Below are 42,179 nucleotides of genomic sequence, written 5' to 3'. Positions count from 1 at the left end.
GTAGTGCCGAAAGGCGTCTCGGTTCGAATCCGAGTCAGGGCATGGGTTTACGGCGCCGGCAAGAGTGGCGTTCAGGACATAACGCCAGCGTAGCTCAGTGGTAGAGCACTCGATTCGTAATCGAGCGGTCGTCGGTTCAATCCCGACCGCTGGCTCTTCAGAAGTCGTTGTCACGTCCCCAGTTACAGATCCCTCATTCATCGTGCATCGTGCCGCGTGGCAAATCTGTGGCCGGTGGCCCCGGAGACCCGCCATTCGTTCGAGATCCTGATCCCGTCGTCCCGTCCGTAAGGGCTTTGGGCTCAGGTCCCGAGCGACTCACTCCTCCGCAGGCGTTGCTCCGAATGGGTTGAAGCGCGGCACCTGTACCCCGTCGACATCGGTAAAGCCATACTCACGCGCCAGGTCGGCGACGAAATGGATCCGCCCCGACTTGCTCAGCACCCTGCGGTCCCGTGCCAGCGCGGCAACTGCGCGGCCGAGGTACTCGGTCGACTCGCTCAGGTCATAGCGGAAACGACGCCGGATCGCCTCCGTGGTCATGGTCCGTGCAACGCGTTCGGTCTGCATGAAGCCGGGCATTAGCGTAACGACCGCAACCCGGTGCGCTTTCGCGTCGGTCGCGAGATTGGCCATCAACCGGTTGATCGTCACGTGCGAGAGATCCCAGAGCAGGTTTCCGGCGTAGTCGCCGAAACGCTCGCCGCTGAGGACCGACTTCGGCGTGCCTTCCATCAGTCCATCCGTGACGCCCACGATCAGGCCGCGACGCCGGGGAACCATGAGGCGGAGCGCCTCGCGGCTGGCGAGGAAGTACGCCGTCGGGCCGCCGTCCATCTGGTGGCGCCACAGGGCGGCTGGCAGTTCCCAGAACGGGGTGCCCCAGGCAGCCATCGCTTCGGCGGCCGACGCCGTTCCGTCGGCGGCGCCCCACACGGCGTTGGCAAGGACGTCGAGCCCATCCTGTTCCGCGGCGACCCGCTCGAATAGCCGGGCGACCTGCGCCGCGTCGGTTGCATCCGTCGGGACGGCAATGCCGCGTCCCCCCCGGGCGGTGACCTCGTCGGCCGTGTCGTCGACGGTTCCGGGTGCGCCATCCCGCGGAGCGGGGCCACCCCGGGTGGTCCGGCCGGCGACATAAACCGTGGCTCCCGCGTCACCCAAGGCGAGCGCAATCCCGCGTCCAGCGCCTCGGCTGCCGCCCATGACGACTGCGACCAGTGCTCGCGCCCGCTTCCGTATCGGCATGGCACCCCTCCCGTTATGATTCTAAACAACGATATAGTTATTATCTAAACGGTTATTTAGAAATGGTCAAGGCCCATGGTTCCTGAGGCGACACGGTGAGTCCTCGCCCACGCAAGGTTTCGGACGATGCCGTTTTCGACGCGCTGCATCGGGTGATGGGGCGGGTCGAGCCCGCCGAGCTGACCCTGGCCCTGGTCGGGCGCGAAGCAGGTATTACGGCGGGCGCCCTGGTGCAGCGATTCGGGTCGAAGCTGGGTCTGATGCGGGCCTTTTCCGGGCGGTTCGCCGGCGGGGCCGACGCCATGCTCGACGCCCTGCGCGCCCGCGCGGGGTCGCCGCTTGGCGCGCTGGAGGCATATGCGACGAGTGTAGCCGGCATGGCCGAGACGCCGGCGACGCTGGCACACCACCTGGCGTACCTGCAGATGGACTTGACCGATCCGGAGATGTTTGCCCACGTGCGGGATCACGCGGTGGCCACGCGGCGAGCCCTGGTGCGATGGATCGAGGAGGCGGTCAGCGCCGGCGACCTGCGGGACGATACCGACGCCGGCATGCTGGCCCGTTTGGTTCACGCCGTGGTGAGCGGATCGATGCTGGCCTACGCCTTTTTTCGGGAAGGTGCGCCGGATGCCTGGCTCCGCCGCGACCTCGCGATTGCGCTGCAGCCGTATCGTCGGGCCGTGTCTGCGGGCCCGCGTCAGCGCAAACCTGGTAGAAAGGCCCGAAGGCCCGGCGGCCGATGAGGATGGTCGAGCCTACTTCCGCCAGCTCCGTACCACGCGCGCCGTACGAATGAAGTCGAGCCGGGGGAACTCTCGGGCGAGATAGACGTTGCCTTCCGCCCGGATCTCGGCCTGTGACGGCCCCGGTTTCCGATCCGTGTTGGTGCCGCCGTACTCGGCGTTGAACGAATCGACCACGGCCATTCCCTCGACGACTTCGCCAATGGGAGGAAAGCCAAAGCCGTTGGTCGAATCGAGCCGGGCGTTGTCTGCGAGGTTGATGAAGAGCTGGGTGCCCCGGGTGTTCGGGCCGCCCCGCGCGTAGGAAACCCGTCCGCGCAGGTTGCTGGATTTGACGGGCTCGTCCGGGATGCTGCGGCCCTCCCACGCGGCTGCCACGGCCGGCAGGGCCGGCAACCCCCACTGCACCACGAATCCGCTCACGACCCGGAAGAAGCGCGCCTCGTCGTAGTAGCCGCTGCGCACCAGGTAGTGGAAGCGGTCGACCCCGGCCGGACTCCAATCCCGCCGGGCCCGGATCACGAACGGTCCGCGGCTCGATTCGATCCGCACGTCGAAGCTATCGGGAGCCGCCCGACTGAGCGCCTTCGGCGAGGGTGTCAGCAGGGGGTCGCGCTTGGCGCAGGCGCCAAGCAGCGCTGCCGCCGCGGTTGCGAACAGGATCGGAGCCAGCCGACGCGCCGGGGGCACGGTCAGCCTCCGAGCGCAGCCGACAGGTCGGCAATCAAATCGTCGGTTTCTTCGATGCCCACCGAGTAGCGCACCAGGCTTTCCGGAATCCCCATCGCGACGCGCTCCTCCGCGGTGCACTCGACATGGCTGGTCGTGGCGGGCACGCCGGCCAGGGTCTGGACCGCGCCGAGGCTTGGTGCGCAGTAGGCGATCTGGAGCGCGCCCAGGAACCGCTTGAGATCGCGACCGCCGGCCGCCAGTTCGAAGCTCAGCACGCCGCCGAAACCGCGCATCTGTCGCTGGGCAATGGCGTGGCCTTCGTGGCTCGCGAGGCCGGGGTAGAAGACCCGCGCCACGGCGGGATGCTCCGCCAGGAAGGTCGCAATTGCGAGTGCCGATGCATTCTGGTGGCGAACCCGGAGGGCCAGGGTTTTCATGCCGCGGATGATCCGATAGGCGGCATCGGCGCCCAGGGCGGCGCCGTGGATCTCGCGATACTGGTAGACCTGCTTGATCAGCTCGGCCTTGCCGGTGAGGACGCCGCCCAAGGCGTCTTCGTGGCCGCAGAGAAACTTGGTGGCGCTGTGGAGCACCAGGTCGGCGCCGAGTGCCAGCGGGTTGGTGTTGATCGGGGTGCCGAAGGTGTTGTCGACCACCACGATGGCGCCGGCCGCGTGCCCGGCCCGGGCCAGGCGTTCGATGTCGAGAACCTTGAGGGTCGGATTGGTCGGCGTCTCGAGGTAAAGCAGGGTGCAGCCGGCCCGGATTTCCCGCTCGATCGCGTCGTGGTCGACGGTATCGACCTGGCGGACCGTCACGCCCCAGCGGGGCAGGAACTCGATGAAGAGCCGGGTGGTGCCGCCGTAGGTGTCTTTGACCGTGACGACACGATCGCCGGGCTTGAGCAGGCCGAACAGGGTGCTGCTGACCGCGGCCATGCCGCTCGCGAAGCTGGTCGCCGCCTCGCCGCCCTCGAGGATCCGGATCTTTTCCTCCAGCACGGCCACCGTCGGGTTGGTGTTGCGGCTGTAGTTGTACCCGGGGCGCTTGCCGGTGGCGACCTCGAGCCACTCGTCGAGATCGGCGTAGCCGAACGAGGCGCTCAGGACAATCGGTACCTGCGTAGCGTGGGCGGTATTGTTGCGATCCGATTCGCCGGCCCAGACGGCGTGCGTCGACGGCCCGAAGGTGCGGTTGGACATGAAGGAACCCATCGAAGTAAGAGACACCGCTCGCGGTGCGCGCGCGGGCATTCCGCGACCCGACCGCGAGCGTCGCCAAACTTAATTACTTTCCCTCCCGTCATGAGCGACATCTATCGTCTGGCAGCCGATCGCGGTCCCACCGCGCAGCTCGCCCTCGGCCTCGAAGTCCGACTCGATCCGCCTGGGGCGGTTCATGAGCTGACTCCCGGCGATCGCTTCTTCGTCGACGGCCTTGCCCTCGAGGGGAAGGTGGTCAGCCGCGGCAGCGGCTCGGTGACCGTCGCGGTGCTGGACGCCGCCGGCCGGTGGGTCCGAACCACCTGGTCGCCCAACACCGTGGTCCGGCGGATGCGGGGTTAGGCGTGCCAGAGGCTGGGGTCCTCCTCCTTGCTGCCTTCGCGGCGGCTGTTGGTGCTGCCATCAATTCGGTCGCCGGTGGCGGCACTCTGGTCACGTTCCCGATGATCGTGGCACTCGGCGTCGACCCGCTGGTGGCCAACGCGACGAGTCGTCTGTCGCTCCTGACCGGGGCGTTAGGCGGCGTCTGGGGGTATCGGGCCCAGCTGGCGCGCACCCAATCCTGGCTGGTGCCCTTCAGCGTGCCGAGCGTCCTGGGCGGGTTGGCGGGAGGGTGGCTGGTGCTGATGACCGGATCGCGAACCTTCAGCCAGATCGTGCCGTTTCTCGTCCTGGGCGCGACGGTGCTCTTCATGGTGCAGGGCCCGATCGTGCGCTGGCTCCGTCAGCGTCCGGGAGCATCGGGTGCGGCCGACCAGCCGGTCCGGGCGGGGCCCGTGTTCCTGGTATCGCAGTTCCTGGTGGGTGTCTATGGCGGGTACTTTGGCGCCGGCATGGGTATCATCATGCTCGCCGTTCTGGGGATACTCGGCTTCACCAACATCCACGAGATGAATGGTCTCAAGTCCTGGGGCGGGTTGTTGACGACCGTCGCCGCGGGCATACTGTTCGCTGGTGGAGGTGTGGTGCTCTGGCCGGTGGCGTTTGCGATGGCCGTCGGGAGCCTGGTGGGAGGGTACGGCGGATCGGTACTCGCTCAACGGGTTGGCGCCGTGTGGGTGCACCGGGCCGTTGTCGCGGTGGGGTTGGGCAGTTTCGTCTGGCTGATGCTTCGATAGCACCGCCAGACCTTCGGTTGCGTGATCCGGAGCGGCTTCGGATGCGCGATAAGGAATCCAGAGCTTCATTTGTCACTGCAGGAGGTGCCTGATGGTCACTCGTTCCCTTCTCGTTGCAGCCGGTGTTTTCATTGTCGCCGGGTGTGGGGGAGGCAGCCCGTCGGGCCCGACGCCACCGCCGCCGCCACCTCCGCCGCCCGCAGCTCCGGTCGCGACGGTGACGGTGACGGTGCCCACTGGTGATCTCTATCCGGGCATGACGGTTTCCGCAGCGGCGGAAGCCCGGACCTCGGCCGGCGCCACAGTTTCGACCTCCTTTACGTGGGGCTCGAGCGCACCTGCCGTGGCCACGGTGAGCGGCACCGGTGTGATTACGGCGGTGGGGGCCGGTACGGCAACCATCACGGCGACGTCGGGAACGGTGAATGGAACGGCGCAAGTCGAGGTCAAAGCGCCGAATCTCGACCGGATCGTCGATTCGATCCGACTCGCCCACAACATGCCCGGCATGGCGGGCGCCATCGTGACGCTCGATGAGATTCAGGCCGGGGTGGGCGGGTTCCGTCGGGCCGGCGGCACGGTGCGGGTTACCATCGACGACAAGTGGCACATCGGTTCCAACCTGAAGGCGCAGACCGGCGCGCTTGCTGCGATTGCCGTCGACCGGGGCGACATCAGCTGGAGCGCCAAAGCCGTCGACTGGTTTCCCGAATGGTCGTCCGAGATCCGCGCCGAGTTCCAGAACGTGACCTTGGAAGACCTCCTGGCCAATCGGAGCGGGATTCGAAACGATCCGGGCGCGGCGCAATACGCAGCGGCAACGGCGCGGGAACAGCGCGAACTGGTTGCGCGCTATGGCCTGACCAATCCGGGGGCCGTGGCCTATGGCAACTACTTCTACAGCAACGTCGGATTCGTGATTGCCGGCGCGATGATCGAGCGGGCCATGGGCGGCACCTACGAGGCGCTGATGCAGCAGCATCTCTGGGGCCCGTTAGGCGTCAACGGCGCCGGGTGGGGTCCGCAGGCGCTGGCAGGTTCTCAGGATCAACCGGTAGCGCATCGGTGGCAGAACAACACCTGGGTGGCCTGCGAAGCTTGCGATAACCCGCCCGGGCTGTCGGCGGCCGGGCGGGCCCACATGCCGATCCGGGACTGGGCCAGGGTCATTCAGGAGATGATGAAGGCTGATGGCGGCAGCGGTGCGCTGATCAGTGCGACCAACGGCCGTCATCTCACCACCGGCATCACGACGATCCAGGCCGGCTCGACGGACCTCTATGCCATCGGGTGGATCACCACGACCCGAACCTGGGCCAACGGCCGAACCGTGACCCACAGCGGCAGCAACACCATCAATCATTCGGTGGCCTGGGTCGGCCTGGGCCGCGGCCTGGCGGTCATTGCGGCGACGAATGGATACGATACGGGCGGCCGGACGGGGACTGCACTCGACGTCCTGGTGAGCCGGATGCTCAACTACTACAACAACGGCAAGTAGGTCTGGCCGAGGTCGACGCAACGTTTTGGGGGCAGGGAGAGTCTAACGGTCGTTCCCCGCTTGGACGACCGGATGCTGGTAGCCCTATCGATCGGCCTGTTTCAGGCCACAGCCGCAATTCCGGCTGCGCACGTTGCAGCGGCACCGCCTGAACGGCGAGCCGCTGCCGTGCGCGCCGACCACAGTCCGGTCGTCGATGGTCGCGACGACGACCCGGTCTGGCGCGTCGCCGACCCGATAACCGATTTCTACGAGTTCGATCCGGTCGAGGGCAAGCTTCCCCGGTTTCGGACCGAGGCCAAGATCGCCTACGACAGCCGGAATCTCTACGTCTTTGTCCGGATGTTCGACCCGGAGCCGGACAAGCTGCTGCGGTTGCTCTCGCGGCGAGACGTTCGCGCACCGACCGATCAAGTCAAAGTCATGGTCGACTCCTACCACGACCGTCGGTCGGGTTTTCAGTTCGGGGTCAATCCCGCAGGGGTCAAGCGAGACATCTCCCTCTTCAACGATTCCGGTGAAGACGTCGCCTGGGACGGCGTCTGGGACGTGGCGACCACGATCGACTCGCTGGGGTGGACCGCGGAGTTTCGGATTCCGCTGTCTCAGCTTCGCTATGGCGCGGCCGACAGCCACACCTTCGGCATCGGCATCTGGCGCGACATCGAACGCTACAAGGAACGGGTCAGCTGGCCGAGCTATCAGCGAAGCCAGGTCGGGATTGCCTCGCAGCTCGGTGAGGTGACCGGGTTCGAGGGGTTGACCTCGCCTCGGCGGGTGGAAATCAGTCCGTACCTGCTCACCAAGAACGAGACGGTATTCGAAGGCGCCGGGACTCGCCATCCGCAGCGGCTCGCTGGGGGCGTCGACCTCAAGTTCGGGGTGTCGTCGAACCTGACGCTCGATGCCACGGTCAATCCGGACTTCGGGCAGGTCGAGGCCGACCCGGCGCAGCTCAACCTGTCGGCGTTCGAAACCTTCTTCGGGGAACGCCGTCCCTTTTTCATCGAAGGGGGCAGCCTGCTCAGCATGCGGGTCAACTGCTACCAGGTCCGCGATTGTGGCAACGAGCGACTGTTCTACTCCCGTCGCATCGGGCGTGCTCCCTCGCTCTCGGATGCGTATGGTGATGCCACGTCGCCGACGGGGACGACGATCCTTGGCGCCGCCAAGCTGACGGGACGGACGCCCGGTGGCTGGTCGGTTGGTGTGCTCGAGGCGGTGACCGGGCGGGAGGTCGGGACGGGAGATCGGACCATCGAGCCGCGCACCAGCTATACGGTGGGGCGGCTCACCAAGGACTTTCGTCGCGGTTCGTCCGGTGTTGGTGTGATCGGCACCATGGTGCAGCGGGACAACGACGGCTGGACCGAGGATGCGCTTCGATCGAGCGCCGTGGTCGGCGGGGTCGACTTCCGGCATCGCTTTGCGCGCGATCAGTTCGAGCTGTCGGGCCAGCTGATCGGTTCTCGTGTGAGCGGGACCTCCGCGGCAATCGCCGCGACGCAGACGAGCTCGGTTCACTACTTCCAGCGACCCGATGCCGACCTGGAATATGATCCCACGCGGACCAATCTGTCAGGCACTGCCCAGCAACTGCGACTGGCCAAGGTCGGGGGTGGCAAGGTCCGGTTCGAGACGAGCTATCAGCGGGTCTCGGCGGGGTTCGAGATCAACGACCTGGGCTTTCTGCGGCGGGCTGACTGGCAGGCACAGGCAACCTGGCTGCAGCTGGCGTTCAATCGACCGGGTCGGTTCTACCGTATGTTTGCCTGGAATGTGAACCAGTGGAGCGAGTGGAATACGGAAGGGTTGCTGCTGGAACGGGGCTTCAATACCAACATCCACCTCGGATTGCCCAACAACTGGTGGCTGCGCGCCGGCGGCACCTTGAGTGGCCCGGGCGACGCGTACTGCGATCGCTGCGCTCGCGGAGGACCGGCGGTTCGGGTCGATGACTTCCGGTCTGTCTGGGGGGGCATCGAGGGCGACAGCCGCATGGTAGTGATTCCCTCGCTCTGGCTCAACGCAGGGCAGCGGGACCGCGGTAGGAGTCAATCGTACAGCATTGATCCGTCGGTGCGCTTCCGGGTCTCGAGCCGCTGGAGTTCGTCGGTCGGCCTGGGCGTCGGATGGAACGAAGACGATCGGCAGTGGTACGACAACGTCGTCGACGACGGTGGAACGACCCACTACACCTTTGCACGCCTGACCCAGCGAACCGCGAGCGTGGTCGGGCGGGTCGACTATACCGCGTCGCCGGACCTGACGGTGCAGCTGTACCTCCAGCCGTTCATCAGCAAGGGGCGTTTCAGCAACATTCGCGAGCTGGCTGACCCGCGCGCGGTCAGTTACGACGATCGGTATGCACCCTATCAGGGCGCTGGTGATCCGGCAGAGTTCAACGTCAAGCAGTTTCGGTCGAATGCGGTGGTGCGGTGGGAGTATCGGCCGGGGTCGGTCCTTTTCCTGGTCTGGCAGCACGGCCGCTTCGACCGGGAAACGCGCTACGGTGAGCGCTCCTTCACGGGTGACATCGGTGCCCTGTTCCGAACGCCGGCCACCAATACCCTCCTGCTCAAGATGTCCTACTGGATCGATCGGTAGCTGCGTTACGGCTCCCGGGGGTACGCCGTGCCGCCCTTAATGACGGTGCGGACTCGGCGAAGGTTGCGGATGTCGACCGTGGGGTCGGCGTCGAGGACGATGAGGTCGGCAATCTTGCCGACCTCGACCGTGCCGTAGTCGGCCGCGATGCCGACGGCACGGGCGCCGTTCAGGGTGGCGGCGGTGATGGCGTCGCTCGGTGTGAAGCCCGCCTTCCGGACCAGCAGTTCGATTTCATCGAACAAGGCCGGCTGCCGGACAGGGTCGGGCGCCTCAGGCCGATCGGTGCCGGTGCTGACTGCCACGCCCCTTTGCCGAGCGAGCGCGGTAACCTGGAGCGCCCAGGTCGACGCCTCGGGCGAGATGCCCTTTTCGATTGCGAGCACGGTGGCATCGAGCACGGTGCCGCGCTGGCGCATGCTGTCGAGCACCGCCATGATCCGACGATCGTCGGGCGCAACCCGCTGGTACGGACCGATCGGCCCGAAGTTGGTGTGCGGGACGGTGTGGAAGCGTGCCGGCAGGGAGTCGACGGCTTCCCAGACGAGCAGGGCCGAGTGAGAGACGGCATCGACGCCAGCTGCGATGACGGCACTGGGGCGCTGGGGGAAGACCGCGACATGACTTGCCGCGAGGAGGCCTCGGCGATGAGCCGCTGCCACGGCGGCCCCAAAGACCGGAGCCGGCAGGTCGGTGTAGAGCTTCAGTGCATGCGCGCCAAGCGCTGCGGCATCCTCGACATGACCATCGACACCGTCGACGTCCGCCACGGCCAGGAACCAGGGTACCGTGCCGAGCGGTTTGCCCTGGGTCGAACCGATGGGGCGCCGGTCGACCTGATAAAACGATGGCCCGGCCCAGAAGGCCATGTAGCGGAGCCGGGTGCTCGGCACATCGGTCGATTCGGTTGCCCAGGCCACGGCGCGCAGGATATGCGAGTCGGCGGCCATGTCCCGAGCCGTGGTGATTCCGTTCTGAAAGAGCCACGCCATCCGGGCGGCGACGGCTGCCGAGTCCGGCGGGCTGTGCAGGTGGGTGTCGATCAGGCCGGGGAGCAGATACCGGCCGCGGAGGTCGATCGCTCGGGCGCCGGCGGTGTCGAGACGGTCGGCCGGGCCGATGGCAGCGATGCGTCCGTCCCGGATCAGCACGCTGTGGCCCGTCACGGGTGGACCGCCGCGCCCGTCGACGATGGTCGGATCGCGGAGCAGAAGGGCTTGCTGCGCCGCAGCCGGAGCGACCAGCAGCCACGACGCGAGCAGCGCGGCGGCGCTCAGCATCAAGCGATGGCTCATGGTATCGATCAGGCCGGCCAGATCTTGCTCAGCACACGGGCAAAGTTGCCGCCCAGGATCAGTGCAATGTCCCCATCAGAGTAGCGCCGGCGGATCAGACCCTCGGCCAGGTCATAGGTCCGCTTCGGATGATCGAGGCCGGCCACGGTGATCCGTCCCTCGGGATCGCGGTGCAGTCGGTAGCGGTCCCAGTTTGGGGTTTCCGTGATCGGTGGGCCGTTGACCGGGTTGGGATTGCCGACCAGATCCATGTCGCTGCCGACGCCGACGTGCTCGACGCCGACCAGCTTGGCCACGTGGTCGAAGTGGTTGAGCACGTGCTCGACCGTGACGGGCTCCTCGCCGTGGACCAGGAAGCGTAGGAACGGAATCCCCATCACGCCTCCTTGCTTGGCAAGCGCTCGGATCGCATCGTCCGTCTTGCAGCGGAGCGATTCGGGAACCAGGGCCCGGCAGGCGGCGTGGGAGAAGATCACCGGCTTCTTCGACGCGGCAATGCCGTCGAGCGTGGTCTGGTCACCGCAATGGGAGAGATCGACGGCCATGCCGACCCCGTTCATGCGCTCGACGATCCGTTCGCCGAAGACCGTCAGGCCGCCGTCGACGTGCTCCAGGAACCCCGCGCCGATCCGATTGGCGTAGTTGTAGGTCAGTTGTGAGGCGCGCTGGCCCAGCGACCAGAAGGTGTCGACATCTTCGGGGGTCCGGAAATGGTCGGAGCCCTGGAAGGTCAGCATGATGCCGACCTTGCCCGGCTGGCGGACCCGCTCGAAATCACCCAGGTCGTCGATCCGGATCAGCCAGTCGCTGTAGCCAGCCAGAAACCCGTTCCAATCCGCGAAGTACTTGATCCCGGCGGCATAGTCGCTGGCGCCGTGACCCAGGGCAAAGACCTTGATGCCCGAATCGCGGTAGACCGCGAACTGCTCCGCGGTAAAGCTGCCCGGCTGCTGCAGCCAGCGGGTCGAGAGTGGTGGCTTGTCGGCAAAGTCCGGGAAGCGGAACTGGTTCAGCATGTCGATGGTGAGCGACCCTTCGACCAGCTTGATGGCACGGGCCGAATAGCGGGTCTGTGACCCGGCAAAGAGCTGGTAACGACCGCGCAGAACTGCCGGCGCGCCGAAGAGCGCGGCTCCGAAGGCGGTCACCATTCCTCGTCGGGATACGGTGACCGCAGATTTTGTTGTGGGCATTCGGGAGTATGCGTTCTGGAGCGGGCGACCGTCAAGCCCGACGCGGGCCTACCACGGTCGGGACAGCACGCAGGCGTTGATCCCGCCGATTCCCATCGAGAGCTTGCCGGCGAGCCCGGTCGGCGCCGGGACGGCCTCGTTGAAAACGAAGAGCGGATGCACCGCCCGGATCGAGGGGTGCAGCTCCGACGCAGCGAGCGGAGTCGGGAACAGGCTGCCGCGCTCGACCCCAAGATACTGGGCCGTGAGTTCCCAGCCGCCGCCGCCGCCCATACCGTGGCCGAAGGTGCCTTTTCTAGCCGTCACGAGCACGGACGAGGGCATGATCTGCCGCAGGTTGTCGACCTCGAGGAAGTCTCCCGGTGTGGCGGTGGCGTGGAGGTCCCAGGTGCCGACCTCCTCGGGTTGGGCGTCGGCCTGGTCGAGTGCCTGTCGGATCGCTGCGAGGGGCCCCTCGGTACTCGGCGTGATGATGTGATGGGCGTCTGAACTCACGCCGACGCTGACCGGTTCCATGCCGAGTGCCCGGTACCCTTTGGCCGTGAAGTAGTCGTAGTCGCCGACGATCCAGACCACGGCGCCGCCCGCGACGTGGGTGCCCCGGAGTCCGTGCAGCGGCTTGGAGACCCCGCCATCGGCGGAGATGACCCGTCCCTGATAGAAGGCGCCGACCACCAGCGGGTGCGGCGACGGATCGGTGGCGCCGACCACGACGGCTTTGGCCTCGCCACGGCGGATCGCATCGATGGCCAGCTTGAGGCCCAGCCCGAAGGTCGAGCAGGCGCCGACTGGGGCAAACGCCAGGCCGGTGATTCGCCCGAGCATCGAGATTTGCGCAGCCGGCGTGTTGTGGATGTTCCAGATCAGGTTGGCCGAGACGGATTTCCAGGGCGGCAGCGGCGCGCCGGATTCCGCTTCGAGTGCGGTCGTGCGTCGGCTCTTCTCCCGCATCATCTTGATCTTGCCGGCCTCGATGTCGCCTTCGACATTGAGGCCTTCGATGCTCCGCAGGGTCTCCAGGTACGCAGCCAGCCCCGGCGCCTTGGCGGCCCAGTAGTGCCACCAGGCGCTCTCCCGCTCGTCGCGCTCGTCGATCGAGGCACCCTCGGGCGAAGGAGGCGCCTCGGCGTCGGTGGCGCCGTCGAGGTGCGCGGCGAGGGCGGGGTTGCGGGCCGGATCGGCCCAGTAGCGATCCCAGCGCCGCTGCGCATGGTAGAGTTGCAGGGCTCCATCGTGGTAAGTGCCGATGGCGCCGATTCCAGGCGCGACATAGACATGGGCCTCGCTTCCCAGACTCTGAAGGTCCTGTTCGATTCCGGGATTCTGGGCGAGGGACTGGATAAAGGAGCCGAGGGCGAACAGGGTCGGCTCGTCCATCTTCTCGATCAGTTGGGCGAAACGGCGGGGCGGAAACCGCTCGCTGACCCAGCTCCGATACCGTTCGATGTCGAAGGACGGGCGGCCAACCAGGAAGGAATCGGGTCCGAAGCCGTTGAACGGCTCCAGCCAGCTCGTTCCGTTTGCCAGATTGGCAGCGAAGGTGTCAATGTCTGGTGATTTCGGGGCAACGAGACCCCATCCGAAGACGCCAATTCGAGTCATAGGGATAGAGGATAGAAAAGGGGGCGCGCGGAGGGAAGCGGGCCGGGCCGGATTGCCCCGAAACCCCGGGCGGTCCCTGACCGTACAACGTGGTGCCGGGTCCGATCCCGGCAGCTGCCCATTTTCCCAATGCGACTGAGAGGAATAGCGTGACGATGAAGCCCTGGCTGATGGGATCGATGGCATTTCTGCTGGTGGCCGGATCCGGGCAACAGCCCAACCGTACGACGATGCTGGCGGCGATCGACTCGCTCGTCAATGCACCGATCAAAGCGGGGCGGCTGGCCGGGGGGTCGGTTGCGGTGATCCGCGGCAGGGACACCCTGGTCCTCAAGGGCTACGGCTATGCGGACCTCGAGCACGACGTGGCTACGCCGTCGAATGCGAGCTACGAGATTGGCTCGGTGACGAAGCAGTTCACCTCGGTCGCCATCATGCAGCTGGTCCAGGAGGGTAAGATCGACCTCGACGCCGAGGTTACCCGGTACCTTCCGGACTATCAGACCCAGGGGCACCGGATCACGGTTCGTCGCCTGCTCGACCACACCTCCGGAATCAAGGGCATTACAGAGATCCCCGAGTTTCGAACCATTTCGCTGAGCAACGTGCCGCGCGACTCGCTGGTTCGGGTCGTGCAGACCAAGCCGTTCGATTTCCCCCCCGGCGAGCAGCAGACCTACAACAACTCCGGCTACTTCCTGGCGGGCTTGCTGATCGAAAAGGTGAGTGCGATGTCGTACGCCGACTACGTCGCCAAGCGCTTGTTTGCGCCGGCCGGCATGACTCGGTCGTACTACTGCAGCGAGCGGACGATTCGGAAGGGTCACGCGCACGGCTATGACACGGATTCGACCGGCCTCGTCATCAAGGGCTTCGTCAATCACCGGTGGCCTTACGCAGCAGGCTCGCTCTGCTCGACCGCAGGCGACCTGGCCGCGTGGAACCAGGCGCTTCACAAGAGCGATCGGATCCTCAACCGGACTTCGTACCGGGATCTGGTCGGGCCGGCTGCACTCAACGACGGCACCAAGTTGCGTTACGGATTGGGGTTTGCGCTGGTTGACCTGGCGGGCCGTCCGGCGATTTCCCACGGGGGCGACATCAACGGCTTCGCTTCGTTTGCTGCGTATTGGCCGGAGCAGGATCTGACGGTGGTCGTCCTGCTCAATTCACAGGGCCCGGCGCGGCCCGACGCCATGGCCGCGGCGATTGCCAACATCGTCCTCGGCCCGGCGCCGGACCGGACCCAAACCTTTGCGGGAAATGCGGCCGAGTACGCCGGCACCTACACCGGCCCGGGCCGGGGGCGGCCGATGACAGTGTGGATTGCCGACAGCGCTGGCCAGGTCCGGATCCGGCGGGCGCCCAACGGGCCGTGGCAAGCGCTCAGCTATCGGGGCGGAGACAGCTTCAGCGCGGGGGGCTCACTGCTGACGTTCGATCGGAAGGATGGCAAGCCGGTCCAGCTGCGCATGGATGCCGGCTACGCCCACAACATCCTGCTCCGGCAGTAGGGCCCCGGTTCCAGGTCAGGGTGGGTTGGAACGAGCCACGGGCGTCGCGTTCGCCGCGACGACCCGGGCTCGATGCGGCGAGGAGTCGAAGAGCGCGGCGCACGATGGCTACTCGTCCGTGTCGATACCCGCAAACAGGGGCGCGACGTCGATCTGAAGCGCTTCGGCAAATCCTGGCGCGCGCCAGGCGAAGCGGTCCGCTGTCGTAACGGAAGGACCGCCCTCGATACTGGAGTACGTGACGGTACGGGTCAACATGTCGGCGCGCCACGTGGTTTGCGCACCGAGGCGATGGTAGGCCGCGTGCTTGAAGTCACGATCGTACACGCGTGAGCCCCGGCCGGATACTTCAACGGTCAACCAGATCTCGGGTAGGTCCGCCCATGTTTTGGGAACACGTGACATGAAAGGCACGACGAGCAGATCCGGCTCGAGATGATCGTGCGGTAAGAGCTGGACAGCGCCGCGCGTGAATACGAGCGCACGTTCACCGAGATAGCGACCGAGCAGTTCCCGGAGCCGGACCACCACGAACTCGTGGGGCACCCCTGGCGCGGGCGTCACGAGCAGCACCCCGTCCAAGAGTTCGTACCGGTTTCCGTCGTCCGGGAACGAATCCAACTGGTCGACGGTGTACCGCGGGACCAATGCGGGCATGGCCATAACGTATCACCTCGGCGGTAGGGCAGGCAACTCGGCATCCAGCATCATAGTGCCTGCCCACACAGCAACCTTGCCGAATGACCCCAAGGTCGGATCAAAACGACGCAATTCGAGAACGATCCTCTACGGCGCCCCGCTCTCCATCATCGCTGGTTGGGCAACTCCAGGTTCCACGGCGAGAGTCTGCCGCCGCCGCCCCCCGAAGCGGGTGCTGAGCCACTTCTGGAAGGTATCGAGATAGGTGAAGAAGACTGGCGTCACATACAGCGTGACGATCTGCGAGAACGCCAGTCCGCCCACCACGGCCACGCCCAGCGGCCGACGCGCTTCGGCGCCGGCGCCCCATGCCAGCGCAATCGGCAGGGTGCCCATCAGCGCGCACATCGTCGTCATCATGATCGGCCTGAAGCGCACCAGGCAGGCTTCGACGATGGCCTCTTCGGGCTGCTTGCCTTCCCGCCGCTCGGCCTCCAGCGCAAAGTCGATCATCATGATCGCGTTCTTCTTGACGATGCCGACCAGGAGGATTAAGCCGACGTAGGCGTAGATGTCGAGATCGGTCTTGAAGATGAGCAGGGTGAGCAGCGCGCCGAATACGGCAAACGGCAGCCCGGAGAGAATCGTGATCGGATGAATGAAACTCTCGTACAGTACGCCGAGCACGAGGTAGATCACCAGCACGGCCACGACGAGCAGGAAGGCCAGGCCCGCCTGCGACTGCTGGAAGGCCTGCGCCGTTCCCGAGAAGCTCGTCGTGATGCTCGACGGCAGGGTTTGGTTGGCCAGCTGGCGGACCGCTGCCACGGCGTCGCCGAGCGGCATGCCGGGCGCGAGGTTGAAGGCCAGGGTCACCGAGGGCAACTGGCCTGAGTGGTTGACCGAAAGCGGCCCCAGCACCGGCTCGACCGACGCCACCGAGCCCAGCGGCACCAGCGCCCCGCTGCGCGGCGAGCGAACGTGGAGCAGGTTGATGGCCGACGGATCGCCCTGGAACTCCGGCAGGAGTTCCAGGATCACCGCATACTCGTTGGTACTGCCCCAGATCGTCGAGATCTGGCGCGAGCCGAACGCGTTGTAGAGCGCGCTCTGGACCTGGCTGATGTTGAGCCCCAGGGCCGCGGCGCGATCGCGGTCGACGTTGACACGCAGCTGCGGGTTGCGGATCTGCAGGTCGCTGGTGATGTCCTTGAGCCCGGGCATACCCCGCATCTTGGTCTCGAGCGCGGTGGCGCTCTCATACAGCACGTCGAGCTCGGGGCTCTGCAGGGTGAACTGGTACTCGCTCCGGCTCTGCCGGCCCCCGATCCGGATGGCGGGCGGATTCGTCAGAAAGACCCGGACGCCCGGTACCTGCGATAGCGGCCCGGTCAGCTGATGGATCACTTCCTGGGCGCGTGCATTGCGTTCGTGATACGGCTTGAGGTAGACGCTGACCCGACCCCAGTTGCCCCAGGACCCGATCTGCACCGCCTCGACGTTGGGATTTTCACGGATCACCTCGCCGACGCGACGGAAGTGTTCCCGCATCTGCTCGAACGGCGTGCCTTCCGCCGCCTCGACGCTGCCGAACACGGCACCGATGTCCTGATTCGGAATGAATCCTTTCGGGACCACGGCAAACAGGATGCCGGTGCCCACCAGGATCGCGAACGAAAAGGCCAGGGTGGCCCGCTTGTGGCCCATGACCCACAAGAGGGTTCGGCGGTAGAGGCCGAGTGACCAGTCGTACGCCGCTTCGGTGATCTGGTAGAGCTTGCCGCGCTTGACGTGGTGATCCTGCTTGAGAAAGCGGGCGCACATCATCGGCGTCAGGGTCAGCGACACGAATCCTGAGATCAGGATTGCCACGCCGATGACGACGGCAAATTCGTGGAAGAGCCGGCCCAGCAGCCCGGGCATGAACATGATCGGGATGAACACGGCGACGAGCGAAATCGTCATCGAGACGATGGTGAAGCCGATTTCCCGCGCCCCGTCGAGCGAGGCCTGGAGCGGTGTTTTGCCCATCTCCAGATGGCGGACCACGTTCTCGAGCATCACGATGGCGTCGTCGACCACGAAGCCGACGGCCAGGGTCAAGGCCATCATCGACAGGTTGTCGATGCTGAAGCCGGCCATGGCCATGACCCCGAAGGTGCCCACGATCGAGAGTGGCAGCGCCATGCTCGGAATCACGGTGGCCGGCAGGTTGCGCAGGAAGAGGAAGATCACCATCACCACGAGGCCCAGGGTCAGGGCCAGCGTGAACTTCACCTCGGCGACCGATTCACGGATGGTGACCGAACGGTCGTAGAGTCGGTTGACCTGAATCGACGGCGGGAGTTGCTCTTTGATCTCGTCGATCATGGCCGAGACGCGGTCGGCCACCTCGACCGTATTCGAGCCAGGCTGGCGGTTGACTGCGAGCGTGATGGTGCGGACCCCGTTGTACCAGTTGCCCTGGCGCGGGTTCGCGACCGCATCGACGACGAGGCCGAGATCACCCAGGCGAACCGGGGACCCGTTGCGATAGGCGACCGTGATCTCCCGGAAGGCCGACGAACTCTCGAGCTTGCCGTTCGACTGCAGAGCAAGCACCTTGGTCCGGCCCCACACCGACCCGGCCGGGGTACTGATGTTGTTGCTGTTGACCGCCGCCACGACCTCGTCGATCCCGATCCGCCGGTAGGCGAGCGCGCGCGGATCGATCTGGATTCGCACCGCATACCGCTGCTCGCCCATCAGGTTGACCTGCGCCACGCCGTCGATGGTCGACAGCTTCTGCGCGATCATCGTCTCGGCGTACTCATTGACGGTCGAGAGGGGCAGCGTTTCCGAGGTCACCGAGTAGTAGATGATCGGCTGGTCGGAGGGGTTCGATTTGCTGTAGCTGGGCGGATCCCGCATGTCGTCGGGCAGACGACGTACCGTGCGAGAAATGGCGGTCTGAACGTCCTGCGCGGCAGCATCGATGTTGCGCGACAGCGAGAACTGCAGGGTGATATCGGTCGAGCCCTGTCGGCTGGTCGAGGTGATCTGCTCGATGCCCGGGATGCTCGAGAAGGCGCGCTCGAGCGGAGTCGCCACCGCCGAGGCCATGGTCTCGGGATTGGCGCCCGAGAGGTTGGCGTTGACGTTGATGGTGGGGTAGTCGATGGTCGGCAGGTCGCTGACCGGGAGCTGGCGGTAGCCGAGCGCGCCGAAGATCATGACGCCCGTCATGATCAGGGTCGTCGCGATCGGTCGCTTGATGAACGGCTCGGCGATGTTCATCGATCAGGCCCCGGGGTCGAGGTTCTTGATATCGACCGTCGCGCCCGGGGTGAGCCGGAGCTGGCCGTCTGTTACCACCCGTTCGCCGGGTTCGAGTCCGGCGGTGACAATCTGGTACTCCCCAACGGTACGGCCCAGCATCACGGTGCGCATCGAGGCTTTCCGCTCCTGGTCGATCACAAAGACGTAGCTGCCGGCCTCTGCCGTGACGATTGCCGCGTTGGGCACCAGGATGGCATCCTTTTCCTGATACAGTTCCAGCGTGGTCGTGACGAACTGTCCCGGCCAGAGCCGCCCGTCGGCATTGGAGAAGAGACCCTTGAGCAGGATGGCGCCCGTGGTCGTGTCCACGGCGTTGTCGACGAACGACAGCGTGCCGAGCAGCGTGGTGGTGTCGGCCGTGGCCGCGGCTCGAATCCGCAGCCGCTCGCCGCGCTGCGCCCGGATGGTCTGGAGGTAGCTGGCGGGGACGGAGAACCGGATCAGGATCGGCGCGGTCTGGTTGACCAGCACCAGCGGTTCCGCAGACTGGGCCCGAACCTGGTTGCCCTGCTTGACCAGGAGGCCACCGGTTCGACCGGAAATCGGCGCCCGAATCGTGGTGTACTCGAGGTTGAGGCGGGCGTTGTCGACCGTGGCCGAGTCGGACTGAACCGTGGCAGCAAACCCGGCGGCCGCCGCCTTGAGCGATTCATACTGCTCGGAGGTGATGTACTCGTTCTGTGCCAGACCCTGGTACCGCTCCACCTGGCGGCGGGCATTCTCGAGCTGCACCAAGTCGCGAGCCAGGTTGGCCTCGGCCTGCTGCAGGGCGTTGCGGTAGGGGCGCGGGTCGATTTCGAACAGAACCTGGCCTGCCTCGACCAGTGCGCCCTCCGAGAAGTGAACGGCGGTAATCAAGCCGCTGACCTGGGCTGTCACGGCCACCGCAGTGATTGGTTCGACGGTGCCCGGGGCAGAGACTTCGAACGGCACGGTCCGCTGTTCCACCCGGGCCGTCGTGACGGGCACGGCCGCGGAGCGGGGCGGGGGCGCCTTGCGGCAGCCCATGCCGATGAGGCTCGACGCCAGGACCAGCCAGAGCAGCGGGCTGCGCCGGGCGGAGCGGTAGGTTGGATTCATCGAGTTGCAAGAATCTCGCAAAAGGTGGAAAGGCGGGCCTGGCATTGGATTCGCCGGGCCCGCCAGTACTACGTAGAAGCCTGCCAATTTGCTGCGTGCAGGGCGGGGGGCCTCGGGCGGCGAGGTCTGATCCGCCGCCGGGGGCGGGGACTCACGCCGGCGGTTCGAGGCGCCACCACCATTGGGTCGGAAGCGGTCGGGTCCTCGGCCAGATTTCGTTCAGCGTCTCAGCCTCATAGAGCCGGCCGTTCTTCATGACATACCGGACCGACGTGGTGTGCTCGAGCTGCTCGAGCGGGTTCAGGTCGAGCACCTGGAGGTCGGCCAGCTTGCCGACCTCGAGGGAGCCCAGGTCCTTCGCGAGCCCGACCCCGTCCGCGCTGGTGATGGTGGCAATCCGCAGCGCCTCATGATTGCTGATGCCGCCGCTGGCCATCATCCAGAGCTCCCAGTGCGCACCGAGGCCCTGGATTTCGCCGTGCGAGCCGAGGCCGAGCTTGCCGCCGGCTGCCTGCATCTTGGCGAGCTGCTGCGCATGGAGCCGGAAGACCTGCTGATCGTCGCGCTGGAAGCTGGTGCTCTTCCACTTGTCGAGCTCGTCGTGGGGCGTGAAGCGACGGAGCCGTGATACCGTATCGATGTTAGTTCGGGTCAGATAGTAGTTCCGACCGATCGGGCCACCGTAGCTGACGATCAGCGTCGGGGTGTAGAAGAGGCCGCTGGTGCGGTGCAGTTCGACGACGTCGCGGTAGAACGGGCTGATCGGCAGGTTGTGCTCCAGGCCGGGATAGCCGTCCTGCATCAGCGTTAGGTTCATGGTGAAGTTGACCCCGCCCTCGGTCGTCGGCGTGAGGCCGAGCTCGCGGGCGGCCATGATGACCCACTGGCGCACCTTCCGGTCGCCGGCCATGTACTGCTTGATCGTTCCGGTACCGTAGTGGTCGGCGTAGCGGCGCAGCACGTCGCGCGCATCGGCGAGGCTCTTGATGTTGTCCCACGAAAAGACGCCTGGGCCGGTCGAGAAGAGGCGCGGGCCGAGCAGCTCGCCCGTTTCCATCCGGTCCGAGTAGGTCAGGATGTCGGTTTCCATGGTCTGCGGGTCGCGCTGGGTCGTGATGCCGTACGCCAGTTGCGGCAGGAACTGCGCAATCTGGGTCCGGTGAACGCCCCAGGCCATCCAGTTGTGCGCATGGATGTCGACATAGCCGGGCAGGATCGTCTTACCGGCAACGTCGATGACCCGGGCGCCTGCAGGAACCGTGATGCTGCCGGTCGGTCCTACCGCACTGATCCGGTTGTTCGTGACGACGAGGTCGCCCGAGGAGATGACCTCATTGCCCTTCATGGTGATGATGCGCGCGCCGCGGAGCACCACCGTACCTCGCGGCCGGTCTTTCGGCACCACGATCTCGACGTCGACTCGGCCCGCTTCGTACGCAAAGCTGACCTGCCCGCTCCGCTGGGATGAATCGGCCCGAGCCGAGTCGGGGCGCGCCTGTCCCGGTCGGGGTCGGGCCCGGCTGACGGAGTCGCGGACCAGCGAATCGCCGAGGGCCAGGTCATACCGGAAGAAGCTCCGACCGATCGAGTAGTGTGCCTGGCTGCCGTCGCTGCTCCAGCCGGCAAAGTCGCCGCCGACCCGGGTCAGCCGCCAGAGCGGCACCGTCGAGGGCAGCACCACCGACACCGTTGGCGGCACCTCGCCGCCGACCGGCGGCACCGTGATCATGTAGACGTTGGTGCGCACCGTGACGAGCGCCCGGCGGCCGTCAGGCGAGAGCACCACCTCCTCGGGGACCGCCGGCGTCATGGTGCCCTGGAAGGTCGGACTCGAGGGCCCGGTCACCTTGAGCAGGGTGCGCAGGTCGCTGCCATCGAGCCGCATCGAGACCAGCCCGTCGCTGCCGGTCCAGAGGTAGACTCGCGAGGTGTCGGGCCCGATGTGCGGCACTCCGCGGGTCGGAGTAACCCCGCCGCCTGCCCAGCGGATCCGGGTCGGGGTGCCCCCAGTGGCGGGCAGCCAGACGTACTCGATCTCGGCCGCCGGGCTGTGATTGCCGAAGTCCTCGAGGGTGCGCATCCGATGCTGCTTGGAGCCGCGGATGGCAAGCAGGCGCGTCCCGTCCCTGGTGTACGCCAGCTTGTCGTAGAATGCGGGCACGCGGGTCAAAGCCTCGGGCGCCGCGCGGATGTCGGTGCGGACCCGCTGAATCTGCCCGCCAAGCGAGTCGTCCCAGGTCACATAGGCCAGGTAGCGGCCGTCCGGTGACCAGACCGGGCCATGCTCGACAACGTCGGCATCGGTCAGGCGGCGGGCGTTCCGAATCACGGCCGGGGTGCGGTTCTGGTTGCCGGGTCCACCCGCGCTTGCCGGCAGGTCGGCAATCCAGAGCCGGCCCAGGGCGGTAAAGGCGAGCCGCTTGCCATCGGGCGACGGCCGGGCGCCGCGGATCTGGGTGACCGTCAGGACCGAGTCGTTGATCGGGTAATCGAACTTGACCAACGGACCAAGCGGCTGATCGACCGCCGCGCTGAACGGAATCGTGCTGACTCGGCCCGAGGGAATCTCGATTCGACGAATCTCGCCGCCGTAGCTGGTGATGAGGGCGCGCGAGTCCGGGGTGAAGGCCGAGCCGGGATAGAGATCCCGATCGCGGCTGCCGCCGCCCTGGTGATCATCGCGCTGCACATCCATCACCAGCCAGCGGTCCTCGCCGGTGGTCAGATCGAGCAGCTTGAGCGCTGCGCGGCTGTCGAAGCGCGTCGCATAGACGAGCCACTTGCCGTCGGGGCTCGGGACCGGGCGAAAGGCGCCTTCGTGCTCGTGGGTCCGGATCCGCAGCTGTCCAGTGCCCCGCTCGAGTTCGGCAATCTGAATCGGGCCGATTTCGCGGGCGGTGCTGCGCCCGTCGTGTTCGCCGTGGGCGTGGCGCGTGCCCGCGGCGAGCGATGGGGTCGGCACCCCGCGCACGTTGACCCAGAGCGAGGTCGAGTCGGCCCCGAAGGCGGCCCCGAGGTAGAAGTTCTGGGGTGAGGGAGCCGGGCCGCCGGGTCGTGCCTGGCCGGTCATCTGCACGCCGGAGCCGCCGTCCTTGTGCCAGATCCAGAGCTGGCTGCCTTTGGTCGCGACGATGTACTGGCCGTCGGGCGTCCAGGCCGGCGAGACGTAGTTCTCCCGCTCGGTCGTGGTCAGGGCGCGCGGGTTCGCGCCGTCGGCATCGGCAATCCAGATATTCTCGGCGCCGTCCCGGTCGCTCACGAAGACGATCGACTTGCCGTCGGGCGAGTAGCGCGCCTGCATGTCGTAGGGAAGGCCGCTGGTGATCCGGGTGGCCGTGCCGCCGGTGATTGGCATGGTGTAGAGATCACCGAGCAGGTCGAAAATCAGGGTCCGCCCGGTGGGGTCGATATCGATCGACAGCCAGGATCCTTCCGTCGTCGTAAATGACAGGGTCCGGGTCGGTATCAACGGCAACCCCTTGGCCGCGGTGGCGGCTTTGGCAGCGCTGTCGTTCTGCGCCGGACTCTGAGCGGCGGCCGACCCGGCCAGACTCGCGAAGGCGGCGACCGGCAGCGCGAGGGCGCGGAGGGAAGACAAAGGCATGGGCTATCTGAGTCTGAGGGACGAAAGGACGCTGACCTGCTTCGAAGGGAAGATAAGGAGTGGCCGGGACCGGGGGTACGTGGACTCGGGGCGCGGGACCGGATAGTATGCTCCGGCGCCGCGCTGCTGCCCGGCGGCCGAACCACCTGAGCCGACCACCCGAGGAGAACGAACGTGCTGAAATCGGTGTTGCTGGAAGAGCTGACCTGGACCGACGTCGAGGCTGCGGTCAAGAGCGGAGTTCGCACCGCGCTGGTGATGACCGGCTCGACCGAGCAGCATGGGCCGCACCTGCCGACCATGACCGACGCGGCCATCGGGCAAGCCGTCGGTGAGCGTCTGGCCCACAAGCTGGGCAACGCGATCATGGCTCCGGTGGTTCGCCCGGGCTGTTCGGATCATCACCTGGCGTTTCCCGGCAGCCTCTCGATTCCCGAGCCGGTGTTCATCGATACCGTCGTGGCCATCGTACGTTCGCTCGCTCCGCACGGGTTCGACGCCTTCGTGCTGCTGTCGGCCCATGGCGGCAACTTCGCGCCCCTCGAACGGGCGGCAGAGCAGCTCCAGGCGGAGTTCGGCCCCAAGGGCGTGCGGATCATCTCATTCGGCGGGCGCCAGGGCCTGCTCGACGTGATGCGGGTCATGAACGATGCCGCCGCCGAGCACGGGCTGCGGCAGGATGCTGACGCCATTCATGCCGACGTGACGGAAACCTCGGTGCTGCTCAACCGCCATGCGAAGCTGGTCGAAGTCGAGCGGTACGAGAGGGGCCTGATGGGGCGGATCGATACCGACGAGCTCTTCCGTCGCGGCCTCAAGGCGCTCACGCCGAATGGCATCCTGGGTGATCCGCACGGCGCCACCGCTGCGCTCGGCGAGACCGTCATCGAACGTCTCGCCGAACACTTTGCGACCGAGACCCGCGCCCGGCTGGGCGCGGGGTAAGCGTCAGGGCGTCAAGTGGTAGGTTGCCTGCAGACCGAGCGGGATGTCGAAACCCCAGAAGGTCAGCAGCAGAATCGTCCAGATCGAGATGAACGTGATGGTATAGGGGAGCATGGTCGACACCAGCGTGCCGATACCGGCTCCCTTCACGTACCGCTGCACGTACACCACTACGAGCGGGAAGTAGGGCATCATCGGCGTGATGATGTTGGTCGACGAGTCGCCGACGCGGTAGGCGGCCTGTGTCAGATCAGGTGAGATCCCGAGCTGCATCAGCATCGGCACGAAGATCGGGGCCAGCAGGGCCCATTTGGCCGACGCCGAACCGATCAGCAAGTTGACCGAGGTGGTCAGCAGGATGATCCCGATGATGGTCGCCTGCGCCGGCATGGCCAGGGCCTGCAGGGTGTTGGCGCCCTTGATGGCAAAGAGCGCGCCCAGGTTGGACTGCCCGAAGGCCGCAATGAAGAGCGAGGCAAAGAACGCCAGCACGATGTAGTACCCCATCGTGCTCATGGCCTGACTCATTGCCTTGATCACGTCGCGATGGTTCTTGATGGTGCCGGCGACGTATCCGTGGACCACCCCGGGAATCAGGAAGAGCAGAAAGATCAGCGGCACGATCGACCGCATCAGCGGGGCGTCGGCTGCGGTCACAGCGCCGGTCGGCGAGCGGAGCGGGGAGTCCGCCGGCCAGGTCAGCCAGGTGAGCAGGATCAGCCCGGCGACCATGGCCGTGGTGCTGGCCCGGAGGCCGCGCCGCTCGGTATCGGTCAGCGGCTCGAGCTTGGGCATCGCATCGCCGTCGCCGTCGACTGTGACCTTCCGGAGCCTGGGCTCCACGACCTTGTCGGTGACGAACCACCCCGCCAGCACGATCAGGACGGTCGAGACGATCAGGAAGTACCAGTTGTTGAGCGGGTTGACCTGTCGGGCAGGGTCGATCATTTGCGCCGCCGACTGGGTCAGGCCCTGCAGCAGCGGGTCGATGGCCGACGGCAGAATGTTGGCGCTGAACCCGCCCGAGACACCCGCAAAGGCAGCGGCAATGCCTGCGACCGGATGTCGCCCGGCCGCTGCGAACATCACGGCGCCCAAGGGGATTACCAGCACGTACCCTGCGTCTGCTGCGGTGTGGCTCAGCGTCGCGACGAAGATGACGAGCGGCGTCAGCAGGCGGGGCGTCGTCACGCTCAGAATCGACTTGAGTCCGGCATTGATGAAGCCCGAGTACTCGGCCACTCCGACGCCAAGCAGGGCCACCAGGACCACGCCCAGCGGATGGAAAGACGTGAAGGTCGTGACCATGTTCGAGAGGAACGAGGCCAGGGCCGGTCCGGTCAGCTGATTGATGATGCTGATCGGCTTGCCGTTGCGGGGGTCGATTTCCGAGAACGACATCGACGACAGCAGGGCCGAGGTGATCCAGACGACGATCAGCAGGATCACGAACAGGAGCGCCGGATCGGGAAGCTTGTTGCCAATCCGTTCGATGGTGGCGAGGGCGCGATCGAGGCGCGTCGCCGGCTGGGCGGGAGCGGTCATCCGCCCAATATGAGGTCAAAAGCCAACTTGACAAGGTGGGGTAGATTCCTCCCTCATGAAACGACTTCTCGCGTTTGCCTTCGCCGCGGCGATCGGGTGCGGCACGACTGACGGCGTTGTGTCTCTCCCGTCGACTAAAGGCGCTGGTTGGATCGACTCGACCCGGTTTGCCAACGCCGATCGTGAACCCGATCAGTGGCTGTCGGCCGGCCGGTCGCCGTATGCGCAGTACTACTCGCCCCTCGATCTGATCAACACCGGCAACGTCGATCAGCTGGGGTTTGCCTGGGAGTACGTCGCCAAGTCCACCCGCGGCCGCGTCCAGCACGGCATGCAGGCGACGGCGGTCGTTGTCGATGGCGTGATGTATGTCTCCGGGCCGTGGAGCGTCGTCTACGCGCTCGATGCCGCCACGGGGCAGCAGCGCTGGCGTTTCGACCCCAAAGTCGACGGGTCCTATCCCCGTCGCAGTTGTTGCGGCGTCTCGAGTCGAGGCGTGCAGGTCTGGCAGGGCAAGGTGTACCTCGCCACCCTCGATGGCTATCTCATCGCCCTCGATGCGGGAACGGGTCGGGAGCTGTGGCGGGTTGATACCTTCGTCGACCGCACCGCTGATTACACCATCACCGGTGCGCCGCACATTGCGGGCTCCGTCGTCGTGGTCGGCAACTCCGGCGCGGATTTTGGCGTGCGCGGCTACGTCTCTGCGTACGATGTCGAGTCGGGTGCACTCGCGTGGCGATTCTTTACCGTACCGGCGAGCCCCGAACATCCGGTTGAACATCCCGAGCTCGAACTCGCGGCCCAAACGTGGGATCCCAACTCGGCCTGGGAGGCGGGCCTTGGCGGCACGGTGTGGGGCGGAATGACGTATGACCCCGCACTCGATCTCCTCTACATCGGTACCGGGAACTCGTCACCCTATCCGATCTGGTTCCGCAGCCCAGGTGGCGGCGACAATCTCTTCCTGGCGTCGATCATTGCCATTCGGCCGGGGACCGGCAGGATGGCGTGGTACTATCAGACGACACCTGGCGAGATCTGGGACTACACCGTTTCCAGCAACCTCGTTCTCGCCGACTTGGAGTGGAAGGGCTCGGTGCGCAAAGTGCTGATGACCGCGCCCAAGAACGGGTTCTTCTATGTCCTCGACCGGGCAACCGGCAAGCTGCTCTCGGCCGAGAAGTATGTGCGCGTCAACTGGGCCAGTCATGTCGATACCGTAACCGGACGTCCCGTGCTCACGGGCGAAGGCTGGTACAAGGATGAGCCCAAGCTCGTCTTCCCGTCGAGTCTCGGCGGCCACAGCTGGATGCCGATGTCGTTCAGCCCGAAGACCGAGCTCGTTTATATCCCGACCATCGAAGGCGGCATGATTTTCGGGTCGGACTCGTCGTTCACCTTCAGGTCGCATCACATCTATCAGGGCATCAAGGTCGGCGCGCCGCACGGTGTGTCGGACCGGCTCACCGGCGGGAATCCCGAGCTGCTCGAATCGCGGGAGTACCTTCAGGCCTGGGATCCGCGCACCGGAACGGCGCGCTGGAAGGTTCCGCTAACCGGGCAGTTCAACGGAGGGGTTCTCTCCACCGGCGGCGACCTCGTCGTGCAAGGCCAAGTGGACGGTCGGCTCGTCGTCAGGCGTGCCGATGACGGAGCGGTGCTCAAGGAGATCGACGTCGGTACGGCGATCATGGCGGCGCCGATGACCTACTCGTTAGGCGGCGTGCAGTACGTTGCGGTCATGGCGGGCTTTGGCGGCGGGCTCGGCGCGCGGTTTGCCCCGGGAAACGCGGGTTACCGATTTGAGAACTATCCGCGCATTCTCTCCTTCAAGCTCGGCGGAAGCGAGACCCCGCGGCCGCCCGCGCGAGTGGAACTGGAGATTCCGGAACCACCCCCGCTCGACGCATCTTCCAGGACGGTAGCGCGAGGGGGCGAGCTCTTCGGCCGCTACTGCGCCTATTGCCACGGCGCTGGCGGCGGGGCCATTTCGGCGTATCCTGATCTGACTCGCCTCCCGGCCGCGGTTCACCAGCGCTTTCGAGACGTCGTGCTCGGCGGTGCGCTGGTAACAGCCGGGATGGCAAGCTTCGCAGATGTGCTCGACCCGGCGGATGTCGACGCGATCCAGGCCTATCTCATCTCCGCCCAGCACGAGGCGTACCGGGTGCGGCGCTGATTTGCGCCGGCGTCGGTGAGAAAGCGCTTCCGGGAGCGGCTTGGTGACCGTTCCCGGGATTCCCCTCGTGGTGCCTGATTATGCGACGCGTGAACGTTCGCTCTAGTCCGACCTAGCTGCGCAGCTCATCCTTGTCCAAGGAGCCATCCGATCGTCGTCTCCTTGTGACCATACGGCCGCAATCGCGTGTCGCATTCCTGTACCTGGAAACCTGGAGGGCTCTCATGCCGCACGAAACCTTTCACGATCTGTATGTCGACGAATTGCGGGATCTCTGGAGCGCCGAAAAGCAGCTCCTCGCGGCGCTACCCAGAATGGCCAAGGCGGCCAGCTCCGCCGAGCTTCAGCAGGCCTTCAAGACCCACGAAGAGGAAACGGCTCAGCACGTCAAGCGCCTCGAGGAGATCTGCCGCTCCCTCGAGGTCTCCCCGCGTGGCAAGCGCTGTGTCGGCATGGACGGGCTCATCGCCGAAGGTAAGGAGATGATGAGTAACGGCTTCGACGGGACGGTGCTGGATGCGGGACTCATTGCTGCCGCCCAGCGGGTGGAGCATTACGAGATAGCCGGATACGGCACCGCGCGGAGCTGGGCCGAACAGCTGGGATATGACGATCAAGCCCAACTGCTCCAGGCAACGCTCGACGAAGAGTCGGCCACCAATGAAACCCTGACCGGTCTGGCACGGACGATCAATTTCGAGGCCGATGAAGACGCCGAAGACAATTGACTGAGGAACGGCACGAGCGGATGGATGCGGCGCGCCTGGTTCGGGAGGGCCTCGTTGAGGCCCTCCACTGAACCGGGCCTGGCGGGGACGCGCCGGCCGCCCCCGCCCCACCCGGGTGAACGCATCCCGCTTATCGCAGCCTGATCGGGAACAGCTCGACGTAGTCGACCTTACCGGTTCCCGGGAGCACTTTCTGCAGCATCACGCCCGGCGAAGATGTCCCGATACCGAAATCGTCATCGTTGGAGATGAACAGGACATTACCCGGCGCCAGGGCCAGACCTTCCGGCTTGTCGTGGGTATAGCCTTCCCTGACCAGGTCGATCTTGAGCCTCTTAGTGACGGGCTTGATTCCGGCCGCCAGCAGTTCGGCCACGGTGGCCTGCTCCAGCGTCTTGCCGCCGATGGGGCTCGCTCCCAACGCACCAAGCTTGCTGATGTCGGTCGCGTCGGAAATATCGACTTCGTAGATGCGCTTGATCGTCGCGGGCGGCGTTCCGAACAGGAAGTTTCCATCGCGCTCCAGCACCAGGAAGCGGGTGTTGCTCAGTGCCAGGATCTCGCTGTTGCCCTGGGACCGGGGATCATCGAGCAGGTACGCAAACTCCTGGGTCGCACCCGTCGTCAGGTTCTTGAAGAGGATCCGGGTCAGGGCCGAGATGTTCCGGATGCCCGCCGGGGTTGGATTCTCGAGCGGCGCCTGCATGACGCCCACCAGCCACTTGCCGTTCGGCGTGATCGTCAGCCCCTCCATGCCGCGATTGGGTCGGCGAGTGGCGTAGACGGCCGGCAGTCCTCCGTTGCACGGCGACCAGCGCAGCTGCTCGCGACCGCGCCGATCGAACTTGGCGAGGAACGGGCCGTACTCATCGGAAATCCAGAAGCTGCCGTCCTGCATCACGACCAGGCCTTCGGAGTCGAGTCCCTGCGGATCGGACGGAATGGCCTGGCCATCCAGGGTGAAAGCGGTTTCGCCGGTACTGCCGCACCCGCCCGGGCCGATCGGAAGGCCGGTGAGCGGCGTACCATCCGCGCGGCGCAGCAGGATGGTGTCGTCGAGGTAGAGCTTGCCCAGGATATAGTGGGCCGTGACCACCCGCGGCGTATAATTCGGGGTCGGGAAGCCCTTGTTGCCATCCGGGAAGTCGATGTTGGGGCCTCGGTCGGTGAGCAGGTAAAAATGGCGGGGACCGAAGGGGGCCATGGCGACGGCCGATCCGTAGCCGCTGTTGTAGACGTCGACGCCCTGGTAACTCGTCAGCAGATCGCGTTTGCCGGCGCTGGTCCACCCCAGCAGCAGGCTGGGAGAGGCGGCCGCTTCGCTCTGCGGGGCCGGGTTGGGAGCGGTCGGGTCGTCCTGGTTCGAGCAGGCCAGCGCCAAGCAGGCCATGCCCACGCTGATCGCCTGGTGGCGCAGTCGCATGGTACGGGGTCCTCGGGGTTGAATTTGAGAGGCGGATGAACCGCGGCTCAAATTCACTCGTGCGCGGTAACGGCCCGGTGAAGCCGGAGCAACGGCCGATGCACGGAGTAGTCCCGGAGTCGCCTCGGTCGCTTCAGGAAGGCAGCGCGGTGTGATCGGGTGGCAAGGTCACCGGCGCCCAGGCCCAGACATCGAGACGTTTTGCGAGGTGGACGAGGGGAGGCGTGCGGGGAACCGTCACGCCGATTGCCCGGGTCAGCGTCTCTTCGGTCACGTGGGCGGTGCCGGGCTCGAGCGGCCACGGCAGATGGTGGATATCCAGGTAATAGACCGCGCCCGAGCGACGCTGACCGAACAGACAGTACCGTTCGGTCAACCAATGGTCCAGTGCACCTGGAGTCGAACGGTAGACGGACCCCGTTGCTGCGTAGCTGGCTCGGAGCACGGCCGGGGTCGGCTCGGGTTGGAGCCGCGCGCTGCGGTAGTGGGTCTGGTCCGCCGACGGATCGATCCTCATGCGGGCGTAGTGGTAGGGCAGCGCGAGGGCCAGCCGGGCCGCCCACGTCGCCAGGCGGCTGCCGGCGTCGAGGCTGAAGAACCAGACCCCGGCGCGCCCCGCGCCCGTGACATAGGTGCGCAGGTTGGCTTCGGGAAAGGTGGTCGCGGTGGGAATGGACGGGGCCCAGCGGACCCGGGTACCCTCCATTCGAAAGGGAACCACACCCAGCCAGGCCATCCCGTCGTACGTGTCGAGGGCCAATGCCGGAGGAATCAGTGGCCGCAAGAGATCAGCCGGAACCGGCCAGTGCAGAAAAGCGAGGTCGGTCCATCGCATGAACAGCGCCCAGGGCCGCTGCGGAAGTGGCCAGGGACGGTGTCGCGTCTGCTCGAGCGGGTGTGTCGCGGCCACCTTCGAACGGCTGGCGATCGACAGAGGGCTGAGTCGTACCGACTGGAACGACTGGCCGCCCTCCCCCGGGGCATCATTGGCTCGTTTCATTCACACCTTGCGTTCAGGATTCGATTCTCCTTTGCGCGGCTGGCGGAGAACTCCGGGGCGCGTCGCGCCGGTTTGGGTTCGGTGCCCGGATCTCGGCCGCGCGGCGCGTCAGCTGATCGGCCGTGCCGGCAGTAATCCCTGCCGCTGCGCGCGGCCGTGTCCGCTCGGCCAAGGCTTCGACAACCGCGTCACGGTAGCTGAGTTGTGTCGCAGAGGCGACAGGCCAGCGTCTCCCCTTAGTTCACACTAACGGAGCCGTATTCACAAGCGAAGGCAGGGGGATACATGTCGATGGCATCACTTCGGGACCTGTACGGTACCGAACTCCGCGATCTATGGAACGCCGAGAAGCAGTTGCTGGTTGCCTTGTCACGGATGGCGCGGTGTGCCACGGCCCCGTTCCTTCGCCAGGCACTCACCAATCACAGCAGGCAGACCAGCCTTCACGCTCGCCGCCTCGAATGGATGTGTGAGGGCCTCAATCTCAACATGACGCCGAAGCGATGCGCCGGAACGGACGGCCTCGTCAGCCAGGTTCGCAGCCTGCTGATGTGCGACTATTCGGGCGACGTCCTCGACGCCGGCCTGACGGCCTCGGCGTTGCAGATGGCGCAGTACAAAGTCGTCAGTTACGCCACGCTCCGCGCCCGCGCGCTCTGTCTGGGTCGTCCCGAGCAAGCGGCCTTGCTCGGGAACACGCTGACCGAGGAGATCAGGGCATCCGAGACGCTCGGCATGGTGGCGATCGCCCTGGGCCCTGGCCAGGATGTGGCTACGCTGGCGGGAGCGCCGAGCTGACGGGACGCCAGGCTCGCCCTGCTAGAGCGCCACAGCCTCGAGCCTGGCGTAGCTCGCTTCCATCCCACTCGTCATGCCCGTGCCCAGGATCGCGTCGCGGGTCTCGGCGTTGGGATAGGTGATCACGATCGACAGCAGCGTGCCCGTGGTCATCGAGGTCAGCGTCATCTCGTTGCGGGTTGTCGGCCCCTCCATCCCGATCATGCCCTCGGTCGTGACCGAGCGATAGGGCGGCTCCGACTCGACCAGGGTGCCTTCGAATCCGAAGCGCTGTGATCCGTCCGCCGCTTCCCACTCGTACCGGTAGCGCTCGCCGGCTTTGCGGGCCACTTGGCAGACCGGCATGGTCCAACCGTCGGGCCCCAGGAGCCAGCGCTGCATCAGCTCGGGCTCCTGGTGCGCACGCCAGACCTGCTCCACGGTGCCACGGATGATCCGGGTAATCCGCACCGTCGTGTCCGAAAGGATCTCGGCTTCGGTTGCCAGGCTCGCTGCGAAGGAAGCCAGATCGGCCAGCACCCCGTCCATCTGGCCCAGTGCCGACCGCATGCCTTCGAGCATGCCCATCTTCACGAGCTCTTCCATGGCCTCGAGGCTCGGGAACCGTGTCACGCTGGTAAAGCGTGAGCCCGTGTCGGTTGCTTCGAAGTTGAAGACGATCCGCATGGTCGGCATGTTCATGTTGTCCTGACCGTTCGCGTCGGAAAATCCATCCTCGATCTCGATCCGCCGCTTGGGCTCGACCGCGAGATAGCGCCACCATCCGGCGGACCGGGTGCCGTCGGGTCCCGTCATGTAGTACTCCGATCGGCCACCGACCGCCATGTCGTGTCGCGTGAAGCGGGCTGGCCACGTCTCGGGGCCCCAGAACTTCTCGAGCTGGCGCGGGTCGGCCCAGGCATCCCAGAGACGGTCGAGCGGCACAGGGTAGTCGCCCACGACGGTCAGGGTCAGGGCCTTCGGATCAGAAGTAACAGACGTGATGGGCATGGCTCATTCCTTGGTGGGCAGGCCGAGAACGGCGTCGAGTTGGCTGAAGCGGGCCTTCCAGAGATCCTCGAGACGGGCCAGCAGCTCGCGCGCGCGGGCGAGCTGCGCGGGGTTGCCGCGAACCATTCGTTCCCGGCCTCGGGCGTATTTGCTCACCAGGCCAGCGTCTTCGAGTACGGCGACGTGTTTCTGAACCGCCGCGAACGACATCGCATACCGGGCGGCCAGGGTGGACACCGACTGCTCCCCAACCAGCACCCGGGCGACGATATCGCGGCGGGTGGTGTCGGAAAGGGCCTGGAAGACCCGGTCGATCTCAGCGTCGGTGAACGAAGAACGTACAACCATATGGTTGTACGTTAAGGCACGACGGACCTACGCGCAAGCCCGGGGGAGGGCCGAATCTCGTCGCGGCCGTGAGCGCCCGGCGTTATTGTTTCAGGCCATGGATCGCTCACGAATGTCGGCGCGGGTCGTCCCTCTTTCGAGCCCTGAGGCGGCCGATCCGCGCATGGGCGGCACGCTGGAAGAGCGAGTTGCCGCAGTCGCGAAGCTGACCGATGCGGCCTGGCGGCTGGCTGGTCGGTCCTTCCCGACTTACACCCGTGCCACCATGCCGATCCTCGTCGCAACGCTGCAGGACCACCCGGGGAGCCTGTGATCGACGACTTTCGGGACCTGGTCGCTCCCTGGGCGAATAGCTCCGGCCACCACCGGCACGGTGCCGGTTGATCGAGTCTCGCGCTCAGCCCTCGGCAGGCCGGATTCGCAGCAGCAGGTCGCCGGCCTCGACCCGGTCGCCGGCGTCGATGTGGAGCTCCGTGACGAGACCGTCTGACGGAGCGTAGACGGTGCTCTGCATCTTCATCGCCTCCATCATTAGCAGCTTGTCGCCCTTGGCCACCTTGTGGCCGACCGACACGACGAGCTCCGCAATCAGACCCGGAATCGGCGCGGCGAGCTGGGTCGGGTCGGTGGCGTCCACTTTGGGCCGCGCCTTGGTCTTCGGCGTCGATTTCGCATCGAGCACGAAGGCGTCGCGCCCGATGCCGTTGAGTTCGTAGCTGACGGCGCGCTTGCCCTCCTCATCGGGCTCGCCCACCGAGAGCAGCCGGATGATCAGCGTCTTGCCCTCCTCGATGTCGACCGAGATCTCCTCCCCAGGTGCGAGGCCGTAGAGGAACGCCGGGGTCGGCAGGGCGCTGACGTCGCCGTACGCCGTCGTATGCTTGGCGAAGTCGAGGAAGACCTTGGGGTACATCAGATACGAGAAGACATCGTCATCGGTCGGTTCGCGCCGAAGCCGATCCTTGAGCTCGGCACGGGTCACCGCGAGGTCGAGCTCGGCGGCCGTCTCGGCATTCGGCAGGCCGCTCATGGCCGCAGCGTAGCGCGCCCGCGCCACGGCATGGCGCTCCGGACCAAGCACGGCGAGCGAAACGTCCTCGGGCCAGCCGCCATCGGGCCACCCCAGGCCGCCCATCAGCATGTCGATGACGCTCTCGGGGAACGGCGTGACGCCAGGATCGAGATTGACGACGTCGACCGGGCGAATGCTCTTGCTGAACAGGAAGAGCGCCATGTCGCCGACGACCTTCGACGACGGGGTGACTTTCACGATGTCACCGAAGAGCTGATTGACCTCGGCGTAGGTGCGGGCAATCTCGGGCCAGCGATGGCCAACACCCATCGCGGCGGCCTGCTCCTTGAGGTTGGTATACTGCCCGCCCGGCATCTCGTGCAGGTAGACCTCCGCCGATCCGCTCTTCGGCGCGGAGTCGAACGGCGCATAGTAGGTACGCACCGTTTCCCAATAGTCGGAGAACTCGTTCAGGGTGTCGAGATCGAGTCCGGTGTCCCGCGGAGTGTGCTGGAGCGCGGCTACTACGGAATTGAGGTTGGGCTGCGAGGTGCTGCCGCTCATCGAGGCCAGCGCGAGGTCGACCGCGTCCACGCCCGCTTGGGCAGCCTGGAGCACGCTGGCGGAGGCGATGCCGCTGGTGTCGTGGGTATGGAAATGGATCGGCAGTCCGATCTCGTTTCGGAGCGTCTCGACCAGCCGCTTGGCCGCGAAGGGACGGCAGAGCCCCGCCATGTCCTTGATGGCGAGCATGTGGGCGCCCATCCGCTCCAGCTCCTTGGCCAGCCGGACATAGTATTGGAGCGAGAACTTGTCGCGCCGCTCGTCGAGAATGTCGCCGGTGTAGCAGATGGCGGCTTCGCAGACGGCGTGGGTGTCCTGAACCGCCTCCATCGCGACCCGGAGGCTGGGCAGGTAGTTGAGCGAGTCGAAGACCCGGAAGATGTCCATGCCCTGGCCGGCCGCATGGCGAACGAAGCCGGCCACGACATTGTCGGGATAATTGGTGTAGCCGACCGCATTGGCGCCCCGGAAGAGCATCTGGAAGCAGATGTTGGGCACCGCAGCGCGCAGCTGGCGGAGTCGCTCCCAGGGATCCTCGCTCAGAAACCGCATGGCGGTGTCGAAGGTGGCCCCACCCCACATCTCCAGCGAGAATAGCTGCGGCGTCCGACGCGCCACGGCCGCCGCGGTGGCCAGCATGTCGTAGCCGCGGACCCGGGTGGCCATGAGCGACTGGTGCGCATCGCGCCAGGTTGTGTCGGTAATCAGCAGCCGATCCTGCGCCCTGACCCACTCCGCAAATCCCTTCGCGCCGAGCGCGAGCAGGCGCTGCCGCGTACCGGCGGGCGGCTCCGCACTCGGGCTGTACGGCAGCGGCCGCGGCTGGGGCAGAGGACCGCTCGGCCGATAGCCCTTGGCGTGCGGATTGCCGTTGACGATGACCCCCGCCAGGAAATTGAGCAGCTTGGTCGCCCGATCGCGCCGAGGCTTGAACTTGACGAGCTTGGGCGTGGTGTCGATCAGGGTCGTGGTGGCCTGACCGCTCCGGAACTTGGGGTGCGCAATCACGTTCTCGAGGAACGGGATGTTCGTCTTGACGCCGCGAATCCGGAACTCCGCCAGGCAGCGGCGCGCCCGGTGCAGCGCGTTGTCGTAGGTCTGCCCGCTCGCGATGCACTTGACCAGCAGCGAGTCGTAGTACGGCGTGATGACCGCGCCGGCAAAGCCCATTCCGCCGTCGAGCCGGACCCCGAAACCGCCCGGCGACCGGTACGCCATGATCCGCCCGTAATCCGGCACAAACTGATTCTCCGGATCCTCGGTGGTAATGCGGCACTGAATGGCGTAGCCGTTCCGCGGCACCTCCTCCTGCCTGGGCATCCCGACCCGTTCCGAGTGCAGCTCATGCCCTTCGGCAATCAGAATCTGGGCGCGGACGAGATCGAGCCCGGTAATCACTTCCGATACCGTGTGCTCGACCTGGATCCGCGGATTCATCTCGATGAAGAACCACTCGTGCCGGTCGAGATCGTAGATGAACTCGACCGTGCCCGCGTTGTCGTAGCGGATTTCCCGCGCCATCCGGGTGGCGGCTTCGCACAGCTGGTCGACCACCGCCTGCGGCAATCCGACCGATGGCGCCACCTCGATCACCTTCTGATGGCGGCGCTGCACCGAGCAGTCGCGCTCGTGGAGATGAATCACGTTGCCGTGCTGATCGCCGAGGATCTGGACCTCGAGGTGCTTGGCGCGTTCGATGTACTTTTCGAGGAAGATGGCCTGGTTCCCGAAGGCCCGTTCCGCCTCGGCCTGCGCCTCGTCGAGCAGGTTCTCGAGTTCCGACTCGGCGCGGACCACCCGCATCCCGCGCCCGCCGCCGCCGAACGCCGCCTTGATGATCAGCGGAAACCCGATCGACTGGGCGACCGCGAGCGCCTGGGCGCGATCGGTGATCGGCTCTTCCGTACCTGGCAGGGTCGGCACCCCGATGCGCTGCGCCAGGGAGCGGGCGGCGGTCTTGTCGCCCATCATCTCGAGCAGCTCGGGGCGGGGGCCGACGAAAATCAGTCCGGCCTCGATGCAGGCGCGCGCGAACTCCGGGTTTTCCGAGAGGAAGCCGTAACCGGGATGAATCGCGTCGACGCCCCGCGCCTTGGCAATCGCAATGATGCCCTCGATATCGAGGTACGCGGCCACGGGCCCCTTGCCGATGCCGACCTCATACGCCTCGTCGGCCTTGTAGCGATGGATGCAGAAGCGGTCGTCGTGAGCGTAGATCGCAACGGTGCGGAGGCCGAGCTCGGTGCCGGCGCGGAAGACGCGCACCGCAATCTCGCTTCGATTGGCGGCCATCAGCTTGGTGATGCGAGATGGTCCCTTCGATTGAGTCACTGCGCGATGCCTCCGATGACGAAGTCGCACCACTCGCCCCTCGGGTGGTGCATCGGGCAAGGTAGGGTGGCGTCGGGGTCGGGGCAAGCAACGACCGCCGCGGATATTTCGCTTCTGGCGGCGTAGCTGCGGGGGCGCAGACTCTGGCTGTCGGGGTTGCCATTGACGGCCTGCCATGTGGCGGTAGCTTTCAGCCATATGGCAAAATCAGCACCGGGTCCGTCCCGAAAGCGGATCCCCAAGCGGCGCCCGGATGTGCAGGCCTACCTCGAGGCGGTCGAGGGCTCGCGCGGACCCAATGCCTACGTGGCCCTACTCGGTATGGAGGCTGCCGATACGGCGTCCCTCCATGATCGGGTGGAGCAGGGCATTCCCTACCGATACCTCGAGAAGCTGCACAGCCTGATGGACGTGCAGCGCTCGGCCCTGACCGACGCGCTGATGCTCTCGGAACGGACGATTCACCGGCGCAAGGAGGCTGGACGGCTGCAGCCGGATGAATCGGATCGGGTGCTTCGACTCACCCGCTTGTTCGGCAAAGCCATCGAACTGTTCGAAGGCGATGACCGGCAGGCCGTTGCCTGGTTCCGGAAGCCGATCAGGGGCCTGGGCGACCGATCGCCCCTGGAGATGAGCCGCACGGGTCCGGGTGCGCTCGAGGTCGAGCGCCTGATCGACCGGCTCGAGCACGGAGTGCCCTCCTGAGTGCCGTCCGCCTGGCGGATCGTCAAAAGTAAGTACGCCGCCAGCGCCCTTGATGGCGAAGGGGCTCGCCGGGCTGGAGGGCGCTGGACCAGCGTCGGCCGGCGCGCGGTCTACACCTCGAGCTCAGTGGCGCTGGCCACGCTGGAAATCCTCGTCCACCTCGAGTCGCCTCGGCTGCTGGCCGCGTACACGCTCTTCGAAGTTCGCTTTCCGGATCAGCTCGTCACGAAGCTCGACCCTCGATCGTTGCCGCCAGAGTGGACCAACTATCCTGCACCCGTCAGCCTCGCCGCCATCGGCGACCGGTGGTTGGATTCGGCTGCGTCAGCGGTGTTGCGGGTTCCCAGTGCCGTCGTGGGGTTGGAGTTCAACTACGTGCTCAACCCCGAACATCGCGACTACCGGAAGGTGAGCATCGGACCGGCCCAGCCGTTTCGGGTCGATCCGCGCCTCGCCTAGGGCCGGAACACCGCCCGCGTGATAGATTGGAGGACCCCCTCGCCGGAGCGCCGCATGACCCGGAAGACCTCACACGACTTCGATCAGGAGTTGCTGATCCTGTTCGACGCCTACGTTCATGGCACCATCGACCGCCGCGCCTTTCTCGACCGGGCCGCCAAGTTCGCCGTGGGCGGGGTTACGGCGGCCATGCTGCTCGAGCAGCTCAGCCCGAAGTTCGTCGAGGCGCAGGTTATCGCTCCGGCCGATACCAGGATCAGCGCCGAGTATCTCGAGTACGACTCGCCGAATGGGTACGGCCGGGCGCGGGGGTACCTCGTGGCCCCGACGGGTGCGACAGCCAGGCATCCCGCCATCCTCGTGATCCACGAAAATCGCGGCCTCAACCCGCACATCGAAGACATCACGCGGCGGCTCGCGGTCGACGGCTTTCTCGCGTTTGCTCCGGATGCGCTCTTCCCGCTCGGTGGCTACCCGGGCGATGAAGACAAAGCCCGCGAGCTCTTTCCGCAGCTCGATCAGGCCAAGACGCGGGAGGATTTCGTGGCTGCCGTCGGGGTGTTGAAGGCCCGCCCGGAGTCGACCGGTCGGGTTGGTGCGGTCGGGTTCTGCTATGGCGGCGGCATGGTGAACTATCTCGCCACCCGGCTCGGTTCGGAGCTGGCCGCGGGCGTGGCGTTCTACGGTTCGTCGCCCAACGTCGAGGACGTGCCGAAGATTCGCAGTCCGCTGCTGATTCAGTCGGCGGAGCAGGACCCTCGAATCAATGCGAGCTGGCCGGCGTTCGAGGAGGCGCTCAAGGCGGCGAAAGTCGACTACCAGCGGTATCTCTATCCGGGCACCCAGCACGGCTTCAACAACGATACCACGCCGCGGTATGACCCCGCCGCCGCGAAGCTGGCGTGGGACCGGACCGTGGCGTTCTTCAATCGGCACGTGCGGGGTTAAGGTGCACGTGCCGACTCGGTTGGTCAGGCAGGCCGCTTAGCGGCCCACCAGGACTGCTGCGGTTTCCGGATCACTCCGATCGGGTTCTGGTACCCGACCCGGTTCAGGGTCCTCACGTCGACCGGGATGGGTCACGTCATCGGGCTCGGTCTCGGGCGTGACCGGCTCGTCCTCGGGACGGCGGTCAGGCCGATCCGTCGGATCGAGGTCCCGCGGGTCGGCCGGGTTCCGGCGGGCCACCGGCAGCTCCGCATACCAGGTGACCAGAGGCTTTGCCTCCCCGTTTGACGGCCGGCCGAGCGCGGTCGCCACCGCGTCCCGAACGCTGACTTCCTCGTTGAGCGACTGTTCCAGCAGCGCGGCGTGGCTCAGGTGGCCGAGTCGGGTGGCCTGGAAGCGCGCGGTGGCGTAACGCATCACCTTGTGCTGGGAAATGGCTTGCGCAGCCGCCGCGAGCGCCGCATCGAGATCCGGCCGGATCAGGTCACTCGCCAGAAGTCCCTCGACCCGGCCAGTCAGATTGCGCATGCTGGCCGACGCATGGATCGGTGACTGCACCCTGAGGCCGCGACAGATCCATTCGAGGCGGCGGAGATGAATCTCGGCCATCCGGCCGTGGCGGTGCAGCAACTCGCGCAGGAACGACGCGGACGCGGTCCTGGCCATTCGCGTCAGTACGTCTCCTAATGGCTGTTCTGCGCCACACAGGTGACGGATATCATCGATGTAGTCGCTCTGCGAAGATACGCTTGGCATGGGCTGGCCTTTCGTTCGTGCAAGGATGCCCTTGGCGTACAGGGCGATGGTAGCCACCACGCGATGCGGTGATATAAAGGAGGACCCGCGAACCGTTGTCTGTTTGCACAGATTTGCAGGGCATTCCACAGATTGCCGGTGATTCGTTCACACCTGTGGCAACACCTGGTCGACGGGGGCTGCTGCCCATGAGCCGCTGTTCCGGATGCCTTCACGCTGCCTTCAGGGTCGGCGGGGCAAGTTGCCGCTATGAGAATTCGGCTCGGGGTTCTCGTGCTTGCCGCACTCGCGCTGGTTCCGCACCACGGGTCGGCGCAGGCTGGCCGCGACGGCTGCGAACGGGGCCGGCCGCTGATCGCTGCGGCGCAGACCCTCGCCGTCAACTATGCCGTCAACCGCTTCGACGCACTCGTCCTCGAGGCCGACTGGGCCCGGGTCGACTTCGAAAGCTGGTCGCGCAACCTCCGGCTCGGTTGGGAGTGGGACGAGAACGCCTTCGGCACCAACCTGTTTGCCCACCCGTTCCACGGCAACCTTTATTTCAATGCCGCCCGCGCCAACTGCCTGAGCTTCTGGGAGGCCGTTCCCTTCGCCTTTCTCGGCTCGTGGACCTGGGAGTATTTCGGCGAGACCCACCGGCCGTCGCTCAACGACTTCTTCATGACGAGCTTCGGCGGCATTGCGCTGGGCGAGATGCTGCATCAGGTGAGCAGCAGCCTCCGTGACACCGAGGCGTCGGGAGGAGCGCGGCTCTCCCGCGAGCTAGCGGCCACCCTCTTCGATCCGATGGGCGGGCTCAACCGGCTGGCACGCGGGGAGTGGAACCGCCACCGCCCGAACCCCGCCGGGCACGAAGCAGCCGACTATCTGGTGCGCTTCGCAGCGGGCGCCCGTCGGGTTCGCGAGAGCGGGTCGCCCAACCGCTACTCCAGCACCTTCCTGATCGACCTGAGCTACCGCGATCCGTTCGAGCGCGCCTACCGGGCTCCGTACGACGTCTTTACCCTGCGGCTCCAGGTCAGTCCGGGCGGCGGCGGCCTCAACCTCCTGCGCAGCGTGGGCCGCCTCTATGGGGGCGACCTGGCGACCCAAGCGGCGGGGCACCGCCATCTCTGGGCCCTCAACCAGCGCTTCGACTACGTCGACAACCTCGCCTACCGCTACGGCGAACAAGGGCTGGAGGCCGGGCTGCTTTCGCGCTGGCGGCTGGGCGGCGACCTGTCGCTGCGTACCGAGATCTCGGCGGGCGCCACGCTGCTCGGTGCGATCGACGGACCCTATGCGGGCGTCGGCGAGCGTTCTTACGACTTCGGGCCTGGTGTCGGGGCCAACGCCGAGCTGACGCTGGAGCATCGGGGCCGGCGGTACTTCACCTTCTATAACCGGTGGCGCGCGCTGCGGACCGTGAGCGGCGCCGAGTCGAGTCACCATCTGCTGTTCACCGGGGCGGCGGCCATGGTTCCACTCACCGGCGGGCTCGGACTCGGCCTCTATCTCAGCGACGATCGCCGGACCAGCCGGTATCCGGAGCTGCCGAGCGATCGGCGCTCATACCTCGAGGGGCGGCTCTTCCTGACCTGGACCGACGCCGCGCGATCGGGGGTCGAGCCATGAGGACCGCGCTGCTGATCGCCGCCGCGGCGCTCGCTGCGGTGCCCGCCGTCGTCCGTGCCCAGGAGGCGGGGCGTCGCGGTCTCTGGGTCGAGGCCGGGCTGGGCACGGGTGTGGCCCGGGTCGGCTGCTCCGCCTGCACCGACCCTTCGGTCGTCTATGGCAGCACCGGGTGGGTTCGGCTGGGAACCCGTCTGACCGAGCGGGTTCAGCTCGGCGCCGAGCTCTTCGGCTTCGACGATCGGGCTGCTGCTCGTTCGGCCGAGCCCGTCGATCCGCTCGAGGCGCGGAATGCGTCGCTGATGGGCGCCGTGATGTGGTTCCCGACCGGCAGCGGATTTTTTCTCACCGGAGGGCTCGGGCTCGCTCGGGGGACCTTCACCGTGACGCCGCCCGACGGGCCGGCGGTCACGACGCGCCGCACCGGTTCGGGGCTGGCCTTCGGGCTCGGGCTCGACCTGCCCGTCTTTCGCT

General features: G+C 66.3%; 33 protein-coding genes and 1 tRNA gene. 17 read left to right on the top strand and 17 right to left on the bottom strand.

Features of this window, described 5'->3' with window-relative positions:
- Positions 1–83: 83 nt before the first annotated feature.
- Positions 84–155: transfer RNA gene (locus KF785_16485), tRNA-Thr, on the top strand.
- Positions 156–318: 163 nt separating this feature from the next.
- Here the strand turns inward: KF785_16485 and KF785_16480 are convergent.
- Positions 319–1,248, bottom strand: a complete 930-nt coding sequence (locus tag KF785_16480; protein MBX3148363.1) for an SDR family NAD(P)-dependent oxidoreductase — start codon at positions 1,246–1,248, stop codon at positions 319–321.
- A 95-nt stretch (positions 1,249–1,343) separates the two neighbouring features.
- Here KF785_16480 and KF785_16475 point away from each other — a divergent pair, with 95 nt between their 5' ends.
- On the top strand, positions 1,344–1,994 hold the full coding sequence (locus tag KF785_16475) for a TetR family transcriptional regulator (GenBank protein ID MBX3148362.1): 651 nt from the start codon (positions 1,344–1,346) through the stop codon (positions 1,992–1,994).
- A gap of 12 nt (positions 1,995–2,006) precedes the next feature.
- Here KF785_16475 and KF785_16470 read toward each other — a convergent pair whose 3' ends face one another.
- Together KF785_16470 and KF785_16465 are read right to left on the bottom strand one after the other, a co-directional pair.
- The gene (locus KF785_16470; GenBank protein MBX3148361.1) at positions 2,007–2,684 is read right to left on the bottom strand and encodes a peptidylprolyl isomerase; all 678 of its coding nucleotides are present in this window, start codon (positions 2,682–2,684) and stop codon (positions 2,007–2,009) included.
- A 2-nt stretch (positions 2,685–2,686) separates the two neighbouring features.
- Positions 2,687–3,868 carry a cystathionine gamma-synthase family protein gene (locus KF785_16465; protein MBX3148360.1) on the bottom strand — a complete coding sequence of 394 codons (1,182 nt, stop codon included), beginning with the start codon at positions 3,866–3,868 and terminating at the stop codon, positions 2,687–2,689.
- 102 nt (positions 3,869–3,970) lie between these two features.
- Here KF785_16465 and KF785_16460 point away from each other — a divergent pair, with 102 nt between their 5' ends.
- From KF785_16460 to KF785_16445, 4 genes are all read left to right on the top strand, one after another.
- Complete coding sequence (locus tag KF785_16460) at positions 3,971–4,231, top strand: hypothetical protein (protein ID MBX3148359.1); 261 nt, start codon at positions 3,971–3,973, stop codon at positions 4,229–4,231.
- Positions 4,232–4,233: 2 nt separating this feature from the next.
- On the top strand, positions 4,234–5,007 hold the full coding sequence (locus KF785_16455; GenBank protein ID MBX3148358.1) for a sulfite exporter TauE/SafE family protein: 774 nt from the start codon (positions 4,234–4,236) through the stop codon (positions 5,005–5,007).
- A 91-nt stretch (positions 5,008–5,098) separates the two neighbouring features.
- Positions 5,099–6,508: a serine hydrolase gene (locus tag KF785_16450; GenBank protein ID MBX3148357.1), complete on the top strand. Its 1,410-nt coding sequence runs from the start codon at positions 5,099–5,101 to the stop codon at positions 6,506–6,508.
- 72 nt (positions 6,509–6,580) lie between these two features.
- Entirely contained in the window at positions 6,581–9,115 is a 2,535-nt protein-coding gene (locus KF785_16445) for a carbohydrate binding family 9 domain-containing protein (GenBank protein ID MBX3148356.1), read from the top strand.
- Between the two features lie 5 nt (positions 9,116–9,120).
- On the opposite strand, the gene KF785_16440 is transcribed toward KF785_16445, so the two are convergent.
- From KF785_16440 to KF785_16430, 3 genes are all read right to left on the bottom strand, one after another.
- Positions 9,121–10,410 carry an amidohydrolase family protein gene (locus tag KF785_16440; protein MBX3148355.1) on the bottom strand — a complete coding sequence of 430 codons (1,290 nt, stop codon included), beginning with the start codon at positions 10,408–10,410 and terminating at the stop codon, positions 9,121–9,123.
- 8 nt (positions 10,411–10,418) lie between these two features.
- Entirely contained in the window at positions 10,419–11,561 is a 1,143-nt protein-coding gene (locus KF785_16435; GenBank protein MBX3148354.1) for a membrane dipeptidase, read from the bottom strand.
- A gap of 90 nt (positions 11,562–11,651) precedes the next feature.
- Positions 11,652–13,205, bottom strand: a complete 1,554-nt coding sequence (locus KF785_16430; GenBank protein ID MBX3148353.1) for a hypothetical protein — start codon at positions 13,203–13,205, stop codon at positions 11,652–11,654.
- A gap of 155 nt (positions 13,206–13,360) precedes the next feature.
- Between KF785_16430 and KF785_16425 the strand changes: the two genes are divergently transcribed.
- Positions 13,361–14,719: a beta-lactamase family protein gene (locus KF785_16425; GenBank protein ID MBX3148352.1), complete on the top strand. Its 1,359-nt coding sequence runs from the start codon at positions 13,361–13,363 to the stop codon at positions 14,717–14,719.
- A gap of 108 nt (positions 14,720–14,827) precedes the next feature.
- On the opposite strand, the gene KF785_16420 is transcribed toward KF785_16425, so the two are convergent.
- From KF785_16420 to KF785_16405, 4 genes are all read right to left on the bottom strand, one after another.
- On the bottom strand, positions 14,828–15,376 hold the full coding sequence (locus KF785_16420; protein MBX3148351.1) for a Uma2 family endonuclease: 549 nt from the start codon (positions 15,374–15,376) through the stop codon (positions 14,828–14,830).
- A gap of 129 nt (positions 15,377–15,505) precedes the next feature.
- Positions 15,506–18,634 (bottom strand): efflux RND transporter permease subunit, encoded by a 3,129-nt coding sequence (locus KF785_16415; GenBank protein ID MBX3148350.1) that lies wholly within the window; start codon positions 18,632–18,634, stop codon positions 15,506–15,508.
- 3 nt (positions 18,635–18,637) lie between these two features.
- Positions 18,638–19,756 carry an efflux RND transporter periplasmic adaptor subunit gene (locus KF785_16410; protein MBX3148349.1) on the bottom strand — a complete coding sequence of 373 codons (1,119 nt, stop codon included), beginning with the start codon at positions 19,754–19,756 and terminating at the stop codon, positions 18,638–18,640.
- A gap of 151 nt (positions 19,757–19,907) precedes the next feature.
- On the bottom strand, positions 19,908–23,360 hold the full coding sequence (locus tag KF785_16405; GenBank protein MBX3148348.1) for a PD40 domain-containing protein: 3,453 nt from the start codon (positions 23,358–23,360) through the stop codon (positions 19,908–19,910).
- Positions 23,361–23,534: 174 nt separating this feature from the next.
- On the opposite strand from KF785_16405, the gene KF785_16400 reads away from it, so the two are divergent.
- Complete coding sequence (locus tag KF785_16400; GenBank protein MBX3148347.1) at positions 23,535–24,305, top strand: creatininase family protein; 771 nt, start codon at positions 23,535–23,537, stop codon at positions 24,303–24,305.
- A gap of 3 nt (positions 24,306–24,308) precedes the next feature.
- Here KF785_16400 and KF785_16395 read toward each other — a convergent pair whose 3' ends face one another.
- Positions 24,309–25,850 (bottom strand): AbgT family transporter, encoded by a 1,542-nt coding sequence (locus KF785_16395; GenBank protein MBX3148346.1) that lies wholly within the window; start codon positions 25,848–25,850, stop codon positions 24,309–24,311.
- Positions 25,851–25,905: 55 nt separating this feature from the next.
- Here KF785_16395 and KF785_16390 point away from each other — a divergent pair, with 55 nt between their 5' ends.
- Positions 25,906–28,032: a PQQ-dependent dehydrogenase, methanol/ethanol family gene (locus KF785_16390; GenBank protein MBX3148345.1), complete on the top strand. Its 2,127-nt coding sequence runs from the start codon at positions 25,906–25,908 to the stop codon at positions 28,030–28,032.
- A 224-nt stretch (positions 28,033–28,256) separates the two neighbouring features.
- Positions 28,257–28,760, top strand: coding sequence for a ferritin-like domain-containing protein (locus tag KF785_16385; GenBank protein MBX3148344.1), 504 nt, complete (start codon positions 28,257–28,259; stop codon positions 28,758–28,760).
- Between the two features lie 130 nt (positions 28,761–28,890).
- On the opposite strand, the gene KF785_16380 is transcribed toward KF785_16385, so the two are convergent.
- Together KF785_16380 and KF785_16375 are read right to left on the bottom strand one after the other, a co-directional pair.
- Positions 28,891–30,183, bottom strand: coding sequence for an esterase-like activity of phytase family protein (locus KF785_16380; GenBank protein ID MBX3148343.1), 1,293 nt, complete (start codon positions 30,181–30,183; stop codon positions 28,891–28,893).
- A 133-nt stretch (positions 30,184–30,316) separates the two neighbouring features.
- On the bottom strand, positions 30,317–31,183 hold the full coding sequence (locus tag KF785_16375) for a DUF2071 domain-containing protein (GenBank protein ID MBX3148342.1): 867 nt from the start codon (positions 31,181–31,183) through the stop codon (positions 30,317–30,319).
- Between the two features lie 291 nt (positions 31,184–31,474).
- Here KF785_16375 and KF785_16370 point away from each other — a divergent pair, with 291 nt between their 5' ends.
- Complete coding sequence (locus KF785_16370; GenBank protein ID MBX3148341.1) at positions 31,475–31,981, top strand: DUF892 family protein; 507 nt, start codon at positions 31,475–31,477, stop codon at positions 31,979–31,981.
- A 21-nt stretch (positions 31,982–32,002) separates the two neighbouring features.
- Here the strand turns inward: KF785_16370 and KF785_16365 are convergent, their stop codons facing one another.
- Together KF785_16365 and KF785_16360 are read right to left on the bottom strand one after the other, a co-directional pair.
- Positions 32,003–32,971 carry an SRPBCC domain-containing protein gene (locus KF785_16365; GenBank protein MBX3148340.1) on the bottom strand — a complete coding sequence of 323 codons (969 nt, stop codon included), beginning with the start codon at positions 32,969–32,971 and terminating at the stop codon, positions 32,003–32,005.
- Positions 32,972–32,974: 3 nt separating this feature from the next.
- Entirely contained in the window at positions 32,975–33,319 is a 345-nt protein-coding gene (locus tag KF785_16360) for a winged helix-turn-helix transcriptional regulator (protein ID MBX3148339.1), read from the bottom strand.
- Positions 33,320–33,416: 97 nt separating this feature from the next.
- On the opposite strand from KF785_16360, the gene KF785_16355 reads away from it, so the two are divergent.
- A complete protein-coding gene (locus tag KF785_16355) occupies positions 33,417–33,632 on the top strand; it encodes a hypothetical protein (GenBank protein ID MBX3148338.1) in 216 nt (71 codons plus the stop codon).
- 84 nt (positions 33,633–33,716) lie between these two features.
- Here KF785_16355 and KF785_16350 read toward each other — a convergent pair whose 3' ends face one another.
- Positions 33,717–37,226: a pyruvate carboxylase gene (locus KF785_16350; GenBank protein MBX3148337.1), complete on the bottom strand. Its 3,510-nt coding sequence runs from the start codon at positions 37,224–37,226 to the stop codon at positions 33,717–33,719.
- A gap of 198 nt (positions 37,227–37,424) precedes the next feature.
- Here KF785_16350 and KF785_16345 point away from each other — a divergent pair, with 198 nt between their 5' ends.
- Genes KF785_16345 through KF785_16335 form a run of 3 tightly spaced genes read left to right on the top strand, consistent with a single transcriptional unit; the run spans position 37,425 to position 39,338 of the window.
- Positions 37,425–37,931, top strand: a complete 507-nt coding sequence (locus KF785_16345) for a DUF2384 domain-containing protein (protein MBX3148336.1) — start codon at positions 37,425–37,427, stop codon at positions 37,929–37,931.
- Positions 37,932–38,390: an RES family NAD+ phosphorylase gene (locus KF785_16340; GenBank protein MBX3148335.1), complete on the top strand. Its 459-nt coding sequence runs from the start codon at positions 37,932–37,934 to the stop codon at positions 38,388–38,390. It abuts the gene before it with no gap.
- Between the two features lie 54 nt (positions 38,391–38,444).
- Positions 38,445–39,338: a dienelactone hydrolase family protein gene (locus KF785_16335; GenBank protein ID MBX3148334.1), complete on the top strand. Its 894-nt coding sequence runs from the start codon at positions 38,445–38,447 to the stop codon at positions 39,336–39,338.
- Between the two features lie 36 nt (positions 39,339–39,374).
- Here KF785_16335 and KF785_16330 read toward each other — a convergent pair whose 3' ends face one another.
- The gene (locus KF785_16330; protein ID MBX3148333.1) at positions 39,375–40,094 is read right to left on the bottom strand and encodes a DUF892 family protein; all 720 of its coding nucleotides are present in this window, start codon (positions 40,092–40,094) and stop codon (positions 39,375–39,377) included.
- Positions 40,095–40,343: 249 nt separating this feature from the next.
- Between KF785_16330 and KF785_16325 the strand changes: the two genes are divergently transcribed.
- Positions 40,344–41,708, top strand: coding sequence for a DUF3943 domain-containing protein (locus KF785_16325; GenBank protein MBX3148332.1), 1,365 nt, complete (start codon positions 40,344–40,346; stop codon positions 41,706–41,708).
- Positions 41,705–42,179 (top strand): hypothetical protein (locus KF785_16320; GenBank protein MBX3148331.1); only part of this gene is annotated, 475 nt, incomplete at its 3' end. The genes KF785_16325 and KF785_16320, both read left to right, overlap by 4 nt.

The sequence above is a fragment of the Gemmatimonadales bacterium genome (assembly GCA_019637315.1).
Classification (GTDB): domain Bacteria; phylum Gemmatimonadota; class Gemmatimonadetes; order Gemmatimonadales; family GWC2-71-9; genus SHZU01.
The sequence above is the reverse complement of the archived record's forward strand: the minus strand, read 5'-3'. Positions and strand labels throughout refer to the sequence as shown.

Coding starts and splice junctions, on each gene's coding strand:
- KF785_16375 (MBX3148342.1), bottom strand. CDS start 31,183: ATGAAACGAGCCAATGATGCCCCGGGGGAGGGCGGCCAGTCGTTCCAG.
- KF785_16385 (MBX3148344.1), top strand. CDS start 28,257: ATGCCGCACGAAACCTTTCACGATCTGTATGTCGACGAATTGCGGGAT.
- KF785_16325 (MBX3148332.1), top strand. CDS start 40,344: ATGAGAATTCGGCTCGGGGTTCTCGTGCTTGCCGCACTCGCGCTGGTT.
- KF785_16460 (MBX3148359.1), top strand. CDS start 3,971: ATGAGCGACATCTATCGTCTGGCAGCCGATCGCGGTCCCACCGCGCAG.
- KF785_16395 (MBX3148346.1), bottom strand. CDS start 25,850: ATGACCGCTCCCGCCCAGCCGGCGACGCGCCTCGATCGCGCCCTCGCC.
- KF785_16415 (MBX3148350.1), bottom strand. CDS start 18,634: ATGAACATCGCCGAGCCGTTCATCAAGCGACCGATCGCGACGACCCTG.
- KF785_16445 (MBX3148356.1), top strand. CDS start 6,581: ATGCTGGTAGCCCTATCGATCGGCCTGTTTCAGGCCACAGCCGCAATT.
- KF785_16345 (MBX3148336.1), top strand. CDS start 37,425: ATGGCAAAATCAGCACCGGGTCCGTCCCGAAAGCGGATCCCCAAGCGG.
- KF785_16440 (MBX3148355.1), bottom strand. CDS start 10,410: ATGAGCCATCGCTTGATGCTGAGCGCCGCCGCGCTGCTCGCGTCGTGG.
- KF785_16335 (MBX3148334.1), top strand. CDS start 38,445: ATGACCCGGAAGACCTCACACGACTTCGATCAGGAGTTGCTGATCCTG.
- KF785_16360 (MBX3148339.1), bottom strand. CDS start 33,319: ATGGTTGTACGTTCTTCGTTCACCGACGCTGAGATCGACCGGGTCTTC.
- KF785_16380 (MBX3148343.1), bottom strand. CDS start 30,183: ATGCGACTGCGCCACCAGGCGATCAGCGTGGGCATGGCCTGCTTGGCG.
- KF785_16355 (MBX3148338.1), top strand. CDS start 33,417: ATGGATCGCTCACGAATGTCGGCGCGGGTCGTCCCTCTTTCGAGCCCT.
- KF785_16330 (MBX3148333.1), bottom strand. CDS start 40,094: ATGCCAAGCGTATCTTCGCAGAGCGACTACATCGATGATATCCGTCAC.
- KF785_16435 (MBX3148354.1), bottom strand. CDS start 11,561: ATGGTGACCGCCTTCGGAGCCGCGCTCTTCGGCGCGCCGGCAGTTCTG.
- KF785_16390 (MBX3148345.1), top strand. CDS start 25,906: ATGAAACGACTTCTCGCGTTTGCCTTCGCCGCGGCGATCGGGTGCGGC.
- KF785_16430 (MBX3148353.1), bottom strand. CDS start 13,205: ATGACTCGAATTGGCGTCTTCGGATGGGGTCTCGTTGCCCCGAAATCA.
- KF785_16370 (MBX3148341.1), top strand. CDS start 31,475: ATGGCATCACTTCGGGACCTGTACGGTACCGAACTCCGCGATCTATGG.
- KF785_16425 (MBX3148352.1), top strand. CDS start 13,361: ATGAAGCCCTGGCTGATGGGATCGATGGCATTTCTGCTGGTGGCCGGA.
- KF785_16420 (MBX3148351.1), bottom strand. CDS start 15,376: ATGCCCGCATTGGTCCCGCGGTACACCGTCGACCAGTTGGATTCGTTC.
- KF785_16480 (MBX3148363.1), bottom strand. CDS start 1,248: ATGCCGATACGGAAGCGGGCGCGAGCACTGGTCGCAGTCGTCATGGGC.
- KF785_16405 (MBX3148348.1), bottom strand. CDS start 23,360: ATGCCTTTGTCTTCCCTCCGCGCCCTCGCGCTGCCGGTCGCCGCCTTC.
- KF785_16365 (MBX3148340.1), bottom strand. CDS start 32,971: ATGCCCATCACGTCTGTTACTTCTGATCCGAAGGCCCTGACCCTGACC.
- KF785_16465 (MBX3148360.1), bottom strand. CDS start 3,868: ATGTCCAACCGCACCTTCGGGCCGTCGACGCACGCCGTCTGGGCCGGC.
- KF785_16450 (MBX3148357.1), top strand. CDS start 5,099: ATGGTCACTCGTTCCCTTCTCGTTGCAGCCGGTGTTTTCATTGTCGCC.
- KF785_16410 (MBX3148349.1), bottom strand. CDS start 19,756: ATGAATCCAACCTACCGCTCCGCCCGGCGCAGCCCGCTGCTCTGGCTG.